This window comes from Paracoccus sp. S1E-3, assembly GCF_013868135.1.
Taxonomy (GTDB): domain Bacteria; phylum Pseudomonadota; class Alphaproteobacteria; order Rhodobacterales; family Rhodobacteraceae; genus Paracoccus.
This window is the reverse complement of the sequence record NZ_JACEMU010000014.1, coordinates 1-47,500: the sequence shown is the minus strand read 5'-3', so window position 1 is coordinate 47,500 and position 47,500 is coordinate 1. Positions and strand designations below refer to the sequence as shown.

Genomic DNA, 47,500 nt, shown 5'->3' with positions numbered 1-47,500 from the left:
AAACTCTCAAGTTGAAACATCCGAAGATGTCCTTGACAGAAAGACCTTGCACATCATCCTTCCCCTGAAGGAAGGATGCTTCTGCTTGTCGTTCCTACTTCCGTAGAACCGCCAAACAGTGAAGCTGACACCTACATCATCGGGGCAAGCCCCTAGTAGGCCGATATACAGGTCTTCCGGTCGTATCGACCAAACCGCCCGCATATCTCTTCAAGTATACGTCACAATGTCAAATAGCAGCGAAGCAAAACAACCCCAACCGCGCCCTTACTTCCGGCGCCGTCAAAGCCGATGCTCCAAAGATTGTCGCCCCGTTCCCGAAGCAGAAGCCCTACTTAAGAACCACATCCAAATCCGTCAAGACACAATCTCAACTTTTTCTTCCGTGACCCCCAAAGGCCCCCCGATCCCTCCCAGCGTTCCCGCCAGTCCGTTTCGGTGAGCGGCTATCTAGGACGACAAAAACAAAGCCGCAAGAGGATTCCGACATAATTGTTTAACAATCTTACAACATATTGATTTTGATGATATATTTTTGCGGCGCCCGATGATATTTCCCTCGACCGCGCGGCCATTTCGAGAATCAGCACGAGGAGCAAGACCGGACTGCGCGAGGGCCAAACCAGCAAAAACCCCAGCACAGACAGGCGGGAATCGCTGGAAGGGCCTGGATGTCGACGTCCCGCCATCCGCCTCGACCCCGATTGGAGGCGCGATTCGCCGCCCGCACGCACGAGTCGCACGCGGTAAGGACATCCTGCGCCTATCGCCGATCCATCCGCAGGCTGATCCGTTCCTATCGCAGGATCGGCCCGATTTCGCCCGATCACACCGCCCCCCTGCGCGGCAGGACGGTCAGGTCCTCGTCGGGCGGGTCGGTTTCCAGCCGGGCGAGGATGGGGCATTCCGCGCGATGATCGCCCCGGCAGGAGGCGACCAGATCGCTCAGCGTCGCCACCATGTCCTGCATGTCGCGGATCTTTTCCTCCAGCGCGCCGATATGGTCGCTGGCAATTCGCTTCACATCGGCGCTGTGGCGATCCTTGTCCCGCCACAGCCCCAGCAGCTCGCCGATCTCGGCCACCGAGAAGCCCAGATCGCGGGCGCGGCGGATGAAGCGCAGCATATGCACGTCGGTGTCGGCATAATCGCGGTAACCCGAGGCGCGGCGATCCGCCGGCGGGATCAGCCCGGTCTGTTCATAATAGCGGATCATCTTCGCCGACACGCCCGAGGATTTCGCGGCCTGACCAATATTCATGGGAGATCTCCTGTTGCTGGGTCCGGCCCCATAGCGGAAGCCGGACAGAACGCTCAACTGGCGGGGTGGAAGCGGCGCAGGCGCAGGGCGTTGCCCAGCACGAAGACCGAGGACAGCGCCATCGCCCCCGCCGCGAAGATCGGCGACAGCAGGATGCCGAAGGCCGGATACAGCGCCCCGGCGGCCACCGGGATCAGCGCGACATTATAGGCGAAGGCCCAGAACAGGTTCTGCCGGATATTGCCGATCGTGGCCCGCGACAGCGCGATGGCGGTCGGCACGCCTTGCAGGCTGCCCGACATCAGCACAACATCGGCGGCCTCGATGGCGATATCGGTGCCGGTGCCGATGGCGAGGCCGACATCCGCCTCGGCCAGGGCCGGGGCGTCGTTGATGCCGTCGCCGACAAAGGCCACTTTGCCGTATTGCGCCCGCAGCCGGCGGATCGCGTCGACCTTGCCGTCGGGCAGCACCTCGGCCACCACCTCGTCGATGCCCAGCCGGTCGGCGATGGCGCGCGCCGTGCGGGCATTGTCGCCGGTGATCATCGCCACTTTCAGGCCAAGCGCGTGCAGCGCCGCGATGGCGGCGGGCGTGGTCGGCTTGATCGGATCGGCGACGGCGATGATCGCCGCCAGCTTGCCGCCGATGGCGGCATAAAGCGGCGATTTGCCTTCCGACGCCAGCCGCCCGGAAATCGCCGCAAAGGGCGAAACGTCATGGCCCAGCTGCGCCATGAAGCGGTCAGCCCCGATCTCGACCGGCTGATCGCCCGCGATGGCGCGCACCCCGTATCCGGTCACCGATTCAAAACCCGAAACCGGCGGCAGCACCAGCCCTTCGGCTTCGGCGGCTTCCAGAATGGCGCGGGCGATGGGATGTTCGGATTTCGCCTCGACCGCCGCGATGCGGGCCAGCACATCGGCGCGGTCAAAGCCTTGCGCCAGATCCAGATCGGTCAGGGCAGGGTGGCCTTCGGTCAGCGTGCCGGTCTTATCGAGCGCGACCACCTGCGCGTCCTTCAGCAGCTGCAGCGCCTCGCCCTTGCGGAACAGCACCCCCAGCTCGGCCCCGCGCCCGGTCCCGACCATGATCGAAGTCGGCGTGGCCAGCCCCATCGCGCAGGGGCAGGCGATGATCAGCACCGCCACGGCATTCACCAGCGCAAAGCTGAGCGCCGGGGACGGCCCGAAGACCAGCCAGACCGCAAAGGTCAGCGCCGCCCCCGCCATGACGGCGGGGACGAACCACATCGTCACCCGGTCGACCATCGCCTGAATTGGCAGTTTCGAACCCTGCGCCTCCTCGACCATGCGGATGATCTGGGCCAGCACGGTGTCGCCGCCAACCGCCGTCGCGCGAAAGGCGAAGGCGCCCTTCTGGTTCACCGTGCCGCCGGTCACCATCGCGCCGGGGGCTTTCGCGACCGGCACCGGCTCGCCGGTGATCATCGCCTCGTCGACATAGCTCTCGCCTTCGATCACCTCGCCATCGACGGGGATACGCTCGCCCGGACGCACCTCGACGATGTCGCCGGGGTGAACCGAGGCGAGATCCAGATCGGCCGTCCCCCCTGCCCTGCGCACCCGCGCGGTCTTGGGCTGCAGGCCCACCAGCCGCTTGATCGCCTCCGAGGTGCGGCCCTTGGCGCGCGCCTCCAGCAGGCGGCCCAGCAGGATCAGGGTGACGATGACGGCGGCGGCCTCGTAATAGACATTGATGGTGCCGGGCGGCAGCAGCCGGGGCGCGAAGGTGGCGACCAGCGAATAGCCGTAAGCCGCCAGCGAGCCGACCGCGACCAGCGAATTCATGTCGGGCGCGCCGCGCAGCAAGGCCGGCAGGCCCTTCTGATAGAAGCGGATGCCGGGGATGAACAGCACCAGCGTCGTCAGCGCGAATTGCAGATACCAGCTGTTCTGCATGCCGATGCTGCGGTCGATCAGCTGATGGACGCCGGGGATCAGATGCGAGCCCATCTCCAGCAGGAAAACCGGCAGGGTGAGCGCCAGCGCCAGCGTGAAGTCGCGCCTCAGGGCGCGTTCCTCGGCATCCTTGCGCGCGGCGGCATCGTCGCGATCGCTTTCGGAACTGTCGACCAGCGCGGCCTCATAGCCGGCATTTTCGATGGCGGCGATCAGGCTGGCGGCATCGGCAGTGCCCTGCACCGTCGCGCGCTCGGTGGCGAGGTTCACCGCCGCGCCGGTGACGCCCGGCACCGCCTTCAGCGCCTTCTCGACCCGCCCGACGCAAGAGGCGCAGGTCATCCCCTGCACGGAAAGCTCCACCGGGCCGGTGGCGGAAGCGGGCACCTCATAGCCCGCCTTCTCGATGGCGGCGACCAGCCGGGACCGGTCGAGATCGTCGCCCGAGACCGCCGCGCGCTCGGTCGCAAGGTTGACCACGGCCCCGGTTACGCCCGGCACCTCTTTCAGGGCACGTTCGACGCGCCCCACGCAGGAGGCGCAGGTCATGCCCTCGATCGGCAGGGTCACGGTGGCAGCGGGGCTGCGGGCGGGGGCGTTCATGGCCGCTTCCTTTCCTTCAGATTCAAGGTCCGGCATCGGATATGGGGCTTCCCATCGTGGGAAGGTCAAGGACCAAAACGGCGTTTCGGTGAAAAACCTTCCCATGACTGGAACATTGGGAAAATAGGCAGCCGTGATCGCGAAAAAAAGGCCGGCGCGGGCGCCGGCCTTGGTCGTCTTGAGGGGGCGGCCGTTACTCGCCCCGCGCCTTCAGCCAGTCCTGCATCATGGTGATCTCGGCCTCCTGCGCGGCAATGACCTCCTCGGCCAGCTTGCGCACCTCGGGGTCAGAGCCATATTCCAGCGCCACCTTCGCCATGTCGATGGCGCCCTGATGATGGGGGATCATGCCGCGCATGAAATCGACATCGGCATTTCCCGTGTAATCGACCATCATGTCCTTGTGCATCCGGTCCATCGCCTGCTGATAGGCCGCAGTCGAAGGGCTCTCGGCCGCCATCGCACTCATGTCATGGCCTTCCATCGGGGCGGTCTCCTGCGTGGCTTGCCCCTGCGCGATGGCAAGCCCGGCCGAGATGGCGAGGGCGCCGGCGATGAAGATCGGTGTCAGCTTGTTCATGGTCTGCTCCTTATTTCGCGACGGCGGGGAAACCGGCGGCATCCAGCGCCTTCAGCACCTCGGCCGGCGCGGCTGAGGTCTCGACGGTGACGGTCCGGCTGGCCGGATCGGCAGAGACCTTGGCGTTTTCATCCAGCCGGGTAAGCGTCTTGCTGACCGCGCCCGCGCAGCCGCCGCAGGTCATGTTCTCGACATGCAGTTTCATCGGAAACCTCCTTCTTTGCGTGTCCGGCACCGGATATGGGGTTTCCCACCGTTGGAAGGTCAAGGGGTTTTCGGGCCGCCACCAGTCGCAATCGCAGGCATGAGAAAACCGGCACCCGAGGGGCGCCGGTTCAGGTCGTTTCGCGCCGCGTTCAGCCGGCGCGCAGGCGACGGATCGCCGTTACTGCGCAGGCGCGGGTGCAGGTGCAGACGCGGGGGCCAGCTGCTCGGCCACGGCCGGCGGCGGCGGATCGCGGAAGCGCAGGTTCAGGTCGCGGTCCTGACCGATGGACAGCCAGAAGGTCATCATCAGCGCCAGAATCGTCACCCCGAGCGCCAGATAGCGCACCCAGACCGGCGCCACCCCGCCGGGATGCAGATGCTGTTCTTCCATCTCGCGTTTGCGCGCGATCGAGGAGGAATAGAACACCACCGACGCGATCACGAAGATCAGCGCCCAACGCACCTGCTGGCCGTCCGAGCCGACCATTGCGGTCAGGCAGTAGACCGCGCCGACAAGCCCCGCCGCCACGATGAACGTGTACTGGTTGTGGCTCATCTTGCCATAACCCAGAATCTGCACCGAGATCATCGAGTAGATATAGGGCAGCAGCGTCAGGATCACCGAGATCGAGGCGATCTTGCCGAACTGCTCGCTGGCGGTGGGCGACATGGTGGCCAGCACCTGAAGGCTCATCAGCCCGGCGACGATGGCCAGCCCGATGGAGGGCACGTTGCGCCGGTTCACCTTGGCGAAGATGCCGGGGAACAACCCGTCATCGGCCGCCGCCTTGGCCGATTGCCCGACCAGCAGCGTCCAGCCCGCCAGCGAGCCGAGGCAGCCGACGGCCGCGCACAGCGCCACCATGCCGCCCGCCATGTCGCCAAGCGCCAGCCGCGCGGCATCGGCGAAGGGGGCCGAGGACACGACCAGTTCCGCATTGGGGATCATCCCCATGATGACCGACGAACTCAGCACATAGGCGACAGAGGCCAGCACCACCCCGCCAATGGTGGCGATGGGCACGTTGCGCTTGGGGTTTTCCACCACCCCCGCCGAGACCGAGGCGCTTTCCACCCCGATGAACGCCCAGAGCGTGAAGGTCAGCGTCGCCATCACCGCACTGGTGTCGCTTTTGCCCGACACGTTCCAGGCATCGGCATAGATCTCGCCGCTGAACCAGAACCAGCCGAACAGCGCCGTGCCCAGAATCGGGATCAGCGCGAAGATGGTGGTGACGGATTGCACCCGCCCGACCAGCTGCGGCCCGAGGATATTGGCATAGGTGAAGAACCAGATCACCGCGATGGCCGCGAAGGCCAGAATGACGGGCTGGTTCAGCGCCGGGAAGAAATGCGACAGGTAGCCAAGGCCGGCAATCGCCAGCGCCACGTTGCCGATGACATTGGCCAGCCAATAGACCAGATTGGTCTGATAGCCCATGTAATCGCCAAAGACCTTGCGCGTATAGGCGTAAGGCCCGCCCGCCGCCGGGTCGATGGATGCGAGCTTGGCGAAGACGATGGCCAGTGCCACCGCCCCCACCACGGTGATCAGCCAGCCGATCAGCGCGATGCTGCCGATGGCCGAAAGGTTGGCCGGAAGCATGAACACCCCCGACCCCATCATATTGCCCGCGACCATCAGGGTCGCCGGGACCAGCCCCATCTTGCCAGCCGTGCTGGCCGTAGAGGCAGCGGTTTGAACGTCAGCCATGTTCCGCCCTCCTTACTGCCGGACCACGAGGGCGTGATAGACACCGTCCTCGATCTCGATGCCGTGGGTGTCGTGGCCGAAGCCGGGGAACCGCTCGTCAAAGGCTTCCAGCGACTTCAGATAGCCGATCAGCGCACCATCGGCGGGACCGGCATTCTCGCCCGGCATCATCAGCGGGATGCCCGGCGGATAGGGAACAACCCCGGTCGCCAGCGTCCGCCCGGCCAGATCGTCCAGCACCACTTTTTCGATATTGCCGCGCACCAGTTCCTCGTAAGCCGCGACCGGGCTGAGGTCGGGGGTCGGCAGGATCTCGAAAGCTTCGGACATGGTTTTCGTGGTCTTCAGCTCGCCCATGGTCGCGAACATCCGGTCGGCCAGATCGCGCAGACCCATGCCGCGATAACGTTCGGGATGACTGGCGACCAGTTGCGGGATGGCGCGCTCCAGCGGCGTATTGGCGTCGTAATCCTTGCGGAAATCCAGCAGCGCATTGACCAGCGTGCCCCATTTACCCTTGGTCACGCCCAGCGAGAACAGGATCAGGATGGTGAAATCGGTGGTCTTTTCGACCACGATGTCGCGCGCGCCCAGATAGGCGGTGACGACGGTTGCGGGGATGCCCACCGATTTCATGTCGCCCTGCGCATCCATGCCCGGCGTCAGGATCGACACCTTGATCGGGTCGAGCATGCAGTAGCCCGCCTCGATATTGCCGAAACCGTGCCATTTGGCATTGGGCGCCAGATGCCAGGCCGATTGTTCCTGCGCCAGCCAGGCCGGGTCGCATTCGTGGAATGCCACCTTCGTGCCGCGCGCATCGCTGACCTCGGAAGGCTGCCAGATGTCGAAGAACCAGCCGCCTTCGTCCGAAATCTCGGCGTTCAGGCGGGCGATCATCTGGCGGAAGGCAATCGCCTCGCGGATGGATTCGCCGGTCAGCTTCTCGCCCGAACCTTCCATCATCGCCGCCGACACATCATTCGAGGCGATGATCGGATAGGAGGGCGAGGTCGAGGCATGCATCATGAACGCCTCGTTGAAGCGGGCATGGTCGATCGGGTTGCGGCCGTCGCGGACATGGATCATTGAAGCCTGCGACAGCGCCGCCAGCAGCTTGTGGGTCGAATGGGTGGTGAAGACCGTGGGCTTGCTGCGGTCGCGGGTGCCCGGCTCTCCATGCATGCCGTAACGCTCGCGATAGATCGGGTTGAAGCGGGCATAGGCATACCAGGCTTCGTCGAAATGCAGCCGGTCGACGCTTTCGCCCAGCAATTCCTCGACCCGCGCAACATTGTAGCACAGCCCGTCATAGGTGGAGTTGGTGACGACCGCATGCACGGGCTTGGCGCCGCCACCGGCCAAGGGGTTGTCGCTGACGATGCGGCGTAGCGCGGCAGGCGTCAGCCGCTCGGGCGGGATCGGGCCGATGATGCCTAGCGCGTTGCGGGTCGGCATCAGGTAGGTCGGGATCGCGCCAGACAGGGTCATCGCATGTTCCACCGACTTGTGGCAGTTGCGGTCGCAAAGCGCCACCTGATCGCGGGTCACGCTGGCCATCAGGATCACCCGGTTCGAGGTCGACGATCCGTTGGTCACGTAATAGGTGCGGTCGGCACCAAAGACTTTGGCGGCGTATTTCTCGCCCTCGCCGATGGGACCGGTATGGTCCAGCAGCGACCCCAGTTCGCCGACCGAGATCGAGAGGTCCGAACGGAACAGGCTTTCGCCGAAGAACTCGAAGAAGGCGCGACCTGCGGGCGAGGTCAGAAAGCCGGTGCCACCGGTATGGCCGGGCGTGTGCCAGGAATATTCGTTGGTGCGGGAAAACCGGACCAGAGCTTCGAACATCGGCGGCAGGACGGTGGCGCGATAACGCGCAATCGCCGCCATGATACGGCCGCCGATGAAGTCGGTCGTGTCCTCCAGCAGCCAGATGAAGTCGTCGGCCTTGGTCATGACATCGGCCGACAGCGCCGAGGCCACGCTGCGCTCGGCCACCAGGAAGATCGGCAGATCGGCATTCACCTCGCGCATCGCGTTCAGGACGGTCAGGGCCGGTTCGACGTGATCAGCGTCCTGCAGTTCCCAGTCGAGCAGCAGCCCCTGAATGGTCGGATCGGAATTGATGATCGCCAGCGCATCGTCGGCGCGGCAGGAATGCACCACGTCGATCTCGCGGCGGTCCAGTTCTTCGACCAGATCCGAGACGGCGCGGCAACCGGCCGAATCCCGCGAAATGGGCTTGTGAACCAGCAGCACCTTCATGGGCAATTTCAACTTAAATCGTGACGGCATGTTAATCTCCATTCGATAATTGCGTCAGAAACGCTGCGCAATCTATTCCCGGAATCACGCGTGACTTTGATTTAAATCAACGTCGCAGCAGCGGATATTCGCCTGCCTGCCGGTCCTGCGTCCTGCCCAACCGCCAGCGCAGGACAGGTTGATCAAAATAACTATCTGAAATTAATGAATTTATCTCCAGCAGTGACGTGCTGGCGCACCATTTGCCGATAGGTCACCTTTTCATGATTAGAATCAAATGCTTGCAGATAAAAAATGGCGCAAACCATCGCCTCGTAATTCGCTCGGATTTATACACATAAAATAATCGGAAGATGCAAAATGCAAAAGCCAGGAATAATATTCATCAGCAAATAAAAATCTCCTCGCGAAACGGACCCCGCTTCGCGTCGATACAAACGATTAGAAATTTCAATTCGCGCCACAATTGGCCTACAGAATTTCATAGACTAGATGGCCTCGGCATTTAGGGGCCGGACCGCATATCCGCACCTCCTACCGAATATCGGACGAGTTTGTCCCGTGCCCTGCACGGCCGGACTGCGGCAAGGCCCCGCTCGGGCGGCCTGGCGCGTCGCGAATCACATCGGCAGGTCACAGGAACCGCACCGCAACCAGCGCCATCAGCAGCAGGAACGCGGTCTCGGCCACGATCAGCAGCAGGTGGCGCGGGCCAAGGCTGAACACCGCCGAAAGCGAGGTCCGCACCCCCAGTGCCGAGATCGCGATCAGCAACAGCCACTGCGAGCCCTGCGCGGCCAGGGCGGCGGCGCGTTCCGGGACAAGCCCGGTGCTGTTCAGCGCGAAACAGGCCAGGAATGCGACCACGAAGCCCGGCAGGCGCAGCGATTTCGCCTGCCCCTCGCCCGAGACGAGGATCACGATCAGCAGCACCACCGGCAGCATGACCACCCGCTGCAGCTTCACGATGGTGGCGATATTGCCGGCGGTCTCGCTGATCGAATAGCCCGCGCCCACGACCTGCGCCACGTCATGCACGGTGGCCCCGATCAGGAAGCCCGATTGCGCATCGCTCAGTCCCAGCATGGAAAACAGCACCGGATAGAAGATCATCGCCAGCGTCGACAGCGCCGTCACCGCGACCACGGTGAACAGCGTGTCCTGTTCCAGCTGCTTGCCCTTCGGCAGCAGGGCCGAGATCGCCAGCGCCGCCGAGGCCCCGCAGATCGCCACCGATCCCCCGGTCAGCAGCCCGAAGCGCCAGCGCCGTTTCAGCAGCGGCGCCACGGCGACGCCGAAGCCGATGGTCAGGGCCATCAGCCCCAGCACCACCGCGAAGGAGCGAAAGCCAAGCTCGGCCAGTTCGGCCACGCTCAGCTTGAAGCCCAGCAGCGCCACGCCGGCGCGCAGCAGCGTCGTCGAGGTGACGGCCAGCCCCGGCGCGCAAAGCGGATCGGCGGCAAGGAAATTGAAGGCCATCCCGATCAGCAGCGCCATCAGCATCGCCGGCGCGCCGTAATGATCCGACAGGAACCGCGCCGCCGCCGCGACCAGACAGGCCAGCAGGAAGCCGCGCGCCAGCCGGCCGATCTGCTGGGTGAATGGCAGGGCCGTGACGGGAGAGCGCGGCGAGGACAACAGGCGCATGGGGCGGATCCGATTTAAAGCAGGAACAGCGAAATTTGCGGGATCAGGACGATCAGCATCAGCACAGCGATGATGATCAGGATGAAGGGCAGCACCGCGAGGCAGATTTCTTTGAACGGCTCGCGGAAGACCGACATGGCAACGAACAGGTTCAGCCCAATGGGCGGCGTCAGGAAGCCGATCTCCAGGTTGACCACCATGATGATGCCCAGATGTATCGGATCGATGCCGTAAGCCAGCGCCGGCGCCAGCAGCAAAGGTGCAAGGATGACGATGGCGGAGACCACATCCAGAAAGCAGCCCACGACCAGCAACAGCAGGTTCACCGCCAGCAGGAAGGCAATCGGGCTGTCGGTCATCGAGGTCACCCAGACAGCGATCTCCTGCGGAATGCGTTCGATGGTCAGCACCGACTTCAGGCTCAGCGCGACGGCGATGATCGGAAACAGCATCCCCAGCATCTTGGCGGCGTCGATGATGGTGCGGTGAAAATCGGCCAGCGTCAGTTCGCGGTGGATGAACATCTCGACCAGCAGGCCATAGGCAAGGCCCACGGCGGCGGCCTCGGTCGGCGAGAAATAGCCCGAATAGATCCCGCCCAGCAGCACCACCGGCAGCATCAGCGCCCAGATGCCCTCACGCAGCGCGCGCAGGAACTCGGCCCGCTGAAACGGGCGCGCCGGGCGCTTGCGGTTCACCCACAGCGCATAGCCCGCCAGCGCAATCGTCAGCAGGATCCCCGGACCGATCCCGGCCACGAACAGATCGGCGATGGATTGCTCGGTCACCAGCCCGTAGACGATCAGCGGGATCGACGGCGGAATGATGATCCCCAGCGTCCCGCCCGAGGTGATCGCCCCGAGCGCGAAGCGCTTGGAATAGCCGTTCTCGATCAACGCCGGATACAGGATCGCCCCCACCGCCAGCAGCGTCACCGGGGACGACCCGCTGATCGCCGCGAACAGCGCGCAGCTGAGGATCGCGGCCACGCCAAGGCCGCCCGGCAGGGGATCGGTCAGCAGTGTGGTGATGCGGATCAGGCGGCGCGCAATCGATCCGCGGGTCATGATGTTGCCCGCGATCAGGAACATCGGGATCGCCAGCATCAGATCGTTGTCGAGGCTGATCCACATGTCCTCGATGAGATATTCCAGATGCCCGTCGCCCCAGACCAGATGCACGAAGGCGGTGCCGAACAGCAGGATGACGATGGCGCTCTGGCGCAGGACCAGCAGCGCCGCGATGCACAGAAGAAGCAGCCAGATCATGCCGGTGCCCCCTGCGGTCGCAGTTCCGGGTGCAGCGCATAGGCCAGATGGCGGAATGCGCAGGAAAAGAAGGCGTAAGGCATCACCAGCTGGATCGGCCAGAGCGGGAAATAGAAGATCGCCGCCCTGTCGCCGAATTCGGCCGATTGGGCAACAAAATGGATCGCAACCATCCCCATGCCGGCGAAGAACAGCGCCGCGAACAGATCGCTGAGGCGGTTGACCAGCCGGTCATGCCGGGCGGAAAACAGGCGATCGAAGATCTCGGGGCGCAGATGCGCACCCGCCGAGGTGGCCAGCGACAGGCCAAGGAAGCTGGCGACGATGGCGGCATAGATCGCCAGCTTCTGCGCGCCCAGCAGCGAGGTTCCGAGCAGCTCGCGGCCCAGCACGTCGCCGATCAGCAGGGCCGCCACGGTGATATAGGCGAGCGACGCGACCGCTTCCTCAATCCGTTGCAAGGTCAACAGGACGGTTCTGGTCATCATCCCCCCGTCACTTCGCAAGCGGCTTTGGCGGCCTCGATCGCGGCCCATTTTTCGGCCGCCAGACCGCCGGTTTCGGCGATCAGCTGCGCGCGGACCGAGGGCGCGAAGCGTTGCCATGCCGCCAGTTCGTCCGCCGACAGGTCATGGACGGTGCCGCCGCTGGCGCGAACCTTGTCCAGCATCGCATTCTCGGTCTGGCGCAGCATCGGGCGCAGATCGGCCATCAACCGGGCGGACTCGGTCAGCGCCTGTCGGTGTTCTTCGGACAGCGTCACCCACCGCTTGGCCGAGATCAGCAGCGCGCCGATCTGCTGGCCGTGATTGGTGCGGGTGATCTGGGGCGCGGCGGCGGCATAACCGCCCGCGACGCCAACGACGATGGGCGTGGTCACCGCGCTGACCTGTCCGGTCTTCAGCGCCGGCATGCTGTCCACGGTGCCCAGCGGCACAGCGGCCCCCCCAGCGGCGCGAATGAAATAGGTATCACTCTGCGTGGGCGAGGTGCGGATCTTCACATCTTCCAGGTCCTCCGGCGACAGGATCGCGGATTTCGACATGATGGTCATATGGCCGATGTCCACCGGTGCCAGATAGACGGTGCCCGCGGCCCGGAACAGGTCGCCGAAGATTGCGGCCAGCCCGGAATCGGTGACGCAATCGGCTTGGGCCGAGGTGTCGAAGATATAAGGCGCTTGCAGCAGCCCATATTCCGGCACCAGCAGCGAGGACGCGACGTTTGACAGTTCCGCCATGTCCAGCCGACCGCGCGCCAATTGCCGTGCCATCGTCTGCTCGTCGCCCAATTCGTTGTTGTAATAGATGTTGACGGTCAGTTCGCCATTGGTGCGCGATGCAACATCTTCGGCGAATTTCCGGGTGGCAACGCCCCATGGGGTCTGCTCGGGGACGGCCATGCCCATCCGAAGCTCCTCGGCGGCAACGGAGTAACAGGCGGGCACGGACAGGGCCGCGGCTGCGGCGACCAGCAAGAATTTCATCAATCTCCTCCCAAAGATGTCGATGCTTGCCGGTCTGCTGTGGTGCTGGCCGGCAAGCTGGCAAGTTGCAGGCGCTGAGGGCCTATTCGGGCACCGCGCCGCAGGTGCTTTCACAAGACGACCGGCGCTGGAGGGCGTCGCCCACACCCTGCTGCCAGGCCTGGCGACGCGCGGCGCAGGTCCGGGCCTGTTCAGGGCAATCCGGGGTGACAAAACGGAACTTGTTCTGCTGTTGGTTGTCGGCCGGGTTCTCAAAGTAAAAGCACATGCTGTCCTCTCCTTCGCAAAGCTGCCCGGCGCGCGGTCCATGACCGCTCCTCCGCGCCGGGCTTCGTTGATGTTAGGTCCGCAGCGGGTCGGGCGCCCCCCACCTATGGGGTGGGGCTGTCAGTTGACGGCAGCGACCGGGTCGCTGAAACGCGCGCGCAACTCCGCCTTCAGCACCTTGCCGGTCGCGCCGACGGGCACCGCGTCCACGAAGAACACCTGATCGGGGATCGACCAGCGGGCGATGCGGCCGTGATACAGCGCCAGCAGTTCCTCGGGCGCGACCTGCGCCTCAGGCTTGCGCTGGATGACCAGCACCGGACGTTCGTCCCATTTCGGATGCGGCACGGCGATGCAGGCGGCCATGGCGACGGCCGGATGGGCGGCGGCGATGTTTTCCAGGTCGATCGAGCTGATCCACTCGCCGCCGGACTTGATGAGATCCTTGCTGCGGTCGGTGATCTGCATATAGCCGTCGGCGTCGATGGTGGCGATGTCCCCGGTCGGGAACCAGCCGTCGCGCAACATCCCCTCATCGGCGCGCCGGAAATAGGACGCCGCGACCCAGGGCCCGCGCACCAGCAGTTCCCCCGCCGACCTGCCGTCATGCGGCAGGTCCGCGCCATCCGCGCCCACGATCTTCATCTCGACACCAAAGGGCGCGCGGCCCTGCTTGGCCTGCAAGGCCAGCTGGTCTTCCGCGCTGTCGACCGTGACACCGGGCTTGGGCGAACAGACCGTGCCGAGCGGGCTGAGTTCGGTCATCCCCCAGGCATGCAGCACTGTCACGTCATGGCGATCCTGAAAGGCCGCGATCATCGGCGGCGGGCAGGCCGCGCCGCCGATGATGGTGCGGCGCATGGTCTTGAAGCCCGCGCCCGAGGCCTCGACCTGCGCCAGAAGCCCCTGCCAGACAGTGGGGACGCCGGCCGACAGGGTGACGCCCTCAGTCTCGATCAGCTCGTGCAGGGACGCACCGTCCAGCCACGGCCCAGGAAAGACCAGCTTGGCGCCCACCATGCAGGCGACATAGGGCAGTCCCCAGGCGTTGACGTGGAACATCGGCACCACCGGCAGGATGGCATCCATGGCCGAACAGTTGAACGCATCGCGCTGCGCCGCCGCAAGCGAATGCAGCACGGTCGAGCGGTGACTGTAGAGCACCCCTTTCGGATTGCCCGTCGTCCCCGAGGTATAGCACAGCGTCGCGGCGGTATTTTCGTCCAGCGGCGGCCATTCGAAATCGTCGTCATGGGCGGCGATCAGGCCGTCATGGCTGACCAGCGGTTTCGACAATGACACCCGTGGCAGATTCGCGCGGTCGCACATGGCGACGAAGGCCTCGATCCTGGTGGCGCGCGCCGCGATCTGTTCGATCAGCGGCATGAAGGTCAGGTCGAAGAACAGCACCCGCGCGCCGGAATGTTCCAGCATCCACAGTACCTGCTCGGCATGGAGGCGCGGGTTGATGGTGTGCAGCACCGCGCCCGAACCGGAGACGGCGTAATACAGCTCCATATGGCGGTAGCCATTCCAGGCAAGCGTCGCCACCCTGTCGCCGTGCCTGATGCCATGCGCCTTCAGGGCATTGGCCATCTGCCGCGCCCGACGCCCCAGCCCGCGATAGTCGTAGCGGTGCAGGTCGCCCTCGACCCGGCGCGAGACGATCTCGCGGTCGCCGTGGTTTCGCTCTGCATGGGTCAGCAGCGACGAGATCAGCAGCGGCATCTGCATCATTTGTCCGTGCATGGTGGTCCTCCCCCTTTTTCGCGCGGCCCGATGGCGGCGCGGGTGCGTGTCAGATTTTCAGGACGGTCGAGCCGATGGTGCGGCGGCCTTCCAGCGCGCGATGGGCCTCGGCGGCATCGGCGAAGTCGTAGACCTGGCCCGGCTCGCTGACGATCTTTCCGGCCTCGACCAGATCGAACATCTCGCGCGCCATGGCCAGCATATGCGGGCGCGGCGTGGCGTAATGGATCATCGCCGGCCGCGTCACCCACAGCGATCCCTTGACCGCCAGCAGGGTGGTGTCGATCTCGACCGGACCGGACGAGGTGCCGTTGCTGACAAGCGCCCCGCGCGGCGCCAGACTGTCCAGCGAGGCCATCAGCGTGTCCTTGCCGACCGAGTCGTAGACCACCGGCACGCCCTTGCCGTTCGTGATCTCGCGCACGCGTTCGGCGATATTCTCGCGGCTGGTGACGATGACATGGGCGCAACCATTGGCGCGCGCGATCTCGGCCTTCTCATCGGTCGAGACGGTGCCGATCATCTCGACCCCAAGCGCCCGCGCCCATTGGCAGGCGATCAGGCCAACGCCGCCGGCGGCCGCATGATAGAGGATCGTTTCCCCGCCCTTCAGCGGATAGACCTGCCGGAACAGATATTGCGCCGTCATGCCGCGCATCATCAGCGTTGCCGCCGTGCTATCGCTGACCCCGTCCGGGATCGGGATCAGCACCTCGGCGGGCATGATCCGCATATCGGCATAGGCGCCCTGCGGCCCCAGCAGATAGCCGACCCGGTCGCCGGGGCGGAATTCGGTCACGCCGTCGCCCACCGCCTCGATCACGCCGACTGCGTCAGACCCCAGACCGTTCGGCAACGGCATCGGATAGCGCCCGGTCCGGAAATAGATGTCGATGAAATTCACCGCCACATAGGCGTGGCGGAGCCGGACTTCGCCCGGACCGGGATTGCCCAAGGGGGCATCGACAAGGCTCAGAACCTCGGGGCCGCCCAGTTCGTGAATGCGATACATGCGTGACATGGAGAACTTCCTTCGTCTGTCAGTGGGCGGCCGGCTGGCCGGCCATGTTGTGCAATTCAGCGATCAGCCCGTCCGCCATCGGCCAGTCACCGAAGCCCGAGGCCGGGTTCAGGTGGCCGACCGCGCCCAGATCGACCAGTTTCGCGCCCCAGTCGCGGGCCAGAACGACCACGCGGGTATATGCGCCAAGCGGATCATTGCGGCTGGCGGCGACAAGCGTCGGGCACGGCAAGGGCTGGCGCGGCACCGGCAACCAGCCGCCGGCCTGAAGCGCGGCGATGGTCGGAAAGCCTTCCGGCATCGGGCTTTCGAAATCGGGGGGCGTCGCCATCAGGGCCGCCGTGACCCTGCGGCTGGTGCCCGCCAGCCAATGCGCCAGCATGATGCAGCCGCCGCTATGGGCCACGGCGATCAGCGGCCCGTCGATGCTTTGCGCCACGGTTTCGATGGCGGCGACGCGGCGGGCGCAATGCAGATCCTCGCGCCCCATCGGCGCCACGCGGGCCACCTTCGGCAGACGCTGCGCGAGCAGCGTCTGCCAGTGCCCGGCCGCGTGATCGCGCAGCCCCGGAACGATCAGGATGGTCGGGCTTTTGGTCATCAATGCCTCACTCGGCCGCGAATTTCAGGAAGCCACGCTGACCCTGCGCCCGGTTCGGGGCAAAGCCGTTCCGCGCCAGCGTCTCATCGGCCGAGCCGTAGAACTCGCCCAGACGGTAGATGCGGCGGGCCTCCTGACCGCTGGCGATGCCGCGCCCGAACTCATGCGAGATGCGGACCAGCTGCTCGATCTGTTCCACCGTGCCCATCTTGGCCGAGCGGTCCTGACGCCAGATATTGTCCTCGATCCCGCAGCGGACATGCAGCCCCATGGCCATGGCCATCATGTTCAGGGGCAGCACGTTCAGCATCGAGGATTCCAGCGTCAGCACCGCCCCATCGGGCACCGCGCGGACGAAATTCGCGAGGTTGTAGATATTCGGCGCATCGAACCCGCCGCCGATGGCGACCCAGGTCAGGATCAGGGGCACATTGGCGGTGCCCTTGCGCATCATCCGCTCGACCGTTTCCAGCTGGCTGATCGAGGCAAGCTGGAAATGCGTCTGGATGCCGCTGTTCGACAGGCGGCGGATATGTTCCTCGACCCATTCGGGGCCGGCGGGCACGGTCATCTCGCGATAGGCGCGATACAGTGCCGGTTCGGCAATCGAGGTGCCGGCGATATCGGCCTCGCACATCTGCTCGACGATGTTCATCTGGCTGGTATTGATGGCGATGGTGACCTGATCGGGGATCGGCAGCAGGTCGGCCAGCATGTGACGGGTGTCATCGCTCAGCCATTTGGCCTCGGCCCCCTCGCCTTCCGGCGCGAAGGAGATCGAGCCGCCGACCTGCAGGATCATGTCCGGCACGGCGGTGCGCAGGCGGTCCAGAAACTCGTTGAACATCGACAGGCGTTTCGAGCCCTTGCCGTCCTCCTCGCGCACATGCAGGTGCAGCACGGTGGCGCCGGCATTGTAGCAATCGACCGCCTTCTGCACATGCTGCTGCATGGTCAGCGGAATATCCTCGGGGAAATCCGCGATCTCCCATTCCGGCCCATAGGGGGCGGCGGTGATGACCAGCTTTTCCTGGTTTTCGGGAAACAGCGATCCGTCCATGAAATTCATGGTGTCTTCCTTTCGTGGTTGGTTGGTCGTCTTAAGGGGGGCTGGCTGCCTGAAAGGTGGCTGGCCTAGTAAGTGGCGTCGCCCATGATGCCTGCACGTTCCATCTTGCGGTGGCAGGGCGGGTAATCCATCACGGCGTAATGCTGGGTCGAACGGTTGTCCCAGAAGGCCACGCTGCCCGGCTGCCAGCGCCAGCGGACCTGATATTCCGGCGCCTGCGCCTGGGCGATCAGATAGTGCAGCAACTGGCTGGCGCCCGGCGCGTAATCCTGCCCGAAGCGCACATTCGCATCGGTGTGGTAATTGGTGAAATGCGTGGTGAAGGCATTCACATACAGGATCTTTTCGCCGGTTTCCGGGTGGGTGCGGACCACCGGGTGCTCGGCATCGGGGAACTGCGCCCTCAGCGCCAGCCGCTTTTCGAGGGGCATGGCGGCGCCGAAGCTGGCCTCGATGCTGTGACGCGCGCGCAGGCCCGCGATGCGGGTCTTGATGTCCTCGGGCAGGCGTTCATAGGCCAGCACCATGTTGGCCCACATGGTATCGCCGCCGACCTCGGGGCATTCGACGCAATGCAGCACGCAGCCCATCGGCGGGATTTCGCGCCAGCTGGCATCCGAGTGCCAGGCGTTTTCGTAACGGTCATTCGGCGTGTCGGGGGTCTTGTAGATGCGCACCAGACCCGGATGATCGGGATCGCTGCCGGCGACGGGGTGATCCTCCAGCGCGCCGAAATGGCGGGCGAAGGCGATGTGATCGCTGCGAGACAGGTCCTGATCGCGAAAGAACAGCACCTTGTGGCTGAGCAGCAGGTCGCGGATAGCTTCGCGCAGGGCCGCATCCTGCGCGGCCGCACCCAGCTGGACGCCCGAAAGCTCCGCCCCGATGGCGCAGGTCAGCGGTTTGACCTGGACATTGCGGATGATCGCGGCGGCCGCGATCTGATTGGCCGTGGTAATGCCATCCCGAACATGGTTCATGCCTTCCTCCTCCTGAGCGGCGCCGATCTCCTCATCGGCGCTGCGCATGAACGGGTTTACGGCAGCGAATCGGGTCCCGCCCCACCCTCGCAGAGGGGGGGCAGAGGGGGCGTCAGCCCTCGGGCGGCAGGAAACCCATCAGCCGCGCGCGGCCAACCACATGCTTGCGCGATCCGGCATTCAGCTTGGAAAACAGGTTCTTCATGTGCCACTTCACGGTATCTTCGTGAATGTTCAGCGCCCGGCCGATTTCCTTGTTCGACAGGCTGCGGGCCAGCAGTTCGATGATCTCCGCCTCTTTCGGGGTCAGCACGCCGGAGCGGACGGCATCGGCAGGGCTGGCATCGGGCAGCGCGGTGGGTTTGGGCGCCGGGGTGGCGGGCACCGGCTCGGCAACCTTCTGGTCGCGCTGATCCAGCCGGCGCACCCAATCGCCCAGAAGCGGATGGGCATCGGTCAGCACACGGTGCAACCGGTAAGCCTGCGCCAGCCCGCGCGCTTCCTCCAGCATGGCGGAAGCGCCGGGATCGCCCAGCCGCTCGCGCACCAGCGCCAGCATCCCCATCAGCTCGATCCGCAGCCGGTCCTTTCGGGTGTCGCGCGCCAGATCCAGCGCCGCCTGCAAGGGCGCGATCGCGTCGCGCCATTCGCGCGCGGCCACGGCGACATGCCCGCGCGCGATCTGGTGCTGCTGGCGCACAGCCGCCTGCCACAGCGGGCCGTCCGGCACATCCCCCTCCAGCAGCGTTTCGATCCGGTCCAGCAGATCGGCGCAGGTCACGGCGCGGAAGCTGCGCGCATGCAGGTGAATCTGTTCCGTCAGCGCCACCACCCGCAGGCGCGGCAGGTTGCGCCGTTGCGCGATGGCATGCAGCGCCTCCAGCAGTTGCAGGGCGCGGTGTTCGTCTCCTTCGGCGAGCGCCGCGCGGGCCAGCGTGCGATAGCCGAGTTGCAGGGCCTCGGGCATCCCGCTTTGTTCCAGCACGTCCAGCCGGTTCGCCAGCGTGATGACGGCCTGATCCGGCTGGTCCTGTTCCCATTGCGTCGTCGCCAGCAGCGCCGCCAGAATGGTCGAGAAGGGATGCCGCCGCCCCAGTTCCACATCCGACTGGACCGAAGCGGGGCGCAGGATGACCTCGGCCAGTCCGACCTGCCCCTCCCACAGATAGCTGAGACCGACAATGCCGTCATTCAGCCGCTGCAGGAAGGCGGGCGGGCGAAAGCCGGGCGGCATCGCACCGTGCTGGTGCAGCCGCGCATGGGCCGGACGCCCGGCGATGAAATCGCGATAGGCCGAGCGGTTGGCATGGACCTGCAACAGCATCGGATCACGCAACGGCGGATCGGCCCCCCAGCGGTCATACAGCGCCGCAAGTTGGTCGGGCAGGTCGGCAAAGATCGCCGCAGCCCCAAGGATCAGGTCGCATTCGCAATCCAGTTCCGGGTCGATCGCACCTTGCGCGCGGATGCGGTCGATCAGCCGGCCTGCCTCCTGATGGTGCTCGCCCAGCGCCAGACACCAGGCGCCAGCGACCAGCAGTTGCGGGCGCGCATCAAGCTGCTCGCGCGGCATCATGTCGAGCCAGGGCATCGCCTCGGTCAGGCGCCCCTTGCGCATCACTGTGTCATATAGCTTGCGCTCGGCCAGGTCGCAGGCCCAGTCGATGTCGCCGGCGGCAAGGGCGTGATGTGCGGCCTGCGCCGATAGGTCGTGTTCGGCCAGCCAGCGCGCCGCGTTGCGATGCAGTTGCCTGCGCTCCGTCTCGGGCAGATCGTCGAAGCGCTTGCGCAATTCGCCACGCACCAGCGCATGCAGCCGCAGCCAATCCCCGCCTTCCAGCGCAATCACCAGCGAGGTCTGCGCGGCCAGCCGCCGCAGCCGGTCTGCCGCGCCCCCATCGCCGGTCATGGCGGCGGCGAGTTCCGGCGTCATCACCTCCAGCATCGACAGCTGGCTCAGCAGGCAATCATCGGCCGGGTCCAGATCGCCAAGAAGGCGCGACAGCAGCTGGCTGCGCTCGACCCCGCCGCGATCCAGCAGCGATTTGGCAGCCAGCGCGGCATCCGGTCCGCGTTGCAGCAAGGATAGCACCAGCTGGATTCCCAGCGGCCAGCCCTCGGTCAGGTCGTGTAGCCTGGCGGCGGTTTCGTGGTCCAGCGCCGGACTGGTCCGATCACGCAGGATGGCGACGGTTTCGTCCAGGGTGAAACCGGTATCGGCGGCGGTCAGCATCTCGCATTGACCGAATGGCGCCAGATCCGTGGCGCTGCCGGGCTGATCGCTGCGCAGCGCCACGAAGGCCCGCAGGTTGACCGGCAGGTTGCGCAGCAGATATTCCACCGCCCCGCGCGACGGGCCGGGCAGCTTTTCCGCCTCGTCGATGATGACGACGGTTTCGACCGCCGCTTCGGCGACGGCGGCCAGCCAGCAGGTCAGCGCGCCAAGGCTGTCCTCAGGTGCAGAATCCAGCGCTTCGAGGATCGTGTGGCCAAAGTTGGGCCGGCAGGCGGCGGTGCGAAAGGCATGGGTCAGGGCCAGGATCAGCCGTGCGGGCGTGTCGTCGGCGCGCGCCGACAGCCACAGCACCACCCGCCCGTGCCGCAGCGCCTCGCGCCGCCATTGGCACAGGATCGCAGTCTTTGCATAGCCCGGCGGGGCATGCAGCAGCAACACGGAGGCATTACGCAGACGCCCCTCGGCCAGCCCCAACTGGGGCCGGTCCAGCAGGCGCTGCGGCTCTCGCGGCGGAGTGGTCGCCAGAACGATCCCGGCCGAGATGACGATGTCGTTCGATCCCTGTGGTGGTTGGCCCTGATCCAAACCCTGGTCCTCGCGATGCGCCGGAAAGGCGCTCCTGCCGCGACAATCTTACACAGTTCCGGCCAGTCCGCGAGGGCCGGACGACCGACCGGGCGCCGGCGCCACATCCAGACGTCGCCGCCGGCGCCGTCGAAACTGAGGTCGATCCCGGCGGGGTGGGGCAACTGCCGGAGCGCGCCCTGAAGGTCGACGGTCGTCGGAAAGGCGAAGGCCTGATCGCCTGCAAGCTGAGCGGGGCCCTGGACCTCGTCTCGTTCCGGGATTTGCCGAAGGCCGAGGCAACGACCTGACGCACAGGGCCGGCGGGATCACCCCGACCAGAATCGGGTTTTGTGCTTGCCACGCCGGGCGGCCGACCGCGGGTTCAGGGAAATACCAGCTTCGGACGCTGCAGTTGCGTATCGTTCAGGCGCCCCGAAATCAACGGGCCGGGGCCGGTGAGGCCTGCGCCAAAGGGCCGGGCTGGAACGCCCAATGCCGGGACAGCGCGAAGGTCAGCAATGCCGCCACCGCGGTCGAGACCAGCAAAGCCACCGACGGATGGCGCGGCAGCCGCTGCAGCAGCAGGAACAGGACGGTTTCATTGGTCACGAAACCAAGCCCCGACACGATCAGAAACCGGCGGAACGCCAGACCGACGGCTGCCCCGTGACCGGCGAAGGAAAACCGGTGATGCCCCCAGAAGCTGACCATGAAGGCGCTCGCGAAGGCGAGCGCATTGCCGATCAGCGGCGGGGTGCCGGCGCGGATCAGCAGAAGCGCCACCACCAGATGGGTCAGCGTCGCCGCCCCGCCTGTCAGGGCAAAGCGCAGGCCCGCGCCTAACACTCGGCCTCGGCTGGAATGGTGACATTCTCGGCGATCAGATAACCGGGGCGCCCCTTCACCTCGTTGAAGACCCGCGCCAGATACTCGCCCAGCACCCCGATCGAGACCAGCTGGATGCCGCTGAAAAAGAAGATGGCCACCGCCAGCGTCGACCAGCCGGCGATGTCATGGCCAAAGATCATCGTGCGGACGGCCAGAAACAGCCCGTACAGGATCGACAGACTGGCCAGCACCATGCCGATTCCGGTCCACATGCGCAGCGGCCAGTCGGTAAAGGCGGTCAGCCCGGTCATGCCCAGATGCAGAAGCCGCGCGAAGTTGAATTTGCTGTTGCCGCCGCCGCGCGGCGCCAGTTCGACCGGGATCGCGAGGGACCGGAAGCCGACCCAGGCATAGAGCCCCTTCATGAAGCGGTTGCTTTCCGGCAGCGCGCACAGCGCGTCGACGACCTTGCGATCCATCAGGCGGAAATCGCGGGCGCCGGCGGGGATCTGCACCTCGCTGCCAGTGTTCAGGAACCTGTAGAAGGCGGCGGTGAAGCGGCGCTTCAGCCAGCTTTCATCATCGCGATGGGCGCGGACGGCATAGACGATCTCATAGCCTTCGCGATATTTCTCCAGCATGGTGTCGATGTAATGCAGCGGTTCCTGCAGATCAGCGTCCAGGATCACCACGGCGCGACCGGTGCTGTGGCGCAGCCCCGCCATGATCGCCTGTTCCTTGCCGAAATTGCGCGACAGGCGCAGCAGACGGACCGGCAGCTCCCAATGGCCGCCCTGAATGATGGCGACCGTGTCATCGGCGCTGCCATCGTCGATGACCAGAATCTCGGAACGCGCGGCCAGTTCCTGTGCCTTGCGCGCGACACGGCGCAGGGTCTCGGCGATGGTGTCGGCCTCGTTATAGGCCGGGATCACGAAGGAAAGATCGGGCGGCGTCAGGCCCAGAGCCGTCTTGCGCGTCAGAATATCCACCGTATCCAGCGAGATTTCGCCCATCTTGCTCATCAGTTCATCTCACTTTTGCCTGGCCCCAAAAACAGGACGTGACGGCCATAGGCGCCGAGGTTTTGTAGCCCCAACCCTTCGGCCCGGGGGGCCATGTCGGGCGACACAGAGAACGCCGCCGGGGCACCCGCCGCCATCTGCGCAAAGTTTTCCGCGCTGATCGTCTTTGCCCTGCCGCGCGAATAGAACTCGGCCGAGAAGCTGCGCCTGCCCACGGTGTAAAGCGGCGCGCCCGGCAGGGCGGTTTCGGCTGCCGCGACCAGCCCCTTGTCGGATTTCAGCCGGATCTGGGCGGGCGCGAACACCGCCATGCCCGCAAGGGCCGTGAACAGCGTCAGCACGACCAGCGATGCCGCGACAAAGCCCACGCCAAGCAGGCGTCCCGGCGCGGTCCCGAACACGTCCGTCGCCAGAACCACCATCAGGATCACCGCCGCCGGCAGGCCGGGCAGCACATAAGCCGCGAGGATGTTCGACGCCGGCGTGAACAGCAGCAGCGGCGACAGCGCCCAGAGCAGCAGATACAGCCGCCAGCCCGCGCGGTCCCCCCGGAAGGCGCCGAAGGTGCTGCGGACGCGCGACAGAAGCAGCAGGGGCACGACGCTCCATGGCAGGGCGGCGATCAGCCACCAGATCCAGATCATGCCCTTCGGCTGCGCGTGCCCGGTGCCGTAAAGATCGCCCTGCCAGCCCGGCACCAGAAAGCGCTGCACATGCTCGCCGATCAGGAAATACCGCAGAAAGCCGGGCGTGGCGATTTCAGCCACCGTATACCACGGCACGACCAGCACCAGCAGCAGCGCCGCCCCGCCCAGCCATGGCAGGCGCTTCAGCAAGCGCCAGTTCCAGGTCAGGACCAGCCACAAAAGGACGGGGATACCACACAGGATCGTCGCAACCGGCCCTTTGGCCAGCAGCCCGATGGCAAGACCCACGACCATCGCATAGCCCCAGGTCCGGCTGTTCGCGGCCCCGTGCACGGCGTTCCAGAACCCCACCATCACAAGGGTCGTGCCCAGCACCATCGGCATATCGGTCATCACGAAGGCCGAAGCGCCGAAGAACATTGCCGTGATCGCCAAGGCAACCGTCGCCACCAGCGCGCTGTTGCGTCCCACCAGATCGCGCATCCACAGCCAGACCAGCGCCAGAACCGCCAGCGCGGTCAGCAGGATCGGCAGGCGCGCGGCGGCCTCGTTCACGCCGAAAAGCTGCATCCCGGCGGCCGACAGCCACGTATGCAGCGGCGGCTTGCCCCAGAAGGGCACGCCATAGTCGAATTGCGGGGTCAGCCAATTGCCGGTCTCGACCATCTTGCGGGCGATCTCGGCATAGCGGGCCTCGGTGGTGTCGGTGAAGGGCACGGTGAACACGGCCCAAAGCCGCAGCAGCACAAAGGCCGCGGCAATGGCGATCAGCACCGCCCTGGCGCGCGCGCCCAGAATCAGGTCGCGCGCCGCCGGATACAGGCTGCGGGATGGCACCGAAGATGCCGCGCCTTGCGGGCCCAGATAGGCTTCGCTTGATGCCATTCGATACAGTCCTGCCCGGTCGTTTCTGGTTGACGTCATCGCCCAGCTATCCGGCAGGACCTCTCGGCACCGTTGCCGGGACTATACCAATCCGTAATCTTTCAATATCTTGACCCGAGGCGGCGTCGGGCTATCACAGCCGCGGGCATAACCGGGCAGGACAGGGCATATGCGCGTTCTTGTGGTCGAGGACCATGCGGAAACGGCGGAATACATCACATCCAGCCTGCGGGCGCAGGGCCATGCGGTCGATCACTGCGCCAACGGCCGGGACGGGTTTCTGCACGCCCTGGACAATGATTACGATGTCATGGTCTTTGACCGGATGCTGCCGGGGCTGGACGGGCTGACGCTGATCAAATCGGTGCGCGGCGCAGGCGTGGAAACGCCGATCCTGTTCCTCAGCGCGATGGACGGCATCGACGACCGGGTCGAGGGGCTGGAAGCGGGATCGGACGACTATCTGGTCAAGCCCTTCTCGTTTCAGGAACTGTCCGCCCGGCTTGCCGCCCTGACCCGGCGGCCGCCGCTGAAAACCGAGGAAACCGTGCTGCAGGTGGCTGATCTGGAAATGAACCTGATCCGCCGCACCGTGACGCGCGGCGGCGTGCCGCTTGATCTTCAGCCGCGCGAATTCAGCCTGCTGGAATATCTGATGCGCAATGCCGGCCGGGTGCTGACGCGCACGATGCTGCTGGAATCGGTCTGGGATTTCCACTTCGACCCCAAGACCAACGTGGTCGAGACCCATATCTCGCGCCTGCGCAACAAGGTGGACAAGCCCTTCGCGACCGAACTGATCCATACCGTTCGTGGCGCCGGATACAGCCTGCATGGCTGACATGGCCGCCGTCATGCGGTTCCTGCGCTCCACCTCGGTGCGGCTGTCGCTGCGCTTTGCGGCGCTTTATTCCATCGTCACCGCGCTGATCTTCGGCCTGACCTATCACTTTGCCGACCGCGAGATTACCGAATGGGTGGCTCAGCAACTGGCCGACGACGCCGCGGGCTTTGCGGCGCTCTATGAACATGAGGGGCCGGACGCAACGCTGCAGAAGCTGAACGGCTATCCCGGCTTCAACTTCGAGGATTATCGCATCTATCTTCTGCAGGATGCCAAGGGGACCGTTCTGGCCGGCAATGTGGCCGGCATCGATTGGCAGGGCGGCAGCGGCTATGTTCCGCTGGATCATGTGCGCGCCCTGCACCCCCGCGACGATGACGTGGCGGGATATCTGCTGCACACGGTCCAGCTTGGTCCGAACAGGCTGACCCTCGGCACCAGCACCTATTTCCTCGAGGAACTGCGCGAAGTTCTGGAACGCGGTCTGGCCGTTGGCTTCATCCTGCTGCTGCTGGCCGGGCTGGTCGCGGGCGTCATCGTCGGCCGCAAGACCGAACGGCGCCTGGCCGAAATCTCGGGCACGCTGAAATCGGTCGCGCTGGGACAGCTGGAGGCGCGCGTCCCGGCCGCCGGCCACGAAGCCGATGACCTCGCCCGCGTTGCCACGGAAATCAACCGCACCATCAACCAGTTGCAGCATATGGTCGAAAGCCAGAAGCAGATTTCGGCCGATATCGCCCATGATCTGCGCACGCCGATGCAACGGCTGCGTCAACGGCTGGACGCCATCGCCCAATCCGGTCAATTGTCCCCCCAGTCCGAGGACGAGCTTGCCGGCGCGATCGAGGTGGTCGACGACCTGATCGACACCTTCCACGGCCTGCTGCGGATCGCGGAAATCGAATCGGGGCGGCGGCGCGAGCGCTTTACCGACATCGCACTTGCCCCCCTGCTGGCGCGGCTGGAGGATGCCTATGGTCCGGTGGCCGAAGAAAATGGGCAGACCCTGCGCCTGACGATAACCGACGGCGACGCCACCGTTCATGGCGATCAACAGTTGCTGACGCAGATGATCGCCAATCTGATGGAAAACGCCATGCGCCACAGCCCGAGCGGCACCGGCATCGCGGTTACGCTGTCCCGCGAGCCGGGTGGCGTGTTGGTCAAAGTGGCGGATAACGGCCCCGGCATCCCCGCCGGTGAACGCGAAAAGGTGCTGCGCCGGTTCTACCGGCTGGAAAAAAGCCGCACCACGCCGGGCAACGGGCTGGGCCTGAGTCTGGTCAAGGCGATCGCCGACCTGCATGGCGCGACGGTCACGCTGGCGGATAACGCGCCGGGATTGCGCATCGCCATCAGGTTCGCGGCCTGAGCCGGCGACCGTCACCGGCGATCTCACATCAGATGTGCGACATTCGGGGCGGGCAGGAAGCGCCAGTTGCGGCGGGGACCGGCCATGACATTCAGGTAATACATCTCGAATCCGGGGGGCGCGCCGCAGGGATGATGGCCGCGGGGCACGCAGACCACATCGCCGTCATGGACGGTCATGGTCTCGTTCAACGTCAGATCATCGGTATAGACGCGCTGGATGCCGAAGCCATTGCCGGGGTTCAGGCGGTGATAATAGGTTTCCTCCAGATAGGTGATGCGGGGAAAGTCGTCCTCATCGTGGCGGTGGCTGGGATAGCTGGACCAGTGGCCGGCGGGGGTGAAGACCTCGGTCACCAGAAGCGAGTCGCAGAAATCCTCGTTCTCCATGGCGATGTTGTTGATATATCGTGTATTTGTGCCTTCTCCGCGGGCGGTCAGGGTGATCCCCTCAGGGCCGATCCGGCGTGCCGGGTGGCCCCCCCTGCCCGGCGCGGAACAGACAGCGATGGTGCAATCGGTGCTTACCGTCGCTTGCCAGTGGCTGCCATCGGGAAGATACAGGCAATGCGGCGGGGTCTTTTCAAAGACATCCATCCGCTGGCCCAATTCGCCCCAGTCCTGTCCGGCAGCGTTGATCCGCGCCTTGCCCTCGATCATGACCAGAATGACCTCGTTCCCGCCTGTCGTCTCGGCCACGCTCTCGCCCGCCCGCAGCCGGTAAAGCGAAAAGCCGACATAGCGCCAGCCGGCATCGGCGGGGTTAATCTGATGGACCTTGCCATGGCTGCCGAAGGGCTTCTTCAGAAGATGGCTCATGCATCGTCCTTTCTGTTGTCGGTCTTCTGGCCTGCGGGCGGCTTGGGATCGAAGGCGATGAAGAACTGGTGCCCCGCGTAAATCCCGAGCGCCCCGAACAATATGCCCCAGAAGGGCGCGCCGCTGGCGAACTCGAACCCGGCCCAGCCGAGGCAGGCCGCCACGATGGCGGTCCTCAGCCAGAGCGGGCGGTAGACCTCTTGCTGCAGGTCGAACAGCTTCATGCCGCCTGCCCCCCGTCCAGCCCGGCCTCGGCCGCCGCCGCCTTCAACGCCTTCAGGCCCATGGACTGATACTGCAGCGGATCGCGCAGCACCGGGTCCTGCTCGGCCTCAATCACCAGCCAGCCGTCAAAGCCAGCCTTCGCCAGAATCTGCAGCAGAGGGACGAAGTCGATCGCCCCCTCCGGGTCGCCCGGCACGGTGAAGGCCCCGGCCAGCACGCCCTGCAGGAAGGACAGATTCTCCGCCCGGACCCGCGCGGTGACCGAAGGCCGGATATTCTTGGCATGGAAATGGGCCACGCGGGTGGCGTGCTTCGCCAGCACCTCCACCGGATCGCCGCCCCCGAACGCGCAATGGCCGGCATCGAACAGCAGATGCGTGGCCGGTCCGGTCGCGGCCATGAAGGCGTCGATATCTGCGGGACTTTCGATCACGGTGCCCATGTGGTGATGATAGGCCAGCGTCATGCCCTCGGTCGCCAGATAGGCCGCGAAAGCCTCGATCTTCGCGCCAAAGGCGGCCATTTCGTCGGCGTTCAGCCGCGGCCGGTCGTTCACCGGCACATCAGCACGGCCATGCACCGTGTTCGAGCATTCGCAGACTATGCAGACCTCGCAGCCATTGGCCTTCAGCTTGGTCAGATGCGGTTGCACGGCCGCGATCTCGTCCTCGACCGAGCGGGTCAGCAATGCGGTCGAATACCAGCCCGAGATGAAGCGGAGCCCATGGCGCCCCAGCAGTTCACGCAGCGCCTGCGGGTCGTCCGGCCAGCGATGGCCGTTCTCGATCCCGTCAAAGCCGATCAGCGTTCCGGCCTCGTGCAGGATCTGTTCGGTCGGGATATGGGCGCCGATGGACGGGTCGTCATCATTGGCCCAGGCGATGGGATTGGTGCCGTAAAAGATCATGATGGCCTCAATTCACCAGCCGCTGACGCGCGGCATTTTCCAGATAATCGGCATAGGCCGCCCGCAATTTCGCGCTGTCGCCCACCGCCGGGACCGCCACGTCCCACCAGTGGCCGGCCCCGGCAAGCCCGTCGCCGGGACCGGGCGCGGCGGTGGTGTCGATGACGATGACCGTCGGGATGTCACGGCCGCGCGCCACCCCGATCTCGGCTTCCAGTTCGGCAATGCTGGCCGCCTTCACCGCATGGGCGCCCATGCTCGCGGCATGCGCCACAAAATCGATCTGCGGCTGCACCTCGATCCGGCTGTCGACATAGAGGTTGTTGAACGGCATCCCGCCCGTACCCTGCTGCAAGCGGTTGATGCAGCCGAAACCGCGATTGTCGGTCAGCACGACGGTGAAGGGGATGCGCCGCATCACCGCGGTCACCAATTCGCTGTTCATCATCATGTAGCTGCCATCGCCGACAAAGCAGATCACCTCGCGATCCGGCCGGGCCAGCTTCAGCCCCATGGCGCCGGCGATCTCGTAACCCATGCAGCTGTAGCCGTATTCCATATGATAGCCATGCAAGCCGGGCTGCCACAGCAGCTTCAGCGCGCCGGGCATGGTTCCCGCCGCGCACATGGCGATGGCGTCATCGCCGGTCGCGCGCTGCACCGCGCCGATCACCTGCGCATCGGTCGGAAGTTCGTTGCCGTCGGCAGGCGCGGCGCAATGGGCATCGACGGCGGCCAGCCAACCCGCGCGCAGGGCCGGGTCCGCACCCGCCGCGCGGTGATCGCCCAGCGCCGCCGTCAGCGCTTCCAGCGCCACCCGCGCATCCGCGACAAGCGAGACCGCCCCGTGCTTGGCCGCGTCATAGGGCTGGACATTGATCCCCACCATCCGGGCATCGCCGAACAGCGTGCGCGAGCCGGTGGTGAAATCCTGCAACCGCGTGCCGATGCCGATCACCAGATCCGCCGCCGCCGCCACCGCATTTGCCGCGGCCGAGCCATCGACGCCAGTCGCGCCGTAATTCATCGGATGGGATTGCGGCAAAGCGGATTTGCCGGCCTGGGTCTCGATCACCGGGATGTTGCGGCGGCTGGCAAAATCGGCCAACGCCTCCTCCGCCCCGGAATAGATCACCCCGCCACCGGCCACGATCACCGGCGCTTTCGCGGCGCGTATCAGACCGGCTACCTCGGCCAGTTCGGCCGCATCGGGCGCCGGCCGGCGGATCCGCCAGACGCGCGGTTCAAAGAAAGCTGCCGGCCAGTCATAGGCCTCGGCCTGCACGTCCTGACAGAAGGACAGACAGACCGGCCCGCAATTCGCCGGATCGGTCATCACCCGCAGGGCGCGCGGCAGCGCGGTCAGCAGGTGTTCGGGCCGGGTGATCCGGTCGAAATAACGCACCACCGGGCGGAAGCAGTCATTGGCGCTGACGGTGCCGTCATCGAAATCCTCGACCTGCTGCAGCACTGGGTCGGGGCGGCGACTGGCAAAGACATCGCCGGCGACAATCAGCAGCGGCAGCCGGTTCACATGCGCCAGCGCGGCGGCGGTCACCAGATTGGTCGAGCCCGGCCCGATCGAACTGGTCACCGCCTGCGCCCGCCGCCGCGCCTTGCCCTTGGCATAGGCGATCGCGGCATGGGCCATCGACTGCTCGTTCTGGCCGCGCCATGTCGGCAGGGCGTCGCCAATTCCGTGCAGCGCCTCGCCCAGACCGGCCACATTGCCGTGCCCGAAAATCGCCCAGACGCCGTCAATGAAGCGCTCGCCACCTTCGGTCATCTGCACCGCAAGCCAGCGCACCATCGCCTGCGCCGCCGTCAACCTGATCGTCTCGCCCATTGCTCCGCCCTTTTCATTCTGGCGCAAATATCCCGCCGGGTCCGGGGGCGCGCAGCCCCCGGTCGCTTACGCCGCCGCCCGCGCCGCATCCCAGATTTCGCACAACCGCGCATAGCGCACCGCCATCTGCGCCACCGCCGCCTCGTCGCCGATCGTCCCGGCCAGCCAGTCGCGCGCCACCGCGCCGAAGATCGTCCGGCCGACGGCAAAGCCGCGCACCAGCGGAAAACCCGCCGCGACCCTGAAACTGGCCGCCAGTTCCGCCTCGGGCGCATCGAGGCCCAGTACCACAATCCCGCGGGTGTGGCAGTCATGGGCTTCGATGGCGTCGATGGCGTTCTGCCAGCCGGCGCGGGTCTGCATCGGCTCCAGCTTCCACCAGTCGGGATAGATCCCTGCCGCATAGAACTGCCCGATCAGCGCCGCCGTGGTCATGTCATCCACCGGCCCGACCTTCGAGGGGATGATCTCCAGCAGGAAATCCAGCCCGTTCCGGCGCGCGGCGGTGAACAATTCCTTCACCTTCGCTTCCTGCCGTGCACGCATCGCCGCGTCGTCGTCAGGGTGGCAGAAGCACAGCACCTTGACCACCTCCTCGCGCGCCCATTCCTGCAGGCCGCCGCAGTCGGGGCCCAGTTCCAGCTCCAGTTCCAAGGGACGCGAGCCCGGCCATTCGCAGGGTCGCCCGATCCACAGGCCGGACCCGCTGGCCGCGTGCAGCGCCGCGCGCCCGATGCGGTTGTCGCACAGGATGCCATAGCCCCGTCCGCCATCCGCCACCTGTAACGCGGCCTTGAGGCACAGTTCCTTGAAGGCCCCGCCCTTCGCAGGAGTATAGCCCGCCATCTCCTCAAGCTGCTGGCGGTGATCGAAGGCGAAGACCCGCATCGTCGACCAGTCGCCGCCCATCCGGCCCTGCCGGTTCGTCGCCCAATGGATCTGTTCCAGCGCGGCATCATGGCGCAGGTCGGGGCGCGTCACCCCGCGATCAAGGAAGAATTCCAACTCTGTCAGCGAGGGATAGGCCGGGGTGCAGCCATGCCGGCTGACCGCGAAAGCGCCGCAGGCATTGGCGTATGTCAGCGCGGTCGGCCAATCCGCCCCGTCCAGCCAGCCCTTCATCAGCCCGGAAAAGAACCCGTCTCCGGCGCCCAGCACATTGAACACCTCGATCGGGAAACCGGGCCCGGTCTGCCCGTCATCGAGGCTGTCCGGTATGGCGCCTTCAAAAGCCGCCGCTCCCTGCGCACCGCGCTTGCAGACCAGCGTGCCATCGCTGATCGCGCGCACGTTGCGCAGCGCCTGAAGCGTGTCGGTGCTGCCGCCGGCGATGTGGAACTCCTCCTCGGTGCCGACGATCAGATCGAACAGCGGCAGGACCGATTGCAGCCGGGCCGTCACCTCGGCGCTTTCGACAAAGCGGCTTTCGCCCTCGCCATGGCCTGCCACCCCCCACAGGTTCGGGCGATAGTCGATATCCAGCGCCGTCCGCGCGCCGTGCTTCTTCGCCAGATCCACCGCCTTCAGCACCGCCGCCCGTGTGCGCGGATGCGACAGATGGGTGCCGGTGACCACCAGACTGCGCGTCTCGGCAATAAAATCCTCGTCGATATCCGCTTCGGTCAGACCCATGTCGGCGCAATTCTCGCGATAGAAGATCAGGGGAAAGCTGTCCTCGTCACGGATGCCCAGGATCACCAGCGCTGTCAGCCGTTCGGGGTCGGTCTTGACGCCGCGTACATCGACCCCCTCGCGGATCAGCTGCTCGCGGATGAAGCGGCCCATATGCTCGTCGCCAACGCCGGTGATGACGGCGGATTTCAACCCCAGCCGCGCCGTCCCGCAGGCGATATTGGTCGGCGAGCCGCCGATATATTTGCTGAACGACCCCATGTCTTCCAGCCGGCCGCCGATCTGGTTTCCGTAAAGATCGACCGAGGATCGGCCGATGGTGATCAGGTCAAGCGGCTTCATGCAGATCCTCCTCGATCCGCACGGGCTGGCCCTGCGATGCCGCCATGGCGTGGATGATGCGTTCGATCCGCAAGCCTTCGGCGAAATCGGGCCGCGCCGGCGCACCGCCGGCAATGGCGCGCAGCAGATCGCGGCATTCGATCACCTTCTGTTCGTTGAAGCCGAAATTATGCCCCGGTTCGGGGCAGAAGGCGGCAAAATCCGGCTGATCGGGGCCGGTCAGGTGGCGGCTAAAGCCTGCATCCCCGGCACGGTGCACCCAAAGCTGGTTCATGTTTTCCTGATCGAAGACCAGCGTGCCTTCGGTTCCCTGCACCTCCCATTGCAGCCGGCATTTGCGGCCATGCGCCACCCGCGAGGTGGCAAAGGATCCCTGCGCGCCGCTGGCGAAGCGGATCAGCGCAAACGCGCTGTCCTCGTTCTCGACCGCACGCGGCCCCTCGGGCGAGGGGCGCTGCGGCACCGCGATCTGGGTCATGGCAGTGATCTCGGCCACCGGGCCCATCAGCGCGACCATCTGGCTGACCAGATGGCAGCCCAGATCGCCAAGCGCACCCAAGCCGCCGCCTTCATGGGTCATCCGCCAGCTCCAGGGCAGGCCCGGATCGGCGCAATAATCCTCGTCATAGACGCCCCGGAAGGATAGCGGGCGCCCGATCCTGCCCGATGCGATCAGCTCGCGCGCCGCCTGAAAGGCCGGACTGCGCAGGTAGTTATAGCCCAGGATCGTCACCTGTCCGGGATGTGCGGCCGCCAGATCGGCCATGGCCTGCGCATCGGCCAGCGTCAGCGCCATCGGCTTTTCCAGCCAGAGATGTTTGCCCGCCCGCAGCGCAGCCTCGGCCATCGGACGATGCAGCCCGTTCGGCGTGGTGATCGAGACCACATCCACCGCCGGATCGCTGATGGCCGCCTGCCAGTCAGCGCTGGCGCGGGCAAAACCGAACTGGCTGGCGAAATCGCGGGCGCGGGTTTCGGGCATGTCGCACAGCACCTCCAGCCGCGGATGGGCGCCGCCGAAGACCGTGGCGACATTGCGCCAGGCCATGGCGTGACATTTGCCCATGAACCCGGTGCCGATCAGCGCGACGCCAAGCGGGTGATCCATCATCTATCCGTCCTCCGTGCGCGGCTCGATCTGTGCAGCGACAAAGGCCATGCTGGCGCGCAGCGCACCCTCGGGATCGGCGAGCGCGTGGATGTCCTCGGCGAAGGGTTCGAAGCTGAACGGCCCGTCATAGCCGCCCGCCAGCAGCGCGCGGATCTGCGCGCGGTTGCCCAGCCGGTCGGCGCCGTCGACCAGCACCCGATGGGCGTCCAGCATATCTTCCACCGCGAGCGTCGGATCAGTGACGCCCGAGATATGCACGAGACCGGTGCGGTGCGGATAAAGTTGCGTCTCGCCCGCCAGATGGTGATGGAAGGTATCATGCGTCAGCTTGAAGACGCCGTTCTCATCGGATTCGGTCATGGCGGCGAGCGCTTCGGCCTTGGTCCGCAGCGAGCTGATGGGGAAGCCCAGAGGCTCGACCAGTCCGGTCAATCCATGCTCGATCAGGATCGGCCTGATCCCATCCAGCGCCGCGACCACCGCCGAATGCGGCACCTTGCTGCCGTCATTCAGCGGGCACATGACCAGCGCCTGCGCCCCGCATTCGCTGGCATAATCGGCCATGCGCCGCGCCCGATCGGGCATATCGCCCGACCAGAGGTTGAAGGGGTAGACTGCGTTGATCGACAGGATGGTGATCCCCTGGGCACAGGCCTCGGCGCGGACGGCCTGCGGTGTCATGCCGCCCAGCACATCGGGAATGTCATTCCTGATCTCCACCTCGGACACGCCGATGCGGCGGCACATGGCGAAAAACTCCGCCAGCGGCAGGTTCGGCGCCGAGATATGATTGATGGCAAAACGCATCGCTGCCCCTCAATCATACAGTGCCGGACGATCCGGCAGGGTGATGGCCACGGCCTCGCCTTCGGTGCCTTGCGCGGTCACGCAGGCATCCGAGGTGATCGCGGCAACATAGCCGTCCCAGCTGGACGGTCCCGAAGCGGTGCCCCTGCCTGCCGCCCTGATGAAGTCGTTCAGTTCGATGTCATAGCTGTCGACGAAGCGATCCTTCCAGTCGGTCAGGATCGGGTTTTGCAGCATGGCGTTCAGACGGGTCTGGATCGCCATCGGCTCGGGCAGTCTGGCGATGCCGTCCTCGCCCACGATTTCGCATTGAATATCATAGCCGTAATGGCAGTTCACGAAGATCTCGACATCGATCAGAACCCCCTTGGCGGTTTCCAGAACCACCACCTGCGGATCGCGCAGGCCGTCATGCGCGCGCGCCGCCTTGCGCGGGAACAGCACGCGGGCCGAGACGTAGTCGTCATCCAGAAGCCAGCGCAGCACGTCGATTTCGTGGATCAGCGTGTCATGGATCGCCATGGGCGTCCCGTAAGCCGCTGGCACGGTGGGGTTGCGATGCGCGGCATGGACCATGATCGGCGCGCCGATCCGGCCCGTCGCCTGTTTCAGCGCCACATAGCCCGCATCATAGCGCCGCATGAAGCCGACCTGAACCAGCCGCCGGCCCTGTGCGACCTCGGCATCGACGATGCGCTTCGCCCCATCGGCCGTGGTCGCCAGCGGCTTTTCACAGAAGCACGGCTTGCCGGCGGCAATGGCGGCCAGAACATAGGCCTCATGCGTCGATCCGGTCGAGGTGACCAGCACCGCATCGACATCCGCCGCCGCGATCAGATCCTCGCCCAGGTCATAGACCTGCGCCGCCGGCACCAGATCCGCCCGCACGGCCCGCGCCGCCGCAGGATGATAGTCGCTGAGCGCGACGACCTCTGCCCCGGCCAGCACCTGCTGGATGCGCCGCGTATGATCGCGGCCGATCATGCCTGTCCCGATCACGCCAATTCTCACGGCCATATTCCTGTCCTCACCTGAAGTATGCGTCGACATAGCGCTGCATTTCAGCGCGCATGAATGTGCCCGAGGCGTCGGCCTTGTCCTCCCATGCGAAGACGCAGGCGGTCATGATGCCGTCAAAGCCGATCTCGGCCAGCGTGCGGTAGACATCATCCCACGGCACCTCGCCCTGACCGATATTCAGATGCTGGTGAACGCGCGCGGTCGCGCCGGGCGGATTGACGATATAGCGCAGGCCGCTGCTGGCCTTGTGGTTGAAGGTATCGGCGACATGGACATGGGCGAGCACATCGGCGCATTCGCGCAGCATCGCCACCGTATCATCACCGAAATAGAAGGTATGCGGCGTGCAATACAGAAACCTGACGCGCGGCGAGTTCACCGTGCGGATCAGATCGACCGAGGGTTGCAGCGTTTCGGTCCAGTCCTCGGGATGGGGTTCGATATGCAGGCTGATGCCCTCGCGCTCGAGGATCGGCACCAGTTCGTCCATGCTGCGCCACCAGGCGTCCTCGCAGGCCTCGATCATGCTGCCGGTGTGGCAGCAATAGCAGCCGCCCTTGTCGGGATGGGGACCGCGGCCGAATTCGCTGTTCATGGTGTCGACGCCCAGTTCGACCGCGATCTCGATGGCGCGTTTCCAGTGGCGGATGGCGGCCTGCCGCTCGGCCTCGTCATTGCTGGCCCAGCGATACATCGGCAGCAGCGAGGCGATGCCGACCTGCGCATCGGACAGCGCCCGCCTGAACGCCTTCACCCGGCCCGGAAAAACGCGGGGCGCCTTGAACCATTCCAGAAAATCGGCGCGGGGCGACAGTTCGATCCAGTCATAGCCAAGCGCCGCAACCTTCGAGGGAAGCTGTTCCAGCGTCAGATGACGGTGCATGAACGGGTCGAGAGCGATCTTCATCTTCTGTCCTTTGCATCAGCGGTGGCCAGATCGGGGGCGGGGCGCAACCGGACGGGCGCGGAGGCCGCCTAAAGCCGTGCCGGCGTGGGCGTTACTGGTAATCGGCCATGTTCTCGCGGGTGACCGGCTCGAACGGGATCCAGATGTTGCGATCCGCACTGGCGCCGCCCGCCATGGCAACGGCGGTCTGCAAGGCGACTTCGCCCTGCTTCACGGCGTTCTGATAGACGGTCACATCCAGATCGCCCGAGGCCAGCGCGGCCAAGCCGTCCGGGGTGGCATCGATGCCAGCGACCACCACATCCTCCATCGACATGCCCGCAGCCTTCATCGCCAGGATCGCACCGATCGCCATTTCGTCGTTATTGGCGATGACCGCATCGAAATCGACGCCCGAGGTCAGCCAGTTGGTCATCAGATCCTGCGCCTCGCCACGGTTCCAGTTCGCCGTCTGCTCCTCGATCACCTCCATCCCGGCGCAGTCCGGGGTGGCGATCACGTCGTGAATATCCTTGGTGCGGGTGATGGCAGAATGGTTTTCCAGCGGCCCCATCATCACCAGAACCTTGCCCTTGCCGCCCAGCAGGGCGCAGACCTGCCGGGTCTGCATGGTGCCGCTGTCGACCTCGTTCGAGCCGACGAAGGACACGTCTTCAGGCAGGCTGTCCACATCGCCGGGAGGATGGTTCACATAGACCAGCGGCACGCCGGCATCGACCGCAGCCTTGGTGATCGCGGTGGTGGAACTGCCGTCGACTGCATTCACGATGATGGCGTCGTAGCCGTCGGCGATGAAATTCTGCACCTGATCCAGCTGCCGCGCCACGTCAAGCTGGGCATCTTCGAACACCAGTTCCACATCGCCTTCCTTTTCCGCCTCGGCCGCGATGCCCTCGCGGATGATGGTCAGGAATGGGTTGTCGAAGGCCGTCATCGACACCGCCACCCGTGTGTCGGCCATGGCCGCGCCCCCCAGCCCCAGACCGGCCATCAGAAACGGGAACGCCACATAGTTTCGGATCATGCTCAAGCCCTCTCCCTTCGGGTTCATGCGGCGGATGCGTATTCCGGCTGCGTCTTGGCGCCGGTGATATAGGCGACGACATCCTCGCCATCGGTGTCTTCCTTGCGCAGGTTGGCGCAGATGCGGCCGCGCCGCCAAACCACGATGCGGTCGCACAGATCCATCACCTGCCGCATGTTGTGGCTGATCAGGATCAGCGGCTCGCCCTGCTGTTTCAGCGCCCGGATGATGTTTTCGACCTGCGCGGTCTCCTGCACGCCCAGCGCCGCCGTGGGTTCGTCCATGATGGTCAGCTTGGAATGAAAGGTCGCAGTGCGGGCGATGGCCACGCATTGGCGCTGCCCGCCCGACATGTTCTGGATGGTGTTGCGGATATTGGGGATCTTCACCCCGGTCTTTTCCAGCCCGCGCCGGGTCGCCGCGTGCATGGCCTTGTAATCGAGGATCGAGAACGGCCCGAGGTTGAATTTGCGGATTTCCCGCCCCAGGAACAGGTTGTCCGGCACGTCCAGATGATCGGCCAGCGCCAGCGTCTGGAACACAGTCTCGATCCCCGCCTCGCGCGCGGCCAGCGGGCCGTCGAATTCGACGTAATCGCCGTTGAACCAGATCCTGCCCGAGGTTCGCTGTTCGACCGCGGTGATCTGGCGCACGAAGGTCGATTTCCCGGCCCCGTTATCGCCCATGATCGCCACATGCTCGCCCCTGCGGATCTCGAAATTGCAATCGACCAGGGCGTGAACGCCGCCATAATGCTTGGTCAGCCCTTCGGTGCGCAGGATGACATCGCCCGGCGCGTCGCCCGGTCGGGGCGCATCGCCGCCCGAGATGTCCGTCTGCAGATCGCTTGCCATGATCCCCTCGCTTTCAGAATCTTGAGGCCGAGCGGCGCTGACGCCACTGGTCCAGCACCACGGCGCCGACGATGATCGCGCCCTTGACCATTTCCTGATAATAGGCGTCCAGCCGCAGGAAGGTGAAACCCGAGATGATGACCCCGAAGATCAGCGCCCCCAGCACGGTGCCAAGGATCGTCCCCCGCCCCCCCGACAGCGAGATGCCGCCGATCACCGCCATGGCGATGGCGTCGAGCTCATACATCACCCCCATTCCGGCCTGCGCGGTGAGGTTCTTGGCGCTCAGCACGATGGCGGCGATCCCGCCCAGCAACCCGGCGATGGTATAGACCAGCACCTTGTGACCGGCGACATCGATGCCCGACATCCGCGCCGCCGCCTCGTTCGAACCGATGGCATAGGTGTGCTTGCCATAGACGGTGTATTTCATGATCAGGTGGAACAGGATCGCCAGGCAGGTGAAGATGATGACCGGCATCATGCCTGCGCCGATGGCGGCATAGCCCGGCGTCGGAAAGGACACCGGCTGCCCCTGCGTCCACCATTTCGCCACCCCGCGCGCCGAGACCATCAGGCCGAGCGTCGCGATGAACGGCGGAATGCGGGTATATGCGATCAGCAGCCCGTTGATCAGCCCGCAGGCGATACCGCAAAGCAGTCCGATCACCACGGGGATGATGACCGGCAGATCGACCCAGCCCCGGTCATGGAAGACGGCACGGGTATTGGGCAGGCCGTTGATCTCGCCCACCTGGGCAAAGCTCATCGCGATCATGGCGGTCATGCCCACGACCGAGCCGGAGGACAGGTCGATCCCGCCGGTCAGGATGACCTGCGTCACCCCCAGCGCGATGATCCCGATGATCGAAACCTGCAGGATGATGATCTGCAGACGCGCCTGGTTGAAGAGGCCCGGAACATTGTCGCGCGTGTTGAGCAGGAAGCTGTCATGCATCAGCAACCGGCCGAGCAATTCGAACGCGAGGACGATCAGGACCAGCGCGATGGCGACACCGGCCTCGGCGGGAAGGCTGCGTCCTGATCCGTCAAAGCTCAGTCCTCCGACTCCGTCTGGTGTATGCGACATGTTTCATCCCCCTCGCGGGACGCGTCCCGCCTGGCCAGTCTGCGGGCGACACGCGACGCGCCGCCCGAATGCGTTGCGATCTCAGTCAGTTGCTCTCGGCGAAGTCGACCATGTTTTCCGGCGTCACCAGCTGGAAGGGCACCATGACCTTCTGCTCAACCGCCTCGCCTTTCGCCAGCTTCAGGGCCGCGTCCAGTGCGCCGCTGCCCTGCCCCGCCGCGTCCTGGAAGACGGTGACATCCAGATCGCCCGCCGCCATCGCCTGCAGCGCGTCCCGCGTGGCATCGACGCCGGCGACGATCACGTCCTCCATCTTGAGGCCCGATGCCTTCATCGCCTGAATGGCGCCGATCGCCATCTCGTCATTGTTGGAGATGACGGCATCGAAGGGCGTGCCCGCGGACAGCCAGTTGGTCATCAGATTCTGCGCTTCGTCGCGCTGCCAGTTCGCCGTCTGCTCGTCTATGATATTCAACGTGACCTTGCATTTGCCGCTGTCCATCACGTCATGGATGTCCTTGGTCCGCTGCACCGCCGCCTGGTTCGACAGCTCGCCCATCAGGACATAGACATTCGCCTCGGTCTTGCCGGCGGCGTTCAGCAATTCGCAGACCTGAATGGTTTCCAACGTCCCCGATTCTGCCTCGTCCGAGCCGACGAAGGCCTGATTGTCGGGCAGCGTATCGACATTGACCGGCTGACGGTTCACGAAGACCAGCGGCACGCCCGCCGCGGATGCCGCATCGGTCATCGCCTGCGTCGCCGAGGTATCGACCGGGTTCACGATGATCGCATCAACGCCGCTGGCGATGAAATTGTTGATCTGGTCCAGCTGCCGGGCGACATCGTTCTGCGCATCCTCGATCTGGACGTCGACGCCCTCCATCCCCTTGGCGATTTCCTGGATCCCGTTGCGCAGAACGGTCAGGAAGTTGTCGTCGAACAGCGCCATCGAAACCCCGACGGTTTCGGCGGATGCCCCGCCCGCCATACCCACGACCATCGCGGTCGACAGCAACAGATTTTTCATCTCATTTTCCTCCCTGTGCGGCGTTGCGGGTGCCGCTGTTTGTTCAGCCCCGCCGCCCGGCCGCAGCTGTGCCCTCCGCTGAAAGCGGAAGCGAGCCTGGGTCGCAGCTGTCGCTGGCTTCCTCCCCTCCCCGGGAGGTAGGGAAAGGATTCGGCATCAGATCGCTGCAATCAACACATTCGGACCGCAGATTGCATCATTCCTGATGCAATCATGTCCGATGATTGATGTGGTTACATCATGATTTCGCTTTCCGGCGTCCAGATCAGCGCGGGAAAAAACCGTTGGCCGGGCACTTCCGCAAACCCCTTTTCCGAGGTCTCGATCATCTGCACGATCAGGTCCGCCGCGATCTGGCGCACCGGCGTGGCCAGCACCACGCTGAGCGTTCCGTCATGCAGCCCGGCCAGCGAATCCGGCGTCAATTCGTTGACGATCAGTACAAATGCGCCGGGTTTGCGCATCTCGCGGACGGCCTGGATCGCGCCCTCCATACCGCCGCCGGCACAGTAAAGACCGATCAGATCGTCATGACGCGACAGCAGATTTGCGGTCGCCTCATAAGTCAGCTTGCGGGTTTCCAGATTGATCTGCGTTTCCAGCATCTGAAACTGCGGCGCGGTATCGCGGAAATAGCTGCGAAAGCCGGTTTCGCGCAATTCGTGGCCATGAAACCGGGGGCCGCCGATAAACACCCCCACTTTTCCCGGGCGCCGCGCCAGCCGCGAAATGAACCATCCGGCAATGCGCCCGACCCGGATATTGTTGGTGCCGAAATAGCTTTCCCGCACCCCCTGCGCGAAATCCGACAGCAGGGAATAGACCGGGATGCCGGCGCTGCGCAGGTCCTGCACCACCCGTGTGACGGCGTGGTGATCGATGCCGGTCGCGGCCACGGCATCGACCCGCCCCTTCATCGCGGCCAAGAGGCGGGCCAGTTCCTCCGGGCTTGGATCTTCCATGAATTTCGTGGTGACCTGCACCCGACGCAAGGTGCAGGCGCGGGCCTGCGCCTCGAAGATCCGTTGCGTTTCCTGATAGAAGGCGTGGTTGGGCTTTTGCAGGATAAGGCCAAGTCGGAACTCGGCCTTGTCGGCAAGCATCCGGTGGCGGATGACATTCGCACCGTGATAGCCGATCTTCTCGGCCGCTTCATGCACACGCCGGACGGTTTCGGCACGCACATTCGCGCGGCCATTCAAGACCCTGTCGACCGTCGCCGTTCCGACGCCTGCAGCCTTGGCGAGATCAGCGATCGTCGGTCTGTCCATGATGCGTTCACATTCCCTGATGATGCAAACTATCAGCGATGGGCGGCATCATGGCAAGCGGAGGCCATCGGATGCGCATCCAATGCTTCATGCGCGCTGCAGCGATTGCTCGGGGCGGAAGCCGCCTCGGTCGAGGTAGTCAATGACCGGTTGCCGGAATATGCGTGGCGCCCGAACAGACCGCCCGGCCCGCCCCGCCTCAGTCGCAGTTTCCGGTCCGCTTCGTCACCCACAGATCGGGCAGCGGGCCGTTATTGCGGCGCATGGCGACGGTGTAATCTTGCGCATCGACATCATAGGTGACCGCGACCAGGCAGCCCTTCTCGTCCGAAAACACCTTGCCAGCGAAACTGTATATGCCCGCCTGGCCGCGCGAAAACGCATCGAAGCCGAGAAAGTCGCCGACCTTCTTCTGGTCGCTGCGCACAAGCTGCCCGTCGATCCGGTAATCGAACTTCAGGAAGGCGGCGACATTCGGGTCCATGCCGTCGCGAAGACCGCCAAATTCAGCGATGATATAGGTGATGTTCAGCAGCCCCAGCGAGGACGAACCCGGGATCTGGCGTTCGGTGCTGACAACGGTTTTCGCCTCTTGCACGGCATAGACACAATCCGAATAGGCCGCGCCTTCATTCAGGCATTCTTCCTCTCCGGGCGGATCCGCGAATGCCGGACAGCCGGTCAGCAGGAGCGCCGTGAAACACAGCCTAGCGAGTCGAATTATAGTCCTGCGCACTGCCCGATTCCTTTCCGAACTTCGCCATGACTTCATCATCGGTATATTGGGGAATTTTCTTGTATTTATCGCAGGGGTTGAAATTCGGCGGCTTTCGGATCGAGCGGATGGTGCTGTTTTTGCGGTATTTCGCCACATTTACCACAAGGCCCTCGTCGCTGTCGTCATTGGCGATACCCTGGTTGCCGCCAAGCCCCCACCAATATTTACCGTCGGGCGTCTCACCGACGATGAAAGTGTTATGGCCGGCGGTCCCGGTAGAACTCCATCGGATCACGATCAGCGCCCCGACAAAAGGCTCCGCCTTGGTATCGCTGCCCCAATTCATCCAGACCTGGGAACCCGCGCTGTTCGAGCCGGTGAAGTTCTTGCCGGGCGTCTTGGGATTGGGAGTGTTTTCCAACACCCAGTTGGCGAAGGCCGAACACCAGGCGGTTCCGTCATGGTGGTAAGACGCCGCGATATCGGTCGAGCGCATATATTCATCGATCCGGGGATTGCTGCCCTTGCGGCCGGAAACCTCTCGGGTGCCAAGTTCGCCCCTGGCGGTGTTCAGCCATACCGGATGGTCGCAACAGGTGCCGGTGGTGCATTCGGGGTCGGTCATGCTGCCATATTCCTCGACCTCCTCCGCCACCCCGGGCGGCGCGGTCGCCGCGCCGGTTCGGGTCAGCGGTGTGACCGGTGAGGGGGCCGGGATCGCCTGGCTGAGGCTGGACATGGCAGTCGACCAGAAGCGTTCACAGTCGGTGGTGAATCTGTTCAATGCGAGCGCCATGGACGTTCTCCCTCAGGCCTGCGCGCCGGTCAGACGTTGATAATATCCCAGAACAGCCTCGCCGAACGCGATACGCCGTTCCTCCAGATTGCGTGTCCCGCTGGCGAGCGTCGCGCGCATCCAGGGAAAGCGGGGGTCATTGATGAAGTCGGCACCGAAATAAACGGCCAGCACGATACAGCAATAGATATCCACAACCTCGAGAGGGATGTCGCTGATCCGCGCATTGACGTCGTCGCAGAAGGCAATCCAATCGGCCTCCGGCACCGTCTGAAAGCGCTGCGGATAGACCCGCTGCAACAGCCGCAGCACATGCGCATAGCCCGGATCCGGGACCCCGCGCCGATAGAGGTTGAAAAGCCCGTCCCGGATATGCGCCGGGCTCGCCAGGTCGTCCGCGATCACAGCGTCCCAATGCGCAGCTTCCTCGCGCAGCAGCGCCGTATCTGAAAGCGTGACCGCGCGATCCTCCTCGACCAGCCACATGGCCCGCCGCAGATAGGGGCGATATTGCGGATCTTCCTCGAAACCGGCGCCCCAGCGGAACGCGATCGTCAGGTAATGCAGCAGCTCCTTCTCTGAGACAATGCCACGCGCCTTCGCGCGATCATGACAAAGTGAGACAAAACGGCGCAGGTCGGTATCGTCGGCTATTCCGGCCGCGGGCTGAAAATGCTTGCGGAGAAGGGCGACAGCCTTGTCCTCATAAGCCCTGAGGCGGCCGTCGACAAAAGGCCGAAGCGTATCGGCATTCGCGAAATCATCAATCAGGATCGACACTACCAGACCTGCTGCACAAACTGACGCAATTTAAACCGAATGTGCGCGGATCGTCACCAGACAAAATCAGCACCGTGATACCGAAAACAACCGCATGGCATGGTCAGCGTAACCATCCGGCGTAGGCCGCGGACGGGTGTCCGTGCTCAGGGAGTGGGCTTGGGTGCTTTGGGCTTGCCGGGCCGCGGGGACCATTTCTTCGCGAGTTGGTCAAAGCGTTCGACGATCCTGTCGATCCTGGCATCTTCGGGATCGAAGGTTGCACCTGACCAGCCGACCATGTCGTCGTGCTGCTCGTGGTCCGGATCTGCGAGGGCTTCGAGGAATTCCTCGTAGCCCGGAGCACCGCCGACATCCTCGGGCGGGCAGGCCCCGCTGGCCTTCAGAAGCCTTGGATAGGTCACGCCCGGGGTGGCCTCGGTGACCCGCTCGATCCGGATGCTGTGGTCCCAGTCATCGCCGAAGTCGTAGACATACTGGATCGTCCTGACGCCGGTATCCTCGAGCACCTTCTGCAGCGTCGCCTTCTTCGCGGGCATCGGGCCGTCGTAGAATCCGTCCGGACCGGGCACGCCCCAGCCCGCCCCCCCGGCCCTGAATTCGTAGAGATGGGTGTCCGTCCAGCCCATCGCCGCCTGGACCACCTCATGCAGCCGGTCGAGCCTGATCTTCAGCGGCACCTCGATATGGCGCATCGGCTGAGGATCGACGTCGTTCAGAAGGATCCGGAGGCGGGCGATCAGGGTCATGCGGCCCTCCTTTGCGGTATTTGCGACCAGTTCCAGGGAAGAAGTTCCGGCAGGCGCGACAGGGGTATGTCCGGCAGCCGGGCAAGGACATCGGCCAGCCAAGCCTGCGGGTCGACGTCATTCATCTTGGCCGTGACGATCAGGGAATACATGAAGGCGGCGCGGTCGCCACCGCGCGGAGATCCGGCGAAGAGCCAGGCTTTCCGCCCGAGGGCGACGCCCCGCAGCGCGCGTTCTGCTGCGTTGTTCGTCAGGCAGATGCGGCCATCATCGAGGAAGCAGGTGAAGGCGTCCCAGCGGCCGTCCTCCTCGAACATGTAGTTGATCGCCTTGGCGACGGGGTTGTGCTTCGACATTCGGGCGCGTTCGGTCCGCAACCAGTTGTGCAGATCCTGGACCATCGGGCGCACCAGCCGCTGACGGGCGTCATGGCGGGCCTCGGCGGTCAGGCCGGTGATCTCGCGCTCGGCATCGAAGATGGCGTCGAAGCGTTTGACCGATTCCAGCGCGATGGGCGAGATCTCCTCGGCCACCGATCTGCCCTTGCGGGCCGTGGCTTTGATATCCGCCAGTTCGAAGAACTTGCGCCGGGCATGCGACCAGCACAGCGCGCTCAGCACCGGCGCGGGCCTGTGGCTGGCATGATAGAGATCGTTGTAACCGCCATAGGCGTCAGCTTGCAGGATGCCGGTCCAGCCCGTCAAATGCCGGGTCGGGTGTTCTTTCCTGCGGTCGGTTGAGAAGTAATAGAGCGCTGCCGGCGGCGCCCCACCGGCAAAGGGCCGGTCATCCCGCAGATAGGTCCAGAGCCGGGCGGTTTGCGTGCCACCTTTGGCCAGCAGCGGCACGGTCGTGTCGTCAGCATGCAATCGCTCGGCGCCGAGGACATGGGCGCGGATCAGATCGTGGATCGGCTGCAGCGCCACGGCACAGGCCCCGACCTGATCGGCCAGGGTCGAGAGGCTGATCTCGACGCCCTCCTTCGCATAGCGCTCGGCCTGCCTGTTCAGGGGCTGATGCTGGCCAAACTTCTCGAACAGCACCATGGCCAGCAGGTTCGGGCCGGCCCAGCCCCGGGGTGTCGGGTGGAACGGCGCTGGCGGCTGGCTGATCTTCTCGCAGTCGCGGCAGGTGAACTTCTCGCGGACGGTTTGCACGACCTTCCACTGCCGCGGGATCACCTCCAGCGTCTCGGTGATGTCCTCGCCCATCTTCACGATGCGCGCCGAACCACAGCAAGTGCAGGAAGTCGGCGCCTTAACCACGACGCGCTCGCGGGGCAAATGCTCGGGGAACGGCTTGCGGGCTGGGCGGCGGCGTTCGAAGGCCGCGACCATCGCCCTCGGGCCCGTCGCCTCGGCTTTGGCCCGGTCATCGGCAATGTCGGTCTCGATGTCTTCGAGCTGCATCTCCAGTTGCTCGATCAGCCGGGCATGGCGTTCGGCACCATGGCCATATTGCTCGCGGCGGAGTTTGGCGATCTGCAGTCGGAGGTGCCGGATCATGTCTTCAGAGGCCGAGACGATCGCCTGAACCTGGGTCAACTCCCCCTTGGCGGCGACCAAGGCGTCCTCTGCGGCAGATGCGCGAGTCTCTGCCGCGGCGAGTGCGGCGCGCAGAACAGCGATCTCCGAGGTGGTCTCCGACATGCCGAAGACCTATCACGAAACCCCGGAATAGTCCAATAAAACAAGGGTATTTTGACTATCAACCCGCCGAGGCAGGCCGCTGCGTCCAGCGCGGATTGCGCCAGTCGATTCCTTCCAGAAGATAGCCGAGCTGCGCCGCCGAAACCGGAACGGCTGAGCCATTCTGGCTCACCGGCCAGATGAACTTCCCCGCCTCCAGCCGCTTCAGATACAGCGACATGCCGACCCCGTCGTGCCACAACACCTTGATCAGGTCACCCTTGCGCCCCCGGAAGCAGAAGATCTCGCCACCGTGCGGATCGCGACCCAGGCCCTGCTGGACCTTCAGCGCCAGGCTGTTCATCCCGCACCGCATGTCCGTCACCCCGCCTGCAATCCACACGCGCGCCCCCGCCGGAAAGGCGATCATGCGCTGTCCAGCACCGGAAGCAGCCGCGCCAGAATGACCGGGTCAATTCCCGCAGGAACCACGAGGTGCCGGCCATTCACCAGTGTGATCGCGACTGTGACGGCATCGGAGATCTCCAGCTCTGCCGCAGGTGATACCGATACAGGCACAGGTTCGGCAGCAATCATCACCGGCGCAAAGGTCAGGGCAGGCTCATTTCCGAGAAGGCCCTCGCGATAGTCCTTCCGCCAGCGCGTCAGCAACGCGCGAGAGATATCGTGACGCCGCGCCGTCAGCGCCACGCTGCGCGGGCGCGACAGGCTTTCCTCGACGATACGGATCTTCTCGGCAGCCGACCAGCGACGCTGCCGACCACTATCGGTCACCGAGAGAACCTCGACTTGGGAACTGAAGCTATGGGTGTCCATAGCTTCAGCCTCCTACATCCATCCCGCCTTCAGCGTCAGACGGTCCTCACCGGGAGCTTAC

Annotated in this window: 42 protein-coding genes and 1 rRNA gene (1 of these 43 cut by a window edge); 2 read left to right on the top strand and 41 right to left on the bottom strand. The window is 65.0% G+C overall.

Going from position 1 to position 47,500, the window contains the following annotated elements; genetic code table 11:
* The 20 genes from H1S04_RS13470 to H1S04_RS13375 form a co-directional block, all read right to left on the bottom strand.
* A 16S ribosomal RNA gene (locus H1S04_RS13470) occupies nucleotides 1-14 on the bottom strand (it extends 1,447 nt beyond the left edge of the window).
* Nucleotides 15-826: 812 nt separating this feature from the next.
* Nucleotides 827-1,261, bottom strand: a complete 435-nt coding sequence (gene cueR, locus H1S04_RS13465; protein ID WP_181746062.1) for a Cu(I)-responsive transcriptional regulator — start codon at nucleotides 1,259-1,261, stop codon at nucleotides 827-829.
* A 53-nt stretch (nucleotides 1,262-1,314) separates the two neighbouring features.
* A complete protein-coding gene (locus H1S04_RS13460; protein WP_181746061.1) occupies nucleotides 1,315-3,786 on the bottom strand; it encodes a heavy metal translocating P-type ATPase in 2,472 nt (823 codons plus the stop codon).
* Between the two features lie 193 nt (nucleotides 3,787-3,979).
* Nucleotides 3,980-4,366 (bottom strand): DUF305 domain-containing protein, encoded by a 387-nt coding sequence (locus H1S04_RS13455; RefSeq protein ID WP_181746060.1) that lies wholly within the window; start codon nucleotides 4,364-4,366, stop codon nucleotides 3,980-3,982.
* Between the two features lie 10 nt (nucleotides 4,367-4,376).
* Entirely contained in the window at nucleotides 4,377-4,571 is a 195-nt protein-coding gene (locus H1S04_RS13450; RefSeq protein WP_181746059.1) for a heavy-metal-associated domain-containing protein, read from the bottom strand.
* Nucleotides 4,572-4,751: 180 nt separating this feature from the next.
* Nucleotides 4,752-6,287: an arginine/agmatine antiporter gene (gene adiC, locus H1S04_RS13445; protein WP_181746058.1), complete on the bottom strand. Its 1,536-nt coding sequence runs from the start codon at nucleotides 6,285-6,287 to the stop codon at nucleotides 4,752-4,754.
* 12 nt (nucleotides 6,288-6,299) lie between these two features.
* The gene (locus tag H1S04_RS13440) at nucleotides 6,300-8,585 is read right to left on the bottom strand and encodes an Orn/Lys/Arg decarboxylase N-terminal domain-containing protein (RefSeq protein WP_181746057.1); all 2,286 of its coding nucleotides are present in this window, start codon (nucleotides 8,583-8,585) and stop codon (nucleotides 6,300-6,302) included.
* Nucleotides 8,586-9,188: 603 nt separating this feature from the next.
* Nucleotides 9,189-10,202: a YeiH family protein gene (locus tag H1S04_RS13435; protein WP_181746056.1), complete on the bottom strand. Its 1,014-nt coding sequence runs from the start codon at nucleotides 10,200-10,202 to the stop codon at nucleotides 9,189-9,191.
* A gap of 14 nt (nucleotides 10,203-10,216) precedes the next feature.
* On the bottom strand, nucleotides 10,217-11,470 hold the full coding sequence (locus tag H1S04_RS13430; RefSeq protein ID WP_181746055.1) for a TRAP transporter large permease: 1,254 nt from the start codon (nucleotides 11,468-11,470) through the stop codon (nucleotides 10,217-10,219).
* Nucleotides 11,467-11,955 (bottom strand): TRAP transporter small permease, encoded by a 489-nt coding sequence (locus H1S04_RS13425; RefSeq protein ID WP_181746054.1) that lies wholly within the window; start codon nucleotides 11,953-11,955, stop codon nucleotides 11,467-11,469. Before H1S04_RS13425 ends, H1S04_RS13430 begins: the two co-directional genes overlap by 4 nt.
* The gene (locus H1S04_RS13420; RefSeq protein ID WP_181746053.1) at nucleotides 11,955-12,956 is read right to left on the bottom strand and encodes a TRAP transporter substrate-binding protein; all 1,002 of its coding nucleotides are present in this window, start codon (nucleotides 12,954-12,956) and stop codon (nucleotides 11,955-11,957) included. The genes H1S04_RS13425 and H1S04_RS13420 overlap by 1 nt, the downstream gene beginning before the upstream one ends.
* 387 nt (nucleotides 12,957-13,343) lie before the next feature.
* Nucleotides 13,344-14,972: a 3-(methylthio)propionyl-CoA ligase gene (locus H1S04_RS13415; RefSeq protein ID WP_181746052.1), complete on the bottom strand. Its 1,629-nt coding sequence runs from the start codon at nucleotides 14,970-14,972 to the stop codon at nucleotides 13,344-13,346.
* A 49-nt stretch (nucleotides 14,973-15,021) separates the two neighbouring features.
* Entirely contained in the window at nucleotides 15,022-15,993 is a 972-nt protein-coding gene (locus H1S04_RS13410) for a quinone oxidoreductase (RefSeq protein WP_181746051.1), read from the bottom strand.
* 19 nt (nucleotides 15,994-16,012) lie between these two features.
* On the bottom strand, nucleotides 16,013-16,594 hold the full coding sequence (locus H1S04_RS13405; protein WP_181746050.1) for an alpha/beta hydrolase: 582 nt from the start codon (nucleotides 16,592-16,594) through the stop codon (nucleotides 16,013-16,015).
* A 7-nt stretch (nucleotides 16,595-16,601) separates the two neighbouring features.
* Complete coding sequence (locus H1S04_RS13400; protein ID WP_181746049.1) at nucleotides 16,602-17,663, bottom strand: 3-keto-5-aminohexanoate cleavage protein; 1,062 nt, start codon at nucleotides 17,661-17,663, stop codon at nucleotides 16,602-16,604.
* Between the two features lie 65 nt (nucleotides 17,664-17,728).
* Complete coding sequence (locus H1S04_RS13395; RefSeq protein WP_220185237.1) at nucleotides 17,729-18,691, bottom strand: TauD/TfdA family dioxygenase; 963 nt, start codon at nucleotides 18,689-18,691, stop codon at nucleotides 17,729-17,731.
* Nucleotides 18,692-18,755: 64 nt separating this feature from the next.
* Complete coding sequence (locus H1S04_RS13390; protein WP_181746048.1) at nucleotides 18,756-21,464, bottom strand: LuxR C-terminal-related transcriptional regulator; 2,709 nt, start codon at nucleotides 21,462-21,464, stop codon at nucleotides 18,756-18,758.
* A 420-nt stretch (nucleotides 21,465-21,884) separates the two neighbouring features.
* Nucleotides 21,885-22,292 (bottom strand): GtrA family protein, encoded by a 408-nt coding sequence (locus H1S04_RS13385; protein ID WP_181746047.1) that lies wholly within the window; start codon nucleotides 22,290-22,292, stop codon nucleotides 21,885-21,887.
* Nucleotides 22,286-23,299, bottom strand: a complete 1,014-nt coding sequence (locus tag H1S04_RS13380; RefSeq protein WP_255435616.1) for a glycosyltransferase family 2 protein — start codon at nucleotides 23,297-23,299, stop codon at nucleotides 22,286-22,288. Before H1S04_RS13380 ends, H1S04_RS13385 begins: the two co-directional genes overlap by 7 nt.
* Nucleotides 23,299-24,831: a glycosyltransferase family 39 protein gene (locus tag H1S04_RS13375; RefSeq protein ID WP_181746046.1), complete on the bottom strand. Its 1,533-nt coding sequence runs from the start codon at nucleotides 24,829-24,831 to the stop codon at nucleotides 23,299-23,301. The genes H1S04_RS13380 and H1S04_RS13375 overlap by 1 nt, the downstream gene beginning before the upstream one ends.
* A 169-nt stretch (nucleotides 24,832-25,000) precedes the next feature.
* Here H1S04_RS13375 and H1S04_RS13370 point away from each other — a divergent pair, with 169 nt between their 5' ends.
* Both H1S04_RS13370 and H1S04_RS13365 read left to right on the top strand, forming a co-directional pair.
* Nucleotides 25,001-25,672, top strand: a complete 672-nt coding sequence (locus tag H1S04_RS13370) for a response regulator transcription factor (RefSeq protein WP_181746045.1) — start codon at nucleotides 25,001-25,003, stop codon at nucleotides 25,670-25,672.
* Nucleotides 25,665-27,047, top strand: coding sequence for a HAMP domain-containing sensor histidine kinase (locus tag H1S04_RS13365; protein WP_255435615.1), 1,383 nt, complete (start codon nucleotides 25,665-25,667; stop codon nucleotides 27,045-27,047). The genes H1S04_RS13370 and H1S04_RS13365 overlap by 8 nt, the downstream gene beginning before the upstream one ends.
* A 23-nt stretch (nucleotides 27,048-27,070) precedes the next feature.
* Here H1S04_RS13365 and iolB read toward each other — a convergent pair whose 3' ends face one another.
* The 21 genes from iolB to H1S04_RS13260 form a co-directional block, all read right to left on the bottom strand.
* On the bottom strand, nucleotides 27,071-27,865 hold the full coding sequence (gene iolB / locus H1S04_RS13360) for a 5-deoxy-glucuronate isomerase (protein ID WP_181746044.1): 795 nt from the start codon (nucleotides 27,863-27,865) through the stop codon (nucleotides 27,071-27,073).
* Complete coding sequence (locus H1S04_RS13355) at nucleotides 27,862-28,089, bottom strand: hypothetical protein (RefSeq protein WP_181746043.1); 228 nt, start codon at nucleotides 28,087-28,089, stop codon at nucleotides 27,862-27,864. The genes iolB and H1S04_RS13355 overlap by 4 nt, the downstream gene beginning before the upstream one ends.
* Nucleotides 28,086-28,997 (bottom strand): myo-inosose-2 dehydratase, encoded by a 912-nt coding sequence (iolE, locus tag H1S04_RS13350; protein WP_181746042.1) that lies wholly within the window; start codon nucleotides 28,995-28,997, stop codon nucleotides 28,086-28,088. The genes H1S04_RS13355 and iolE overlap by 4 nt, the downstream gene beginning before the upstream one ends.
* 7 nt (nucleotides 28,998-29,004) lie before the next feature.
* Complete coding sequence (gene iolD, locus H1S04_RS13345) at nucleotides 29,005-30,843, bottom strand: 3D-(3,5/4)-trihydroxycyclohexane-1,2-dione acylhydrolase (decyclizing) (RefSeq protein WP_181746041.1); 1,839 nt, start codon at nucleotides 30,841-30,843, stop codon at nucleotides 29,005-29,007.
* 66 nt (nucleotides 30,844-30,909) lie between these two features.
* Nucleotides 30,910-32,817, bottom strand: coding sequence for a 5-dehydro-2-deoxygluconokinase (gene iolC, locus H1S04_RS13340; protein WP_181746040.1), 1,908 nt, complete (start codon nucleotides 32,815-32,817; stop codon nucleotides 30,910-30,912).
* The gene (locus H1S04_RS13335; RefSeq protein ID WP_181746039.1) at nucleotides 32,804-33,928 is read right to left on the bottom strand and encodes a Gfo/Idh/MocA family protein; all 1,125 of its coding nucleotides are present in this window, start codon (nucleotides 33,926-33,928) and stop codon (nucleotides 32,804-32,806) included. Before H1S04_RS13335 ends, iolC begins: the two co-directional genes overlap by 14 nt.
* A complete protein-coding gene (locus tag H1S04_RS13330) occupies nucleotides 33,929-34,735 on the bottom strand; it encodes a TIM barrel protein (RefSeq protein WP_181746038.1) in 807 nt (268 codons plus the stop codon). It lies immediately after the preceding gene.
* 9 nt (nucleotides 34,736-34,744) lie between these two features.
* The gene (locus H1S04_RS13325) at nucleotides 34,745-35,752 is read right to left on the bottom strand and encodes a Gfo/Idh/MocA family protein (protein WP_181746037.1); all 1,008 of its coding nucleotides are present in this window, start codon (nucleotides 35,750-35,752) and stop codon (nucleotides 34,745-34,747) included.
* A 10-nt stretch (nucleotides 35,753-35,762) separates the two neighbouring features.
* On the bottom strand, nucleotides 35,763-36,662 hold the full coding sequence (locus H1S04_RS13320; RefSeq protein ID WP_181746036.1) for a sugar phosphate isomerase/epimerase family protein: 900 nt from the start codon (nucleotides 36,660-36,662) through the stop codon (nucleotides 35,763-35,765).
* A 91-nt stretch (nucleotides 36,663-36,753) separates the two neighbouring features.
* Entirely contained in the window at nucleotides 36,754-37,686 is a 933-nt protein-coding gene (locus tag H1S04_RS13315; protein WP_181746035.1) for a sugar ABC transporter substrate-binding protein, read from the bottom strand.
* 23 nt (nucleotides 37,687-37,709) lie between these two features.
* Entirely contained in the window at nucleotides 37,710-38,540 is an 831-nt protein-coding gene (locus tag H1S04_RS13310) for an ATP-binding cassette domain-containing protein (protein ID WP_181746034.1), read from the bottom strand.
* A gap of 13 nt (nucleotides 38,541-38,553) precedes the next feature.
* Nucleotides 38,554-39,630: an ABC transporter permease gene (locus H1S04_RS13305; RefSeq protein ID WP_181746033.1), complete on the bottom strand. Its 1,077-nt coding sequence runs from the start codon at nucleotides 39,628-39,630 to the stop codon at nucleotides 38,554-38,556.
* Between the two features lie 85 nt (nucleotides 39,631-39,715).
* Nucleotides 39,716-40,660: a sugar ABC transporter substrate-binding protein gene (locus H1S04_RS13300; protein ID WP_181746032.1), complete on the bottom strand. Its 945-nt coding sequence runs from the start codon at nucleotides 40,658-40,660 to the stop codon at nucleotides 39,716-39,718.
* A 233-nt stretch (nucleotides 40,661-40,893) separates the two neighbouring features.
* The gene (locus H1S04_RS13295; RefSeq protein WP_181746031.1) at nucleotides 40,894-41,931 is read right to left on the bottom strand and encodes a LacI family DNA-binding transcriptional regulator; all 1,038 of its coding nucleotides are present in this window, start codon (nucleotides 41,929-41,931) and stop codon (nucleotides 40,894-40,896) included.
* 199 nt (nucleotides 41,932-42,130) lie between these two features.
* Nucleotides 42,131-42,529, bottom strand: coding sequence for a hypothetical protein (locus tag H1S04_RS13290; protein ID WP_181746030.1), 399 nt, complete (start codon nucleotides 42,527-42,529; stop codon nucleotides 42,131-42,133).
* A gap of 109 nt (nucleotides 42,530-42,638) precedes the next feature.
* A complete protein-coding gene (locus tag H1S04_RS13285; protein ID WP_181746029.1) occupies nucleotides 42,639-43,445 on the bottom strand; it encodes a hypothetical protein in 807 nt (268 codons plus the stop codon).
* 12 nt (nucleotides 43,446-43,457) lie between these two features.
* Entirely contained in the window at nucleotides 43,458-44,225 is a 768-nt protein-coding gene (locus H1S04_RS13280) for a hypothetical protein (RefSeq protein WP_181746028.1), read from the bottom strand.
* 146 nt (nucleotides 44,226-44,371) lie between these two features.
* Entirely contained in the window at nucleotides 44,372-44,974 is a 603-nt protein-coding gene (locus H1S04_RS13275; RefSeq protein WP_181745529.1) for a plasmid pRiA4b ORF-3 family protein, read from the bottom strand.
* Complete coding sequence (locus tag H1S04_RS13270; protein ID WP_181745530.1) at nucleotides 44,971-46,623, bottom strand: IS66 family transposase; 1,653 nt, start codon at nucleotides 46,621-46,623, stop codon at nucleotides 44,971-44,973. Before H1S04_RS13270 ends, H1S04_RS13275 begins: the two co-directional genes overlap by 4 nt.
* Before the next feature lie 58 nt (nucleotides 46,624-46,681).
* The gene (tnpB, locus tag H1S04_RS13265; RefSeq protein WP_112312267.1) at nucleotides 46,682-47,032 is read right to left on the bottom strand and encodes an IS66 family insertion sequence element accessory protein TnpB; all 351 of its coding nucleotides are present in this window, start codon (nucleotides 47,030-47,032) and stop codon (nucleotides 46,682-46,684) included.
* Nucleotides 47,029-47,439, bottom strand: a complete 411-nt coding sequence (locus H1S04_RS13260; RefSeq protein WP_181745531.1) for a transposase — start codon at nucleotides 47,437-47,439, stop codon at nucleotides 47,029-47,031. The genes tnpB and H1S04_RS13260 overlap by 4 nt, the downstream gene beginning before the upstream one ends.
* Nucleotides 47,440-47,500: the final 61 nt, after the last annotated feature.

Bases quoted from the DNA above. Each gene is read 5' to 3' on its own strand.
- cueR (WP_181746062.1), bottom strand. From the start codon at position 1,261: ATGAATATTGGTCAGGCCGCGAAATCCTCGGGCGTGTCGGCGAAGATG.
- H1S04_RS13460 (WP_181746061.1), bottom strand. From the start codon at position 3,786: ATGAACGCCCCCGCCCGCAGCCCCGCTGCCACCGTGACCCTGCCGATC.
- H1S04_RS13455 (WP_181746060.1), bottom strand. From the start codon at position 4,366: ATGAACAAGCTGACACCGATCTTCATCGCCGGCGCCCTCGCCATCTCG.
- H1S04_RS13450 (WP_181746059.1), bottom strand. From the start codon at position 4,571: ATGAAACTGCATGTCGAGAACATGACCTGCGGCGGCTGCGCGGGCGCG.
- adiC (WP_181746058.1), bottom strand. From the start codon at position 6,287: ATGGCTGACGTTCAAACCGCTGCCTCTACGGCCAGCACGGCTGGCAAG.
- H1S04_RS13440 (WP_181746057.1), bottom strand. From the start codon at position 8,585: ATGCCGTCACGATTTAAGTTGAAATTGCCCATGAAGGTGCTGCTGGTT.
- H1S04_RS13435 (WP_181746056.1), bottom strand. From the start codon at position 10,202: ATGCGCCTGTTGTCCTCGCCGCGCTCTCCCGTCACGGCCCTGCCATTC.
- H1S04_RS13430 (WP_181746055.1), bottom strand. From the start codon at position 11,470: ATGATCTGGCTGCTTCTTCTGTGCATCGCGGCGCTGCTGGTCCTGCGC.
- H1S04_RS13425 (WP_181746054.1), bottom strand. From the start codon at position 11,955: ATGACCAGAACCGTCCTGTTGACCTTGCAACGGATTGAGGAAGCGGTC.
- H1S04_RS13420 (WP_181746053.1), bottom strand. From the start codon at position 12,956: ATGAAATTCTTGCTGGTCGCCGCAGCCGCGGCCCTGTCCGTGCCCGCC.
- H1S04_RS13415 (WP_181746052.1), bottom strand. From the start codon at position 14,972: ATGCACGGACAAATGATGCAGATGCCGCTGCTGATCTCGTCGCTGCTG.
- H1S04_RS13410 (WP_181746051.1), bottom strand. From the start codon at position 15,993: ATGTCACGCATGTATCGCATTCACGAACTGGGCGGCCCCGAGGTTCTG.
- H1S04_RS13405 (WP_181746050.1), bottom strand. From the start codon at position 16,594: ATGACCAAAAGCCCGACCATCCTGATCGTTCCGGGGCTGCGCGATCAC.
- H1S04_RS13400 (WP_181746049.1), bottom strand. From the start codon at position 17,663: ATGAATTTCATGGACGGATCGCTGTTTCCCGAAAACCAGGAAAAGCTG.
- H1S04_RS13395 (WP_220185237.1), bottom strand. From the start codon at position 18,691: ATGCGCAGCGCCGATGAGGAGATCGGCGCCGCTCAGGAGGAGGAAGGC.
- H1S04_RS13380 (WP_255435616.1), bottom strand. From the start codon at position 23,299: ATGAGCAAGATGGGCGAAATCTCGCTGGATACGGTGGATATTCTGACG.
- H1S04_RS13375 (WP_181746046.1), bottom strand. From the start codon at position 24,831: ATGGCATCAAGCGAAGCCTATCTGGGCCCGCAAGGCGCGGCATCTTCG.
- H1S04_RS13370 (WP_181746045.1), top strand. From the start codon at position 25,001: ATGCGCGTTCTTGTGGTCGAGGACCATGCGGAAACGGCGGAATACATC.
- H1S04_RS13365 (WP_255435615.1), top strand. From the start codon at position 25,665: ATGGCTGACATGGCCGCCGTCATGCGGTTCCTGCGCTCCACCTCGGTG.
- iolB (WP_181746044.1), bottom strand. From the start codon at position 27,865: ATGAGCCATCTTCTGAAGAAGCCCTTCGGCAGCCATGGCAAGGTCCAT.
- H1S04_RS13355 (WP_181746043.1), bottom strand. From the start codon at position 28,089: ATGAAGCTGTTCGACCTGCAGCAAGAGGTCTACCGCCCGCTCTGGCTG.
- iolE (WP_181746042.1), bottom strand. From the start codon at position 28,997: ATGATCTTTTACGGCACCAATCCCATCGCCTGGGCCAATGATGACGAC.
- iolD (WP_181746041.1), bottom strand. From the start codon at position 30,843: ATGGGCGAGACGATCAGGTTGACGGCGGCGCAGGCGATGGTGCGCTGG.
- iolC (WP_181746040.1), bottom strand. From the start codon at position 32,817: ATGAAGCCGCTTGACCTGATCACCATCGGCCGATCCTCGGTCGATCTT.
- H1S04_RS13335 (WP_181746039.1), bottom strand. From the start codon at position 33,928: ATGATGGATCACCCGCTTGGCGTCGCGCTGATCGGCACCGGGTTCATG.
- H1S04_RS13330 (WP_181746038.1), bottom strand. From the start codon at position 34,735: ATGCGTTTTGCCATCAATCATATCTCGGCGCCGAACCTGCCGCTGGCG.
- H1S04_RS13325 (WP_181746037.1), bottom strand. From the start codon at position 35,752: ATGGCCGTGAGAATTGGCGTGATCGGGACAGGCATGATCGGCCGCGAT.
- H1S04_RS13320 (WP_181746036.1), bottom strand. From the start codon at position 36,662: ATGAAGATCGCTCTCGACCCGTTCATGCACCGTCATCTGACGCTGGAA.
- H1S04_RS13315 (WP_181746035.1), bottom strand. From the start codon at position 37,686: ATGATCCGAAACTATGTGGCGTTCCCGTTTCTGATGGCCGGTCTGGGG.
- H1S04_RS13310 (WP_181746034.1), bottom strand. From the start codon at position 38,540: ATGGCAAGCGATCTGCAGACGGACATCTCGGGCGGCGATGCGCCCCGA.
- H1S04_RS13305 (WP_181746033.1), bottom strand. From the start codon at position 39,630: ATGTCGCATACACCAGACGGAGTCGGAGGACTGAGCTTTGACGGATCA.
- H1S04_RS13300 (WP_181746032.1), bottom strand. From the start codon at position 40,660: ATGAAAAATCTGTTGCTGTCGACCGCGATGGTCGTGGGTATGGCGGGC.
- H1S04_RS13295 (WP_181746031.1), bottom strand. From the start codon at position 41,931: ATGGACAGACCGACGATCGCTGATCTCGCCAAGGCTGCAGGCGTCGGA.
- H1S04_RS13285 (WP_181746029.1), bottom strand. From the start codon at position 43,445: ATGGCGCTCGCATTGAACAGATTCACCACCGACTGTGAACGCTTCTGG.
- H1S04_RS13275 (WP_181745529.1), bottom strand. From the start codon at position 44,974: ATGACCCTGATCGCCCGCCTCCGGATCCTTCTGAACGACGTCGATCCT.
- H1S04_RS13270 (WP_181745530.1), bottom strand. From the start codon at position 46,623: ATGTCGGAGACCACCTCGGAGATCGCTGTTCTGCGCGCCGCACTCGCC.
- tnpB (WP_112312267.1), bottom strand. From the start codon at position 47,032: ATGATCGCCTTTCCGGCGGGGGCGCGCGTGTGGATTGCAGGCGGGGTG.
- H1S04_RS13260 (WP_181745531.1), bottom strand. From the start codon at position 47,439: ATGGACACCCATAGCTTCAGTTCCCAAGTCGAGGTTCTCTCGGTGACC.